Here is a 57,671-nt window from a genome sequence, read left to right on the forward strand (position 1 = left end):
CCACGGTCGCGCCGGCGAACACCACCGCCGCGCCCGCCGACCGCGCGGTGCCGGCCACGGCCGCCGGCACGGACAAGCCGGTGGCGAGCAGCCTGCGCTGCCTGCTGACCAGGAACAGCGTGTAGTCGACCCCGACGCCGAGCCCGATCATCGCGGCGAGCGTCGGCGCGACATCGGGAATGCTCACCGCACTCTTCAGCATGTCCAGCCCGGCCAGCCCACCGACGACCACGAGCAGCGCCGTGACGACCGGAAGCAACGCCGCGACGGCCGAGCCGAACGCCAGCAGCAACACCACCAGCGCGGCGACGATGCCGATGATCTCGCTGGGCCGGGAGTTCAGCGCGGACAGCTGCCGCCCGAGCGCACCGCCGAGCGCGACCTCCATCCCCGCGGCATGGGCCGGTTTCGCCGCGTCGAGCACCCGCTGCGCCAGCGCCTTGTCCGAGGTGACCCCCGCGTCGAGCGGCACGCTGAACCGCACGGCCGTCCGGTCGGGGCTCGGCTCGACCCGCCCGGGCACCTGGCCGACGCCCGGCACCGCGGACACCGCGTCGACCGTCTCCCGTACTGCGGCCTGGAGTTCCGGCGCGTCGACGTACCGGTCCCTCGGCGCGGTCAGCACCAGCTGGGAACTCTGCCGCCCGAACACGTCCGCCTCGGACAGCAACGCATTGGCGGCCTCGCTGTCGCTACCGGGCACAGCAACGTCGTCGGCCGTGCTTCCGTCGACCACGCGCGCCCCGGCCAGCAAGCCCGCGGCCAGCAACACCCACAACAACACCACCAGTTTGCGGTGGCGCCCACACCACACCGCCAAAGCTGAGAGCACGGTCCCGCCTCCCCGGAATTTCACAGTGTTGGTCCCGACCCGGCGGCCCTCTCGACCGCAGGTGGTTGGTGGCTGGGTGCCGTCACGTTCCCCTGAGATCACTGTCGGTCAGGCCCAGACCCTCGCACAAAGATCCATGGGGCAGGGCCTGATCGTTCGGTTCGGTGTTGGTTGTTACGAGGCGTGCGAGTTCCTCCCCGGCTGACGTGAGTTCGTAGTAGACCGCCCGGCCGCTTCGCCGGGTGGTGACGACCCCGGCCGCGCGCAGCGCCGCAAGGTGAGCGGACACGGTGCCGAGCGAAACGCCCAGCACGGCCGCCAGCTGTGACGGTGTCGCCGGCGTCCGCACCTCGGCGAGGACACGGGCCCGGCCCTTTCGGAAGAGGCGGGCCATGCCGCCGTCTACCGGCGAGCCGTCGGCAAGGGCTCCTCTTGCCGGGTACACGAACGCGATCCGCGATGGTGTTTCACAGGTCCATCGCCCGGACAAGCCGGTGTGGGGCACGAAGACGAGGCCGTCGCTGCCGATGTGGCGGTCGGTGTAGGTCTGGGTGGAGAACTGGATCGCGTCGTGGCCGACCCATTGGACGTCGGGCGCCATGCCGTCCAGGACGTGTCGCCAGCCACTGACCGCGATCACCCCGGCGCGGTGGCGGATGTCGCGTTCCAGGATGGCCCGCCGCCGCGGCCAGTCCGGCTCGACGAACCGCGCCCAGCACCTGGCGAAGACCTCGGCCGCGCGGCCGGTGATCCCGGCGCCGTCTGCCCAGTCGAGCCCCTCGCCGGCCCAGGCGTACCGCTGCGCCTCGGCGAGCGTGGCGCGTGCCTGCCGGTCCTCGATCGCGCACATCTCCGCCAGTTCGTCCCGCAGCCGGATGTCCAGCCCCCGCGCGGGGGGAACGGCCACGAAGTCGGGCAGGAACTTGGTGGCGGTCACCAGCCGCACCAAGCCGTTGGCGAACGCGTCCGAGTCGAGCCAGCGGCCGAACGCCTCGATGCGTTGGTCCCGGACCTGCCGGTCGAGCGCCTGCCTGAGCCGGGTGAGCTCGCTGAGCGTCTCGGCAAGGGGGGACACCGCGAACCTGCTCGCGTGCAACGCGTCCGGACTGAACCGCAGGAGGGTCACCCAGTCATTGTTACGACAGCTGTCGCAAGAGTTCACCCGCCCCTCGACGGTGCCCGATATTGCCTGCGTGACCGACACAGCGGGGGTAACCCCCACACCGGTGAAGCACCTGCTGAGGGGCCGGTTCGGCTGGTTCTTCGCGGGCCGGACCGTCGATCTGGCCGGCTCCTCCATGACCACGGTCGCGCTTGCCCTCGCCGTGCTCCAGGCGTCCGGCAGGGTGGCCGATCTCGGCGTCGTCCTGGCCGCGAACATGATCCCCACCCTGGTGCTCCTGCTCGTGGGCGGCGCGGTCGCCGACCGCGTGCGCAGGCGGACCGTGCTCATCGTGACCAACCTGTCGACCGCCGTGGTGATGGCCGTGATGGCCGTCGTGCTGATCACGGACCGGTACGACCTCGTCGTGATCGCCTGCCTCGCGCTGGTCAGCGGCGCCGTGAGCGCGTTCTCGCAACCCGCGCTCCGCGGCATCGTGCCGGAACTCGTCGAGCGTCATGATCTTCAGCGCGCCAACGCCCTGCTGGCCGGCAGCCAGAACACCGTGCGGATCCTCGGTCCGATGATGGCCAGTGTCCTGGTGGCCACGGTCGGTGGTGGGTGGGCCCTCGCGGCCGACGCCGCCTCCTACCTCCTGGCCGCGGCCGCCTTCACCCGCATTCCTGGCGCGAGCCGGCCGCCGAGCGCCGGCCGGCCGCTGTGGCGTGATCTCGTCGAAGGCTGGTCGGTGTTCCGGTCGATGCGCTGGGTGGTCGTCATGACCATCTCGTTCGCCATCGTCAACGCCTTCAACGTCGGGCCGTGGAACGTGCTGGGCCCGCAGGTGGTGTCCGGGAACGACGGCGCCGTTGGCTGGGGCACCGTGCAGACCGTGCGAGCGGTCGGGCTGCTGCTGATGAGCGTCGCCGCCGTCAGGATCGTGCTGCGCAGGCCGCTGCGCGACGGGCGGATCTGGGGAACTCTCGCCGGCCTCCCGCTGCTGGCGATCGGCATGTCCGGGGACGCGTGGGTCGTGGCCGCGGCCGCCTTCTTCGGCGGCCTCGGCTTCACCGTCGCGGCCATCACCTGGGAGAGCACACTCCAAGCGGCTGTCCAGGAAGAGTCCCTGTCGCGGGTCGCTTCCTACGACGACCTGCTGTCCTACCTGGCGATCCCCCTCTCACAACTGGCCGTGGGACCACTGGCCGCGAGCTACGGCGCGAACGAGGTCAGCATCGCCTGCGGAGTCGCCGTCATCGTGGTCAGCCTGCTGCCCCTCCTCAGCCGAGAGGTCCGCAACCTCCGCACATGACGTGGCGCTGGGGCATGATCTGCGGTCATGGTGGCTTACCGCAGTTTCGGATCACAGCGCGCGTCCGTGGCGATGCGGGAGACCTATCTGGGGCCTCGTCCCGACGACCCGCTCGCGGCGGCCGCGGCGCGGACCCGGTCCGGCTGGGCCATCGCCGAACAGCTCTTCCCCGGGCGCGTGTACGACCACACCTGTGCGATTCCGCTGATCGAGCGGACCCACCCGGAGTCGGCCGAGGTGTGGCTGGGCGAGTTCGGCGACACGGTGATGTGCATGGTGCCGTCGAACGTCGAGAACCAGCGGGTGAACCGGCACGTCGGCGCGGATCGGCCGGTGCGGGCCGAGCTGGTCGAGGACGAGCGGGCGACGCTGGCCTACCTCGATCGCGGCGCCGGGATCGAACGGTTCGTCGAGATCGGTCCCGAGGCCACCCGAGGGGCAGTGCGCGGGTCTGCCCGCGGTGAGCCCCTGCCGTTCGAGCAGCCGTTCCTGGACGGTGCCGACGACGAGGTGTTCCCGCGGTTCGCCTATCTGCGGGAGGCGCGGTCGTGGCTGTTCGGGATCAGCCTTTCTCCGCGCCCGGTGCCGCCGGCCGCCAGGGTGGTCCGCGGCTACCTGCTGGGGCCGGTCGACGGGCCGCTGCCGCTGGTGGACGGGCGGCCGGTGACGGAGCTGCCACCCCCTGACGAGCTGGCCGGCCTGCTCGCCGGCGCGGAACCGCTGGACGAACGCGACGGGCGGTACGTCGGGCCTGGCGGCGACTGGTTCCAACTGCACCGCGTCGACGCGGATCACGCACTGCTGGTCGGCAACGATGTCGAGGACACCGAGACCTTCTTCGCCGCCGCGGTCACCTGGTCCAGCGCGGAGGACGAGACCGACCTGCTCGCCGCGGTCCCCGAATGGTGGTCCGACCTCGTGCACACGCGACACCCCGGCGCGTTCTCGACCGACACCGGGTACGACCCGGTCAACATCGTGTGCGGGTGGGATGGCCGGCAGTGGACCAAGGCGGTCGGCGCGCCCGACCCGGTGCTCCTGTACCACTTCCTCGAACCCGACGAAGACGCCTGAAGCCCCTCCGTGTATGTCCTATGTGGACTGCCAGGGTGGCGGCATGCCGGGCACGCCGGTGGATCCGGGTTCGCTGCTGGGCGGGTGAGGTGCCCTGCGGTACGCGCTGCGGGCGACGCTCTGGAGGATCGACGTGATCGCGATGCCGATCACCAGGTTGATCCCCGCGGTGGCGAGCTTGGCGTCCCACCCGACCGGCAGGCTCAGCGGTATCACGACGGCGATCGCGGTCAGCAGCACCATGATCCAGGTGAAGAACGTGGGGAACTGGGGCGTGGTCACCGACAGCAGCTGCATCAGCGCGGTCGCCGCGAGCGCGATCCCGCCTGCGACGAGCGCGAAGGTGACCGTTCTCGCGTCGCCCCACACGCCCTCACCCTTCGGCGAGAGCACGGGCACGTCCAGCACGCTGCGGCAGAGCAGGATGCCAACGACCGCGATCAGTGCGGCGACGACCGCGGTCGCCGCCCCGCCCGACCACAGCCGGGCGGGGTCGAGCTTGCCGTGCGAGGGTTGTTGCGGATCGGTCATGGTTTCCCGCCAATCTTGCGTTCCAGCAGCTCGAGTAGCAGCGGGCCGGCCATGAGCACGAGCGGCACGCCGAGCACCATCAGGATCACGAACATTGACCGTCCCCCAGACCGCGGACCGGATCCGCGTCGAGTCGAGCATCACCACGATCCCGAGGACGATCAGTGTCACGCAGCGCGTGATCTCCAGGGCCACCAACGACAATCCTGATCGCGCTCACCGGTTCGCCCCCCATCGGCTGTTCGGTCACGTTCTCGACCTCCCTCGGTTCCCCGGCCCGCAGCCCAGCCTGCGCGAGCGGGACTGACCCCGCATCACCTACAACAGGTGGGCAGCACGGCGATTCGCTTGACGGCTCACCTCCTCCGGTGGTACCTCGTCGTGCGGACTCACCAGTCCTCAGTGGACCTGGTTTCGTCGCCGTGGACGATGAGCGCCCAGATGATCAGGATGTCGATGGTGATCACGATCGTGGCCCACAGTGGATAGGCGGAGAGGAACGCGAGCTGCGCGATGGCGTTGAAGCTCGCGAACGCGACCCCTGCGATCCGGGCCCACGTCGCGCCGACGAACACGCCGAAACCGACGATGACCGCCAGGGCGCCCATGATCAGGTGGATCCAGCCCCAGGTGGTGATGTCGAACACCAGCAGGCCCTGTCGCGTCGGTACGTAGTACTGGTCGTTGAACAACGCGACCAGACCTTCGATGAGGTTGAAGGTGCCGACGAGTATCAGCATGGTGCCGCCGAAGTAGAGCCAGCCGACCCACCCCGTCCGCCTGGCGGTCTGCCCGTGGGTCACGGGCACGGCTCCGCTCGCGGTTCCGTGAACTGCGTGATCGCTCATGGTCGTCTCCTGTCTTGTTGCACTGAGTCATCCTTGGTCCCGCGCGACTGGAGGTTCGTCACCCGGATGGGATGAAAGGTCACCGCCGTGCGTGTCACCACAGGCGTTTCATGTCCCGCCCGTGTACCACGATCGCGTAGATCACGATGACGTCGAACGCGATGACCACCAGCGACCAGACCGGGTTGGCGGCGATGAACACCAGGCGCGAGATCGCGCTGATCCCGGCCACGATGACCGCGCCGACGAGTGCGAACCGGTTGCCGCGAAGTGCACCGATGCCGATGGCGACGGACAGCAGGCCGAGGACGAGATTCGCCCAGCCCAGCGCGGTGAGGGGGATGGCGACCGCGAGTTCCTCCGAGGTGACCAGGGTGTTCTCGTTGACGAGGGTGGTGAAGCCCTCGAGCGCGTTCACCGCGCCGATGAAGATCAGCATCCCGGCGCCGAAGGCGATCCAGCCGGTCCAGTTGGAGGCCGGTGCGCGCTCATCGAAGTTCTCGCCCACCGTGAACCTTGCGGTCATGGCAACCTCCGTGACTCAACCGGACCGGGACGGTCGAAGGTTTCGCCACGCCGACCACTCCGTCCTCATCCGGCGGGGATGAAGTCGGTCCGCCTGAGCGCAGCCGCTCGTGCCCCCGAGGGGAGTCCGGGAGGCCGGGCCTGCCGCCGCCGGGTCCCGGCCTCGCGTGTTTTGGGTGAGGCGAGCCACGCCGCGATGGTCGAGTGTGGAGAACGGGGACCGTCGAGAGGACATGACATGTCAATAGGACCAGTTCAGCTCATCGTGCTGGGATTCCCGGAGCCGAACTTCCACGGCCGGATCATCGCCGAGCTCGAACGTCTGCATGAGAGCGACACCGTCAACGTCGTGGATGCCCTTGCGGTACACAAGGACCCGGACGGTGAGGTCGAGGTGTTGCACCTGAGCAACCTCAGCGACGAGGAGGCCGTCGAGTTCGGCAGCAAGGTCGGCGCCCTGATCGGCCTCGGCATCGATGGTGACAAGGGCATGGTGGACGGCGCGTTCGCGGGCGCGGCGGCCGCGGCCGACGGCATTGAAGTGTTCACGGACGAGGACGCATGGGATGTCCTGGCGGAAATCCCGAACGACTCGGCCGCGGCACTGATCTTGCTGGAACACGTCTGGGCGATCCCGCTGCGCGACGCGATCGCCGCCGCAGGCGGGTTCCGCATCAGCGACGGCTTCGTCAGCCCTCTCGACCTGATCGGCATCGGCATGTTGACCGCCGAGGACGCGAAGGAACTGCACACCCAGGAAATGGCGGCCACCAGCCGCCGCTGACCCGACGAACACAAGGAGACAGACCATGTTCAGATCACGCAGAATCGCCCGCCGCACCACGCGCCGCACCGTCCGCCGCATCTTCCGCCGCCGCTGACCAGTCCGCCTCCCCAGACCAGGGCCAGTCCCATGGATCGGATCTTTGTGCGAGGGTCTGGGCCTGCCCAACAGCGACCTCAGGGGAACGTGACGGCACCCAGCCACTAACCACCCATGATCCGCAGGTGTAGCTGGGTCGATACCAACACTTTGAAATGCCGGGGAGGCGGACTAGGGGCGGGCCGGTGGGCTGGTCTCGTTCGGTCCGGGTGACGCGGTTCTGCCGTCGCGAGCCTATGTTCCGCGCATGACAACACCGGCTGGTCAGATTCCTGATTCCCGGTCCAGCGGCGATCCGGCGTCCGGTCTGCCGCGGGCGCTCATCATCCTGCTGTGTGGTGCCGCGGTGGTGGTGGTGTTCGCGGGAGTGCGAGCCGCCGCGTGGATGGTGGCCCCGGTGTTCCTGGCGCTGGTGATCGTGATCGCGGTGTCGCCGGTGGCGTCGGGGCTGCGCCGGCGGGGTCTGCCGGGGTGGCTGACCACGCTGGTGCTGGTGGTCTGTGTGTTCGGTGTCCTGCTGGTGCTGGCGTTCGGCATCATCGTGTCGGTGGCCGCGTTGGCGACCCAGGTGCCGAAGTACGCGGCGAACGCCGATGATCTGGCCTCGTCGGTGACGAACTGGCTGGCCCGGTTCGGCGTCGGCACGGATCAGCTCAGGCAGACCGCGGACTCGCTGGACCTGGGCAAGGTGGGTGGGCTGCTCTCGAGCTTGCTGAGCAGCATCGCCGGGCTGGCGTCCAGCCTGATGTTCCTGCTGGCGCTGTTGCTGTTCCTCACCGTGGAGTCCTCCGGCTGGGGGGAACGCGTGTTGTCGATCACCGCGGATCGGCCGGGCGTGACAACGGCGCTCGCGCGGTTCGCGAAGGGCACCCGGAAGTACCTGCTGGTCACCACGGTGTTCGGGTTCATCGTCGCGGTCCTGGACGGGATCGCGCTTGCCATCATGGGCGTGCCGCTGGCCATCACGTGGGGCCTGCTGGCGTTCATCACCAACTACATCCCGAACGTCGGTTTCATCATCGGGTTGGTGCCACCGGCGTTGCTCGCGTTGCTGTCCGGCGGGCCGGACCTGATGCTCGTCGTGATCATCGTGTACGGCGCGCTCAACTTCGTGCTGCAGTCGCTGGTACAGCCCCGGTTCATCGGGGACGCCGTTGACCTGTCGACGACCGTGACGTTCCTGTCGCTGGCGTTCTGGGCGTGGCTGCTCGGCCCGTTGGGCGCGATCCTCGCGATCCCGTTGACGCTGCTGGCCAAGGCGTTGCTGGTGGACATCGATCCGAGAGCCCGCTGGGCCGACGCGTTCCTCCGGTCGTCCGCGAGGGAGATCGACGAGGCCGAGCGGGCGGCGCTGGCCGAGCAGCGCAAGTCGCGTCACCGGTGGCGTCCCGGTCGCCAGGAGCCCGTGGAGCGTCCCGCGAAACCCGCCGAACCCGCCGCCACCTGACGCCGCTGGTCCATCTCACCCGAAATGGGTGAGATGAACCGAACGTGACCGGGGGCGCGACCGTCAATTCTGGCATCCCCGCATCTGGACGGCACGTTTCGGTCATGGCCGGGCTGGCTTCGTGACCGGATGTCACCCCCGGCGAGTGAGGTCGGCGGAGTCCGTCCGGCGCAGGCTGCCACCGGGTAAGCCGCCTCGCGTCACCCCGGCGCTGGGTGCTGCCCGGTAGGGAGCTGGCGATGTCGCTGTGGGACGTGATGGTGTCGATCTTCTGGTTCTTCATGTTGTTCGCATGGATCTGGCTGTTGATCTCGATTCTGGGTGACATCTTCCGCGACCACGAGCTGTCCGGGTGGGGCAAGGCGGGCTGGATGCTTTTCCTGATCGTGGTGCCGTGGCTGGGTGCGTTGGTTTACCTGATCGCGCGGGGCCGTTCGATGAACGAGCGGGCACGGGCGCAGGCCCAGCGGAACGAGGAGCGGTCGCGCCAGTACATCCAGGAGGTCGCGTCGTCCAGCTCAGTGAGCACCGCGGACGAGCTGACCAAGCTGGCCGACCTGCGCGAGCGGGGCGTGCTGTCCGATGAGGACTATCAGAAGGCCAAGACCAAGGTGCTCAGCTAGTGCCCAGTCAAGGTGAGAAGTGGGTCGTTTGTCCGTGGATCCAGGTGGTCGCTGGCAAGGCGCGGGAAAGCCGCTTGTACCGGGGGTTGTACTTGGGCTTTCCCGCAACGCCGCCAGCGGCCGCCTGGGCCGTGGAGAAACGTGCCCTCTTCGCCTTGGCGGGGCACTAGTTCAGTGGATGCTGTGCCGCCTTGTTCGCCGTGGCTCCTGCCGGCACTGGCACGGACGCTGGTTCGGTGGCCGACCGGAGTCCGCCGCGTGCGCTCCGGGTCGGGTCCTGGCTGGTGGTGGACGCACGTCTGACGACCACACCACGAACCGCCACAGCCGTGATGGCACCGGCCGTCACGCCGAAGAGCACGACCTTGCGGTTGCGCCGGGCCCGTGCGCGGGGCGGTGCCCCGACACGGAGCACGTGCCAGGCACCGCCGACCCGGTGGGCACCCTCCACGCTCACGATCGCCGCTCGGCGACCCAGGCGCCGGCCGAGCGTGCGTGCGCCGGAGCCGGAGTACTTCGCCGCCTCGAGCAACGCGTCGAACGCCCGGATCGCGGCGACCGCCGGTTCCAGCTCCTGGTTTCCTCGCGCCATTGCTGCACCACCCTTTGTCGGCATGAGGCCACAGTGTGTCCGGCTCAGGTCGGCCATCGGCTCATCCCGACCGGGTGATTGCCCGACGTCGTCGCCCGGTTCCGCGATGCGGTGCTGATCGTCAGCTGGTGACGGCCGGGTCGCTGGTGCGGAAGCCGGCGAAGCCTCCGTTGAGGACCTGCCCGCTCTTCTTGATGAGTTCGGCCTCGGTAAAGGGCTTTGCCAGCAGCACGGTGCCCGGTTCGAGGCGGCCCTGGTTGGCGAGGACGGGTTGGGCGTAACCGGACATGTAGAGCACGTGGACGTGCGGGAGGATCGCGCGGATCTTCTCCGCGACTTCCTTGCCCAGCATGCCGGGCATGACGACATCGGTAAGCAGGAGGTGGATGTCGCCGGAGCAGTTCCTGGCGATGTCGACGGCCTCCGTACCGTTGGCCGCGGTGAGTACCTGGTAGCCGTTGCGCAGGTAGATCCGCTCGGTGATCTCACGCAGCCCTTCGTCGTCCTCGACCACCAGCACGATCTCGCCCTTGGGGCTGCGTTCATACGGTGCGGACACGAACGCTGCCGGGGAAGCCTCGCTGGTGGCGGGGAACAGCATGGTGAAGGCCGTTCCCACACCGGGCCGGGAGTTGACCTGGATGATCCCCCCGCCCTGGGTCACGATGCCATAGACGCACGCCAACCCCAGCCCACTCCCACCGCCGCCCTGGCCCTTGGTGGTGAAGAACGGCTCGAAGATCTGGTCGAGGACCGCGGGCGGGATCCCGCCGCCGTTGTCGCTCACCCGGATCCGGACCGCGGGACCCTCCGTGGCACCGGACTGGGCCCGAGCACTGTTGGCGTCGACGACGACGTTGGCGGTCTCGATGCGCAGGGTTCCGCCGGCGGACATCGCGTCGCGGGCGTTGAGGGAGAGGTTGAGCAGGGCTCGTTCCAGTTGATCCGGGTCCGCCATGATCATGCACGGCTCATCGGTGAGTTCCAGGGCGATGATGATGTGCTCACCGAGGGTCCGCTGCAGCAACTGCGAGAACCGGGTGATCAGCGTGTTGACGTCCAGCACCTCCGCGTGAACCACTTGGCGATGGCCGAAGGTCAGCAGCTGCTGGGTCAGGCTGACACCGCGTCGCGAGGCTCGCAGAACCCTGTCGATGTCCTGTGCGGCGCGATCGAGGTGATCGCAGCCTATCTTCCTGGCCGCCTCGATCTCCTCGGCGACGAACGTGCCGAAGCTCGTGATCACCGCCAGCAGGTTGTTGAAGTCGTGTGCCACCCCGCCCGCGAGCATGCCCAGGCTTTCCAGCCGGTGCGCCTGGCGCAGCTGAGCCTCGGAACCACCCTGGATCTCGTGGTCGTCATCCACCAACGACCTGGTGGTCTCGTCCGAAGGGTGCGTCATCGACGAACTCGATCCCGTCATGGCTGGAGATCGAGTTGATCACCAAGAACCAGGACATCGGCCCCAGTGTACGAGCGATTCAGCCTTGTTGATGTACACAAATGAGTGAACAACCCAAACCCGAACGTTCGCACAAGGAATGTTCTTCCTCGGTCACCGTCGCGTTCCTTGCCTTGCTGGTCAACGAGTTGAGAGACTCTCCAAGGGGGCCTGCGGGCTGTTATCCGGGGAGGCGGGGTGGCGGGCAAGGCTGACTGGCAGCAGGAAGTCGCCGAGAACGCGAAGCGCTATCAGCAGCTCAACGAGCGCGTCTCTCACCTGTCGATTACCGAGAAGTCACGTGACGGCATGGTTGTGGTCACGGTGTCGGCGACCGGTGTGCTCACCGGTCTGGTGCTCAAGGAGCGCTGGCATCCGGTGCCGGAGCCCGAACTGGCCGGGCAGATCATGGAATGTCTCGAGCGCGCCCAGGCGAAGATTCCCGACCTCGTGGCGAAGGTCATCGAGGAAACACTGGGGGACCAGGATGCCAGCACGCACCTCATCATCGCCGACGCGCGCCGGTCGTTCCCCGAACCGCCACCGGATCCCATGAGCCGCGCCGCCTGGCGGATGGTCGAGCCACCGCCCCCGCCGAAGCCCGAGCCTGCCGCGGTCAGCAAGGTGACCGTGCCACCAACCAAGCAGCAGCAGAACGAGACCACGGCGCCGACCGCCGCCGGCATCGACGACTGGGATGGTCGCTCGGTCCTGGAAGACGTGTGGAACAAGGAGGAGCGGTGACCCAGTCCTACGAGGTGGACACGGCGGCCCTGTCCGGCCATGCCCGCAAGCTGAACACGCTCAGCGGGGAGTTGCGGTCCGCTTTGGACGGTGCCTCGGTAAGCCTGAGCGGCGACGCGTTCGGCGAGACCGGCAGGCAGGTCGCCGCCGCACTGCAGGCCGCGGGACAGGCCGGGCAGGAGACCATCGCCGCCGGCGTCCAGGGCCTTGACGCGGCGACCACCAACATCCAGGTCACCGCCATCGCCTACGAACAGCAGGAGACCGGCGCGATCGACCGCTTCGAGGCCGAGCGGTCCGGCCTCTCCGATGGGAGCGCCACGGCATGACCCCCACCACCGAGAAGCCGAGGACGGGCGCGGAGGCCGAGGCCCTGCTTGCAAGGGCCAAGCGCCTGCTGCGGTCCCTCGACGAGGGCACCTGGATCAGCAACGGCCTCAACGCAGGCGGTGGGCTGACCGAGGACGATCAGGCGACCAAGCCCATCCAGCAGCTCGAAGCCGCCGGGCTGGGCTGGCTCGTCGAGAAGGTTCGCCCGCTGCAGGAGGTCCACGACCGGATGCGGCTCGACGTGGCCGCCATCCGCAACTACGCCGACGCCTGGCAGCGCACCGGCGAGAAGATCAGCTCGGTCGCAGAGCAGCTCGCCGGGTGTGTGCGGACCGACACCGAGAGCTGGTGCGGAGTCGCGGGCGACGAGTACCGGGCCCGCGCCGCCGAGATGGTGCCCGCGTTGCAGGCGGCCGCCACCCTGGCCGCGGCCAAGAGCGCGGCGTCGATCCGGATGGGCGAGGTCACCTCGGACGCCCGCAGGCAGGTCGGCGAGTTGCTGACGAGGCTCGTCGGCGAGTTGATCTCCTATGTCAACCAGGCGGTGGCGGCGCAGGGCGGGATCACCACCGAGATCGTCTCCCAGGCCACGCAGATGATCGACTCCTACGCCAAGCCCATCGCGGACATCGAGAAGAAGCTGAACGACAGCGCGGAGAACCTCCTGGGGCCGGGCGCCAGTGGACGGGCCGACCAGGTCATGACCGACGACCAGGCCCTCGGCATGATGGGCCTCTTCGGCGCGATCTACAAGGACATCGCGCGATGGCTGAACGGCCAGCCGAACACCGATCTGCCCGAGGTCTCGCCGCCGGGCGGCCGGATCCCCGGCGCCCGCACGCCATCGGTGAAAAGGTCGAAGGATCAAGAGGTGTCGGGGACACCGCAGGAGCGAGAGCTGACCAGGCCGTGGCCCCGCCGCGAGGACTACGACAATCCGACCAGCTACGGCCGCGACAAACACAACGCGCTGGCCGAGATCCAGCGCCCGTTCGAGGGCACCCAGCTCAGAAACGGTTGGGAGGTCTCGAAAGTCGAACGCACCGCAGGCGGCACGAAGCGGGTCGACGTGATGTATGTCAACCACGAACAGAGGCGAGTGGTCGTGGAGGACTACGTGACCGGCAGGCTCGAGTCCGTCGAGCACGCCAACAAGGGCTGGCGCTACATGTACGAACCGGAGATCCAGGTCCTCCGCGACCAGGGCTACCAGTTCGACTACGTCCCGAGCTTCACCGACCGGCTCCAGTAAAGGTCAGGTACAGGCCGAGACTGGGATCGCGAAGTCGAAGGCCGCGGCGGTGTGACCGTAGGTGTAGTCGTAGGGCATAGGCCGTATGCACCCTGCAGAACAGTGCGGTGCACTTGAAGCAGAACGCCACTGGTGCTGTGTCCAGGCCGGCTCGCCGATGTCGTGTGGAGCAGCCTGATGCGGCCTTGGGCGCGCGGATAAAGACTCTGATCGACCGAATAGTCGTAAAGACACAGCTCGAAGCAGTTCACGCAGAATCGCCAGCCATCCAGCGGGTATCGGCCGGTGTGGTGGGCATGCCTGCCAACCTTGCTCAGCTCAACCGGCAGATTGCCTCAGCCTGCGTGTCGTGCAGGCGCGAGCAGGAGTTACTGGGCGGTGAGGTCATCAAGCCGTGATCCGTCGCATCGGGGGCTCCCCTTGACGGACGTGGCGCCCTCCGTCACGATGTTGAGCAAAAACCCGCAAGTTGCTCGCACAGGAGACACGATGCATGCTTACTTCCTCGGCAAAGACCCCGACTCCCAGGTCGACAACTCGCCGACACTGTTTGCCACCGATCGTGAAGATCGGGTCACCTACATCGCCCAGGGTTGGAAGGTGACCGATCCGCAGGTGCTGGCCGACATCGGGCCAGTCCCCGACTATGAGACCCTGATCGAGATTCCAGAGGAAGTCTTGAAGTTCTATGCCCGCCGCTACATGCAGGGGGAGGAGCGCTGACCGAACTGATCAAGCCAGGACCCGAGTTCAGGCAGCTTTTCCACACCTTCGAGCACACAGCTTTCCGCCTGGAGACGTTCGACCAGTACGACGCCACCTACGAGAACGAGTCGCTGCGCAAGTTCCTCGCTGGCGAGCCGGACGACTTGCCGTGGATGGAGAGCTGGCTGGACATGCTCAGCGAGGCGACAGCGCAGGGGCGACGCTTCAGGCGGGTCCGTGTGGTGACGATGCCGCTCACGGATTACAGCCGTTTCGGCGTCTGGTGCTCTCAGTTAACCGGTGGAGCCGGCGAAGACATCCGCTACCTTCCTCGCGACCTTGCGGGGGAACTGCCACAACACGACTACTGGCTGTTCGACTCGCGCAAGTTGGTTCGGATGCACTTCGATGACCGCATGGGCTTCTTGGGCGGCGAGGTCCTCGAAGACCCGGCCGAAATAGTCCGACACAACTACTGGCGTGATGTTGCGTGGCATCACGCGATGCGGCGGGACGATTTTGCCAAGGAACAAAGCCTCTGATGTCTCGAATGTTCATGAGGCACGCACGGCGCTCGGCGGGCGGCTCCGTGAGTTGCGCGAACAAGCCGGGCTGACCGGCAAGCAGCTCGCGGAGCCTCTGTCGTGGCAGACCTCGAAGGTCTCCAAGATCGAGAACGGCAAGCAGACGCCGAGCGCCGGCGACATCGAGGCCTGGACGAAGGCAACCAACAGCGAGGATCAGAAGGTTGCGCTGATCGCTTCGCTCCGCACTCTTGAGGTACAACATGCCGAGTGGCAGCGCATTCTCCGGGGTGGCATCCGGCCGCGGCAGAACTCACTCGCCGAGCTGGACCAGAAGACGCGGCTCTTCCGTGTGTTCGAGTCAACTGTGATCCCAGGTCTTCTCCAGACGGCCGAGTACGCCCGCGCCCGCTTCGTCGAGAGCATCCGCATCTTCAAGGTGCCAAACGACATCAACGAGGCGGTAGAGGGTCGTATCAAGCGCCAGGACATCTTCTACCGGCCGGACAAGCGCTTCCACTTCATCCTGACCGAGGCCGCCCTGCGCTTCCGCATGTGCGCGCTGCCGGTCATGCTCGGGCAGCTTGACCGGCTTGTCTCCGTCTCCGTGCTTCCCAACGTCAAGCTCGGGATCATCGGCTTTGAGACCCAGTATGCAGCGTCTCCCTGGCACGGCTTTTGGATCTACGACGAAGAGAAGGTGCTGGTCGAGACTTACTCAGCTGCGCTCAATCTTGCCCAACCGCAAGAGGTCGAGCTGTACTCGAACGTCTTCAGCGAACTGGCGGCCGCCGCCAGTTATGGCCGGTCCGCCCGCGCCATCATCACGCGTGTGATGGACGACCTCGCCGATCACCTGCCGGAGGAATAGCGCCAAGTTGCTCCCGCATCTCATTACTTCCAGAGTTGTGAGCAACTATGAGCAACTTGCTGTTCATGGACCTGTCGACTTGTTTACTCTCCATGAGTCCCACCCGGCTGACTTTGGAGAAGCGCAACGTGATCACGCACGTGTCCATCGCCGAGCGACTGAACGAACGAGGACCGCGCAACCGCTTTCGGCGCAATCCAGGCAGCGGCCATGCAGGCCAGCAGGCGACAGACACGCTGGTCGCCGCTGGCTTTCGGGTAGTGCGGGTGGAATGCAACTGTCGGCCTCCCGAGCAGTTTGCGGCGAGCATCGCGGGCGAACTCGTCAAGCTGCCCGTCCGGGGTGAGGTGCTGAGCTGATGAACCCGCAAGTCACGAGCGCCGACTCGTTACGCCTGTACCCAGAGCTTCAACAGCTTCTCGACGTACGGGAAGCTGGGTGGGTCTTCCGGCTCATCCAGGACGAAGACGGTCCGCTTGAGGGGATCGCGGGCAGCTTCAGCCGCCAGCAGTACACGGACGCGATCTTCGTGTTCGATCGTACGAACGTCAGCGCTGCCCGCGTGCTCGCGGACGAGAACGGCGGTGGGTGTGTCTGGTCCAAGCAAGGTTCAGGCATCCAGGAAGTCGTCTTCGAGCTGATTGGTCTCCCTGAGCCAGGGCAGCCGGCAGCGCCTTCGCTCGTGAAACGTTCAAGCCTGCTGTGGACGCCGCGATGAGATACACCCGGCTACCAGCGGCGCATCGTCTTGGGTGACGGACTCGGCAGGCGGAGGCTGTCGTGACGGGGAGAAACGAGGAACCGTGACTCGCTGGTTGACCGAGCAGCCTAGGACGATCGTCGTGCAGCCGACGACGTTGTGCCCGATGGACTGCACGTACTGCTATCTCCTGGAACGGCATTTGAAGCAAGAGATGACGCCGCTGGTGGCCACCGCCATCGCCGATGGCATCGGGTCTTCGTGGGAGCCAGTCGAGGTGGTGTGGCACGGCGGGGAGCCGCTGGCGGTCGGGGTCGAGCGCTTCGTGGAGTTGCTGGCACCGTTCGAACCGCTGCGTCGGGCCGGTCGGGTGCGGCACAAGGTGCAGACGGGCGGCGGCAGGCCGATCACTGACGCCTGGTGTGACGTGTTCGAGCAGTACGACATCGGTGTGGGAGTGAGCATCGACGGCCCCCGCACGCTCAACCGCCATCGCGTCGACCGAGGTGGCCACCCGATGTTCGACCGCACGGTCACCGGTGTGGAGACCTTGAAGCGGCGCGGAATCCACTTCACGGTCTTGGCCGTGGTCAGCCAGGGCGGCACCAGACAAGCTGTGCAGGTCCTGGACTTCATACGAGACTTGGGTACGTCGTGGGTCGGGTTCAACGTCGAGGCGAAAGAGGGTGCGAACGTCGACGGGCAGACTCCGTCGATCGAGCACGCTCGCGGGTTCTGGCGGGACACGTTCGAGTGGTGCCGGGACAATCCCGACTTGACGGTGCGTGAGGTCGACAACGTGTTGGGTTTCCTAGGCCTGGCCAGCGAGCGCCGAGACGCGGACTCCAAGCACGACCCCATTCCGACGATCGGCTGGAACGGCGACGTGGTGCTGCTTTCGCCAGAATTGCTAGGGGTCCGCAGCACCATCTACAGCGATTTCATCGCGGGTAACGTGCTGGCCGACGACCTGCCCACGATCCTCAACCGCTCTGACGGGCTGTTGTACGTCCAGGAGTTCACGGCCGGGTTGGAGACGTGCAAGCAGACGTGTGAGTTCTTCGCGTTCTGTCAGGGCACACAAGCGGGTGACCGGTTCTTCGAGCACGGCACCTTCACAGCAACGGAGACCGATCATTGTCGCAACTCCGTTCAAGCGCTCGTTCTGGCGCTTGCCGAACTACTACGCATAGAGGGAACGGATGACGATCCTGGAGCAGATCGTGCGTACGGTGTCGCAAGGTAACGGTGCATGGGCACAGTTCGTGGCCGCTCACGCACCGACATCTGCGGCCATCTGCGGTGTGGATTGGGGCCGCAAAGGCGGCAGCTGGGCCAAAGAAGGCGAGTTCGCGAAGAAGTGAGTATGGACGCCGAGGAAATCGAAAAGGCCGTCGAGCAACGCCGGGTCTGGCTCGACAAGCAGCTCGACGTGGCGGCGGCAAGGCTCGCTGTGAGGTTGGTCGGCGATCCGGTGAATACCTTCGACATGCGTTCAGCTGGGGCGGTCGCTCAGGACGGGGATAACGGCGATGTCTGGCTGCGGGTCGTCGTGGAGGACGCGGACTACGAGCCGGTGTGTCGGTGGGACGGCAACGTCGTGGCCAACTCGATTCTCGGTGTCGACAAGCCGATCGTGCTCCGGTGGTACGACTGGCGACACGCTGAGGAGTATCTGTGGGGCCGTCGACTCCGGGGCGAGGTGATGACCCTCGCGCCCGGGGAGACGGTCGCCCCAGGTGGCGTCCTGCGTGACGATCCGATGCTGTCCGACTCCTGGTGGCACGAGCTGGGGTGGTCGTTGTCTGCGCTGTCTGATACTCCGATGCAGTGGCACAACGAGCTGGGCGTGGTGGATACCACGATCCGTGATGTGAGGTTCCACTTCGGCTTCACGTTGTCCGAGAAGGCTTTCGCGGATGTCAACTGGACAACTGCGCACGCTGACCTGCATTGGGGCAATCTGCGTCGGCCGCAGCTGTGCATCCTCGACTGGGAGAGCTGGCGTCCGGCGTTCGCCGGATATGACCTGGCGACGTTGTACTGCAACAGTGTGCTCCACGAGCCCACGGCGCGGCGTATCGGTGAGACGCCTGAATTGCAGACGCGCAGCGGTCAGCTCGCGCTGTTGTCAGCGATTTGCCGCTATCTGTCTGTTATTGGCGAAGGAAGCGATATCGACCTGATTGAAGGTCGGCTGCGAGCCCACGGTGCGAACATTCTTTCTCGTGTCCGTGGATGATCAGTGATCCATTCGGAACGAGATGTATAACGCCGAGCCCGAGCGCGGCGAACAGCCAAGTCCGCCGCGCTCGGAGCGGGAGTTTCGTGACAGTCCCTCGGGAGAGACCGCCTGACGGCGTTAGCTCAGGGGACCACGTTGGATTGGTACCTCTACGAAGCCCGGACTGGTGCTACGCGCGACCGATGCCGGGGCTCGGCGGAGCTTCGGTTCATTCGTGTCGGTGAGATACGCGACCACCCAGGTCCCCGCGCTCGGCACGGTCAGTGCCGATGGGTCGGTGGAGGTCTCATCACCGAGTGTGATCGGCTGCCAAGCCGTCCACGTGGTCGAACTCGGTGCCGTCTGGCCGCGGTAGTAAATGTAGTTGCCCGGACCTCTGGTCACGACCTGCAACATGCCGCCGATGGACATGACCGCCGACGGGCTACCCGACGCGGCGATGCCGGGCAGAGCGGTCCACGTTCCCGGGAAACCGGTCGCGGTCTGGCGCTGGGTCTGGACGGTTCCGGTGCTGTCGGTCGCGAACACCTGCACCGTGTTGCCCGGCATTTCCACCACCGAGGCGGTGCCGGTGAACCCGCTCCCACCCAGGCTCGTCCAATCGCTGAGCACACCGTTCTCGTAGGTCGCGGTCCGGAACTGGCCGTCGCGACCCAGACCGACGAGGCGCACGCCCGCGCTGGTCGACACCGCGGTGAGCCGCTGGTGGTCGAGTGGCGTCGAACCGGCGAACTGCCACCCGCCGAACGGGGCGTTGGTTGCGACCTGGCGCCGAACCCACAGCCCGTAGTCGGCGGCGAGGCCGAACTCGGCAAGGATGCCGCCGGATAGCCGGGCCGTCGTGGGTGCGGTGACCAGAAAGCCACCTTCCTTGGTAGGGGCACTCCAGACGTCGTCCGCGCCGCGCACGCTCTCAAGCACGTCCGCGTCGGTGCCGTTGGCGGAGAGCACCACTCGGCCATCCTGGTACTCGCCCATGGCGGTGGTCGCGCTGACTCCAGTGAGGCCGGGCACGACCTGGGCACCGAACGGCGTGTCGCCGGTCAGATCGACTGCCTCAGCATGAGTCGCACGTCCCTCGGGGTCGACGTAGCCGTAGTGCAGGTGTCCGTCGCTTGTGTTGAGCAGGGTGACGGGGCCGTTCGGCTGTGCTGGTACAGCGGGCCGTGTTGGTGTGCTGGTGCCGATTCGCTGGCACGAGTTGGGCATCCCTGATGTCGCCCAGTCGATCCAGCCCGCACCGACTATCTTCCCGACGTTGGAGATCCATGCCTCGGTGTTCTCGTCCCACCGGTACCAGTACATCTTGCCGTCCGGCTGTACGGCGTAGAGCACGTCGCCGCCGGCGGAGAGGACTCGGTCGAAGATGTTCCACGTGTGCCCGACCTGCTTGCCGAACATCAGCCAGCGTTGTGACGCCGCGTCGTAGCGGTACCGGTAGAGCGCACCCGCCGTCGTCCGTGCGTAGAGCACCCCGCGGCCGGCCGCGACGATGAGGTCGAACTGGCCCCACTGCCCGGCGAGCACGCGGTGTTCCCATGTGCTGGTGGTCGGGTTGACACCCCGCCAGTGGAGGTGGCCGTCAGGTTCGACGGTGTAGATGTGCCCTTCGGAGTCGACGGTGATCCGGTTGCGGTACGACGCGGTGTTGTACTGCGCCCAGCCGCCAGGCTCGATGATCTCGAAGAAGTTGCCGTTCTGGAAGGTGTCCCAGCCGGTGCCGTTCCACCGGTACCGGCGCAGCGCGCCGTCGTTCCACGCCATGTAGATGACGCCGTTCGGGGCGGCGACAGGTCGGCCGAGATTCCAACCGGTGCCCATGATCGGTGGATTCGGAACGAATGCGAGGTCGGCGCCGGTCTCCGGCTCCGTGTGCTGGTAGTGGTACATGATGCCGTTGCTGGTCACCCGGTAGATGGGCGCGGTGGGCGTGCACTCAAGGGTGGAGTTCTCTGTCGCGGCGGCGGTGGGTGGCACGGTCGCGACGGACGCGGCCACCGTGCACACGGCGACAAGGGTGGAAATGCGAGCCAGTCGCACGGCTGTTTCCTTCCGTTTCCATGCGGAAACGCGGTATTCGGAAACAGGCCGGAAATTACCGCACGTCAAATTCGGCGCGTGTGCGCCGAATTGATCTGGTAACCCCCAGTGTCAGCTTGCCCGAGCCGCGTCGTCGGTGGTCGCCCGTCCCCGTGCGGGCCGTCGGACAGTGTCGTTTGCGCAGGTGACAGCAGTCAAGCCGTCCTGTTTGTGAGGTAGCGCACAAATTTGTCGTGTAACATTTTCCGACTAGGCCGAACGGCGGCTTCTTCTTGCCATGCAGTTTGCTGGCCGGTATTCATGTGCGTCGGCGAGCCCTTCGGGGAGGGCACCCGTTGTCGCGGTTTATCCGTTCTGGAGGGTCAGGGTGCTGGCGTTGTCTGCTGCAGGAAAAGTCTCGCTGGGGAGGCGTGTCCTCGTCGCGTTGACGGTGTTCGCGGTCGTCGCGACCACGCTCGGGCCGGACACGCCCGGTGCGAACCAGCAGGTGGCGGCACCCGGGTCCGGACCTGCGCAGGAGTGGGGTGACGCCGCAGGGCGGTCACATGAGGCCGGTGGCCGGGCCAATCCGGCCGATGCGCGGACACTCCAGTCGAAGTACCCGCCCATTGAGGCGCAGGAGGCTGATGCGGCACGCAACGTCGCGCGGGTCGGCGAGTCGCAGGACCCGGCGGTGCGGGGATTCGATACCGCCACCAGCCGTGAGCTGCCTGAGCTGCGAAAAGAGGCGCAGCGCACCTTCGAGAACGCGGACGGCACGCAGACGACGGAGTTCAGCCGGGACCCCCTCAACTTCAAGCAGGCCGATGGCACCTGGCGGCCGATCGACACCCGGCTCGTGCCGGACGGGGAGGGCTGGCGCAACGCCGAGGACTCCGTCCGGGTCTGGACCGCAGAGGCGACCGGCTCCGGCCCGGTGGCACGGCTCGACCTCGACGGCACGCACCGGATCGAGTTCGGTTTGGACCGTGCCGCGACATCGACGGGGACGGTCGACGGCAGTGCCGTGACCTACCCGGACGTGCGGCAGGACGCGGACCTACGGCTCGAGGTCACCACCCGCGGTCTCAAGGAGACCATCGCGCTGAAGTCCCCGGACGCGCCCCACGAATGGCTGTTCCCGCTCAAGACCAGCGGTCTCACGGCGTCCATCGTGGACGGCGCGATCGTCTTCCGCGACGAGAAGGGAACGGAGCGGGCGCGAATCCCGCGCGGGTTCATGTTCGACTCCGCGTACAACGAGCGGATGGGGGAGTACGCGACCTCCTACGGCGTCACCTACGAACTGGTCGGTGACGCCATCCGGATGACCCTGGACGAGAAGTGGCTGCGCGATCCACAGCGCGTGTACCCGGTAACCGTGGACCCGCCGGTCGACGTGCGTGCCGCCGCGTCGAGCATGTACGTCCAGCGCAACAGCGACGGCACCAACTTCAGCAACACCGACGACCTCAAGGTCGGCCGTGCCACCGACTCCGGTGGCAGCTACACCGCGGCGAGTTACCTCTCCTTCCCCCATGTCGAAGACGGCCTCGCGGGTCACAAGATCTTCGGTGCGCAGCTGTCGCTCACCAACTACCACTCCTGGTCCTGTAACCCGCGTCCGGTGAGCATCCACGCGGTGACCCAGCAGTGGGCGGCGGGGACCGGCCATTCCTACCCCGGCCCGGCGTTCACCACATCCCCGTTGGGCAGCAAGAGCTTCGCCCACGGGTTCATCGCGAGTGGAACGACGACCTCGCGGTGCCCGACCGCGACCGAGGCCATCCCGCTCGGCATCGCAGGCCGTGACCTGGTGCAGCGGTGGGTGAACGGCCAGCAGAACAACTACGGCCTCACCGTCCGCGCCTCCGAGACCGACGTGTACGGCTGGAAGAAGTTCGCCCAGGCCGGCACCGCGAACCCGCCCCGGCTCGCGATCACCCACACGCCGTTCAACGCCGACTACGAGTTCGTGAACCCCGTCCCGGACCCGCCGGTCACGCGGCTCCAGGGCGGCAAGGTCAAGCTCAAGGCCACCAACCGCGGCGTGGATCCGTGGACGTCCGGCTACGCCCTCGCGTACCGGATCTTCAACCGGAACGGCGAGTACCTCGGCTGGTCCGAGTCGGCCTCGTTGTCGGGCTCGACCCCGCGAGGCTCCTCGGTCACGCTCGACGCCTACATCAAGCCGTTGCAGCCGGGCACCTACCGGCTCGAGTTCACCATGATGCGCCGCGGCGGCCCGGTGTTCACCGACGAACAGATCGCCCCTGCCGTGCTCGTTCTGACCGTGGTGGACATCCCGCCGGTCGTACAGGAGCTGTACCCGCCCAACGGCTACTCCGCGCCGTCGCTGACGCCGAGCCTGTGGGCGCGTGCCGTCGACATCGACGCACCGTCCGGCAGCGCACCCCAGTACCGGTTCGAGGTGTGCGACGAGAACAAGACCAACTGCTTCGACTCGGGCCGCCAGGCGAGTCCAACATGGACGGTGCCGACAGGACGGTTGCAGTGGAGCAAGACCTACCACTGGCGTGTGTACGCCTCGGACGGCACGTCGGAGAACGAGCCGACGCCCTTCAGTGCGCTGCTGACCGCCGTACCGCAGCCGGAGATCACCACGCACCTCGGCAACGCGCCCTACGGTGGCCGGTCCGGCGAGTTCGACCCGCAGGTCGGCAACTACACGGCGAGCGCGGTCGACGCGACCGTGTCCACGATCGGGCCGAAGCTGTCGGTCGTCCGCACCTACAACAGCCTCGACCCGCGCACCGACTCCGCGTTCGGCGCGGGCTGGTCCAGCCAGTACGACATGCGGATCACCCCGGACAACGACGGCTCCGGCAACGTCGTCGTCACCTACCCGGACGGTCAGCAGGCCCGGTTCGGCGCCAACCTCGACGCGAGCGGCCAGCCCACCGGCGGCCGTCTCGCGCCGCCACCTGGCCGGTACGCGACCCTGGTCCCGCGCACCGCGGCCGAGGGCGGCGGGTGGACGCTGACCGACAAGTCCGCGTCCCTGTACGTGTTCCGCCCCGACGGTCGTCCGTCGGAGATCTACGACAACGCCGGCCGCTCGGTCGCGTTCACCTACGGCACCGACGGCAAGCTCAGCACCGTCACCAACCGCACCAGCGGCCGCAAGCTCACGGTCACCTGGTCCGGCGCGCACATCCGCACGGTCAGCACCGACCCGGTGAACGGCGCCCCGCTGACCTGGACCTACACCTACGACGGCGACCGCCTCACCAAAGCGTGCGATCCGACCGACGGCTGCACCACGTACGAGTACACCGAGGGCTCGCACTACCGCAGCACGGTCGTCGACGCCAAACCCGACTCGTACTGGCGACTCGGCGACCCGTCCGGAACCGAGGCACAGAGCCAGATCGGCCTCAACCTCGGCACCGACAAGGCCGCCTACAAGGACGTCACCCTCGGCTCGGCTGGCATCGCCGATGGTGACACGGCCGCCACGTTCAACGGCACCACGTCGGCGATGACCCTCCCGCAGGGCACGGTTCGCAAGAGCCGCGAACTGTCGGTGGAGATGTGGTTCCGCACGTCCAACGGCGGCCCGCTCCTGGGCATCCAGAACCAGCCCGATGGTGTGACCCCGACCGCGGCGGTGCCGCTGGTCTATGTGGACACCGACGGAAAGCTGCGCGGCCAGTTCTGGACCGGGACGGTCAACCAGTTCGTCACCACGGGAACGGTGAACGACAACCAGTGGCACCACATGGTGCTCTCCAGCACCATCAACAGCCAGACGCTGTACCTCGACGGCCAGGTCGTCGGCACCCGCGCGGGAGCGATCAACCACAGCGCGTACAACCACAGCCAGGTCGGTGCCGCGTTCGCGATCACGCCGTCGCACCTGCCAGGGTGGGGGACCGCGCAGCGCCGCTCGTTCACCGGTGTGATCGACGAGGTCGCGGTCTACCAGCACCCGCTGGGCCTGCCCGCCGTGCAGTCGCACCATCGCGCGCGGGCCGCGGCCTCGCAGATGAGCAAGACCGTGCTGCCCAGCGGCAAGACAGCCGCGGAGATGCGGTACGACACCGGCCGCGACCGGCTGCTTGAATACACCGACCGCAACGGCGGCAGCTGGACCCTCGGCGCACCGATGGTCACGGGCACCAAGGACAACGTCATCCGCACGGTCCGGGTCGCCGACCCGGGCAACCGGGCCCACTTCTACGACTACGACCCGTTGCGCGGCCGCATCCTGCGCTACCTCGCGCCGATCGGTCAGTCCCGCCCGGAGGACGAGCCGCCGCCGGACGAGTCGATCCCGACCCCGCCGCCGTACGAGTGCCCGCCGCCGGAGGAGGAGCCGTTCTGCGAGATCCCGATCGGCGGTGGTGAAGGCTCGTTCCCGCCCATCGACATGCAGGGCGCCCGCACGTTCACCTACGACGCCAACGGGTTCCAGAGCACCATCACCGACGAGCTCGGCAAGTCGGTGACACTGACCAACGACGCACGCGGCAACATCACGACCCGCAAGACCTGCCGCACCGGTACGTCCTGCCAGACCGCGTACTTCGAGTACACCCCGGTCGGGTCGAACCTCACCGACCCACGCCTGGACAAGGTGATCGCGACCCGCGACGCCCGGTCCAGCTCCGCCACCGACAACCGGTACCGCACCGCGTACACCTACACCACGCGCGGTGATCTGGAGACGCAGACGACGCCGGACGGCGCGGTCGTCCGCCACACGTACACGACCGACAGCACTCCGGCGGTTGGCGGCGGCAACACCCCGGCGGGCCTGGTGCACACGACCACGAACCCACGTGGCGCGGTCACCACCTACGGGTACTTCCGCACCGGTGACCTGGCCGAGATCCGCTCCGCGACCGGCCTCGTCACCCGCTTCACCTACGACGAACTCGGCCGCCGCACCACCAGCACGGAGATCTCGGACAGCTTCCCGAGTGGTGTCAGCACGACGGTCACCTACGACAAGCTGTCCCGTCCGACCGTCACCACCGCGCCCGGAGTGGAGAACGAGGTCACCGGCGACAACCACCGCCTGCGCACCACGACCACCTACGACGCCGACGGCAACCCGACGAAGGCAGAAGCCGACGACATCGAGGGCGACGATCCGACCCGCGTCGCGTCCCTGCTGTACGACGAGCACAACCGCGTCGTACGGATGACCGACGCCGAGGGCAACGAGACCGGCTTCGGTTACGACGCGTTCGGCAACACCACGAGGATGGTCGACGCGAGCGGCGTCCAGTACGACTACACCTACACCCGCCGCAACAAGCTCGCCGAGGTGCGGCTGCGCGGCTGGACCGGTGACCCGGGCGGTGCGCAGCCGGGGCCGGAGGACTACCTGGTCCTCGCCTCCTACGCCTACGCGCTGAACGGTGAGCTGACCAGCAGCACCGACGCCATGGGCCGGACCACCGCGTACCGGTACCACGACGACGGTCTCCTCAAGGACACCATCGCCACGTCCCGCAACCTCGTACTGGCAACGAACGAGTACGACGCGGCAGGCAACCTCGCCCGCCAGACCACCGCGGGCGGCCGCGTCACCACGTACGAGACCGACGCGGTGGGCCGCCGCAGCGCCATGACCGCCGACCCGCTTGGCCTCGCCCGCCGCACCGGGTGGACCTACGACCTGAACGGCAACGTCACCCAGGTCCGCATGACCGGCCGCGAGTCCAACACCGGCGAGTTCGACGACGCCACCGCGGAAGTCGTCGACTTCGGCTACGACCCGGTAGGCAGGCAGACGAGCGAGACCGTCCACACAGGAACCGAGGATCTCGCCACCACGTACGGCCACGACCAGCGCGGCCTCGTGACGTCCACAACGGACCCGGCGGGCGCGAGGACCGACTACCGGTACGACGCCCTTGGCCGCCTGGTGACGGCGACGGCACCGGAGGTCGAGACCGAACCCGGCGGCCTGACCCGCCCGACAACGAAGACCGGTTACGACACGTTCGGCGCCACCACCCACGCGACGGACGCGAACGGCGAGACGTGGCGGTACGGCTACGACAAGCTGAGCAGGCTCGTCTCGACGACGTCACCCCAGTACACCCCGCCGGGCGCCACCCCGATCACGGCGACGTCCTCGCAGGCGTACGACGCCATGGGCCGCGTCACGACCTCGACCAACCCACGTGGGGCGGTGACCAGGTACGAGTACGACCAGCTGGGGCGCCTGACCACCCAGACCGACCCGCACGCCGACCAGGCGGGCGAGTCCGGGGGTGTGTGGCGGTACGGCTACACCCGCACAGGTGAGGTGCTCTCGGCGACCAACCCGATGGGTGCCCGCAACGAGTACACCTACGACGACCTCGGCCGTCTGCAGACCACCAGCGAGCTGGAGCGTTACCCGGCGCCGGGCACGTACACGAGCGAGTTCACCTACGACGACGCGTCGAACCTGCTCACGGCCAAGGCCCCGTCGGGCGCCACGGCGAGCTACGCCTACGACAAGCTGAACCAGCTGATCCGCGCGACGGACCCGTCCGGTGTGGCGGTGTCGCTCGGTTATGACAGGTCCGGCCGCCAGGCGACGAGCGCCGACGCGGCTGGCCGCAAGCAGCGCACGCTCTACGACCTCGCGGGCCGTCCGACCCAGGTGCTGGACCTGACCCCGGCGGGCGTTCCCCTGAGGAAGTCGAAGTTCGCGTACGACCGGGTTGGCAACCTCAAGACCGTCACCAACCCGCTGGGCCACGTCAGCCGCTACACCTCCGACGCGCTGGGCCGCCTGCAGGAACAGGTCGAACCGGTCTCGGCAACGGAGTCGATCACCACGACGTTCGGCTATGACGCGGCGGGCAACCAAACCCGCTACACCGACGGCCGCGGCAACACGACCGAGTACACCGTCAACGAGTGGGGCCTTCCGGAGTCGGTGGTCGAGCCGTCCACGACGGCTCACCCGAACGCGGCGGACCGCACGTGGACGGTTGCCTATGACGCCACGGCCAACCCGGTCCGCACGGACCTCCCCGGCAACGTCGAACGCACGAACACCTACGACCTCCTGGACCGGCTGACCGCCGCGGCAGCGACGGACACCCCGGCGAAGTCGTACGACCACGACGCACTCGGCCGCACGATCAGCGCCTCCACCTCGGCAGGCGAGAACCGGTTCACCTACAACGACCGAGACGCGTTGCTGTCCACCGGCGGCCCGTCCGGTGACACGAACTACACGTACAACGCCGACGGCAACCCGGTAAGCAGAACGGACGCGTCCGGCACCGCCAACTTCGGCTACACGACCGGCCGCCTGACCACGATGCAGGACGGCATCACCGGCGTCACCCAGGTCCTGGACTACGACGACACCGGCCTGCTGTCCACTGTGAACTATGGCAGTGGTCGCGTTCGCGAGTTCACCTACGACGACCTGGCGCGTCCGGTCAGCGACACCGTCGCCGGCGCGTCGATCGAGTACGGCTATGACCTGAACGACCGCCTGACCACGAAGGAGACGGCAGGTCTCGCCGACGCGGGCGTGAACACTTACGGTTACGACCGCGCGGACCGCCTGACGAGCTGGACCCACCAGCCCACCGGCGGCTCCCCGACCACGACGACGTACGGCTGGGACGCGGCGAGCAACCGAGTGGCGGCGGGCGCCAAGGTCGCGACGTACGACGAACGCAACCGTCTCCAGTCCGACGGCACCGACAGCTACACCTACACGCCCCGCGGGACGCTGTCGTCGAAGTCGGGTTCCCCGGTCGCTTTCGACGGCTTCGACAGGCTCAAGCAGCAAGGCGCCGCGACGTACACCTACGACGCGCTGGACCGAGTGGCCACCCGCAACGGCGCACGGTTCACCTACAGCGGCGCGACCAACGAACTGGCCACGGACGGCACGACGAGCTTCGGAAGAGGCCCGGGGGGCGAGCTGCTCTCCACCCGGACCGGCGCCGACCAGAGCCTGGCTCTGGCCGACCAGCACGGCGACGTCATGGCGAGCCTCCCGACCGCAGGCAGCGCCATCTCAGACAGCACGGCCTACGACCCGTGGGGCAAGGTCACCGACGGCACCGAACGCAAGATCGGTTACCAGGGCGACTACACCGACCCGGACACCGACCAGGTCAACATGACCGCCCGTTGGTATGACCCGTCCTCGGGTGGTTTCTCGAGCAGGGACAGCGCGGCCCTCCCGACGAGCCCGTCCCCGATGGCGAACCGCTACTCCTACGGCGCGTCGTCTCCGATGAACTACAGCGATCCGAGCGGCCACAACCCGCTGAAGTGCAAGGATCTCCCGGGCAACCCCGAGTCGGCGGTCTGCGTCCACCCGGACTCAGGTGGTCAGATCGGTAGCGGTCTGGGCGCCCTACCGGGCGGCTCCAGCTGCGGAGGATCACCACTGCCACCGTACGTCCGAACACTCGACTGCTGTGCGGGCCTCAAGACCTTCGGTCCATGCAACTGGCGCGGAGCGGACCTGGACTTCAATCCTGGTGGAGCAAGCGGCTCCCTGACGGGTTCGATCAATGGCCCTCGAGGTGGTGGCGCAGGGGCACCCCGTCCCGACCCGGCAATCGCAGCACGCCAGGCCAACCGAGCCGCTGCGCTGAACAACCCGATGCCGATCCCAGGCGCGATGCTGGCGCCGCTCTACGGCGGCTCGATCACCGCCCCGGTGTCCCCAGCCCCGGACGTCCCGTCCAGAACCGCAAGCGACTTCCAGGACCCGATCGACGACATCAACGACAGCTACCAAAAGCTGGAGAACTCGCTCACCGGCGACGGCCCGCTGCTGCAGAACGCCGAGTACTCCCCGTCCGAGATCGAACGGTATTGCGACGGGTGCGACTGGTCAGCCGAAGAGGCGGCTCCGTCGCTCGACATGCCCAGCCTTCTCGTGCCGCCGGTGTCACAACCTCCGGTTCTCACAGCACCATCGCCCAAATCCCCTCCCGCCGCGCCGATACGAGGTAGTGGAGGGGGTGCACTCGCCGCGATTCTCGTCGGGCTTTCACAGTTGCTGGCGGCGGACGCACCCGGAAACGGGCCTTCGGTAGATGTGCGAGAACAGGAAAAGAAGTGCCAAGGTGCCCCGAGCAGCCACGTCGGGGAGATCATCTATCACAACCTGGATCACATGGAGCGGGCGACAGGTGTCGAGGGATGTTTCAAGGGGCGTGTGCTGGACCTCGATGATTCCCCGCGATCCACTCCTCCTGGTTTCCAGCCTGGAATGGATCGGGGGCACTTGATGGCCCGCCGCTTCGGTGGATCGAATACCAAGCCAGAGAATCTCGTGCCGCTCTATCGAGGTGCTAATCAAATCGGAATGGCGAGAATCGAGGACATCATCGCGCGGCGTCTCAACAATGGTGAGCGTCTCTATGTGTACGTGCGTCCGATCTATCGACCAGGTGCGACGGCGAACTCGTACATTCCTGCGGAGATCGAGATATACATTAGTGGTGCGACAGGTCGCCTTTTGTATGTGGTCTCTAATAGGTAACCGTGGCGAGTCTGCCGGATGGTACAGTGTGATTCGCGATAGCCTCAGTTTGAGATGTGGTGATGTGGGTTGTTCGGCGACAGAAGAGATCGTGGGCGTCAGGTGTCCGAACTCCTGATGCTGACGGGCGTGGAGGATGTCGGGCGAAACCGCTACAACTGGGATGACATAGAGGACTCTCTGGGGCTGACTCTGCCGCACGACTACAAGAAAATCGCCGAAACATTTCCGCAAGGCTTATTCGGTGGTGTTGTGAAGGTGATACGTCCTGGTGATGCAGGTGGTGTCGAGAACGATTTCCCGGGATACTACGGGTATCGTCTGGATGACATGAGGAATTGGCGGGAGGATGAGTCGGGACGGTTCCCGTTGCCCATATTCCCGGAACCGGGCGGGCTGTTGCCGTGGGGTGTCTCGCCCCGTGCCGGACTGTTCTTCTGGGTTACCGATGGTCCTGACCCCACATTGTGGCCGGTCGTCGCGGCCGAACCGGAGTTCGAGCGCTGGGTGCCATTCGACGGTGGCGTGTGCGACTTCCTGGTCGCTGTGGTCAGCGGCAGCTTTGAGAGCCGCCTGATCGGTGTTCCGACAGTATCGAACGCGCCTGGATTTCAGTCGATCGAGTCGGCCGTGTCAACCGCTCCTGAACCGGTGAACGCAGGGTATTGGGAAGGGTTGAACCGTTTCGGCGCACGCCCGACGGTCGCCGTTGGGGCCTTGAACGACCTGATCGGCTCGCCGGGTGAGGTGGTCAAGCCCGTCGACTGGCAGGAAACTGAGCAGGCGCTGGGCGCCACGTTGCCTTCGGATTACAAGGCTTTCATCGAGACTTACGGCCCCGGCGAGTTCGGTGACATCACGATCGTGGGTCCAACTGGTGACAGAGACCTCGTTTCGCTACGCGCGAAGCTTGGTGCGGAGGTATCGGCCCATCGTCGACCCGGTGATCGTGAGTTCCCTGTCAACCCCGACGTGGCCGGGGTGATCGCCTGGGGCGAGACCCAGGATGGTTGGGCATGTTGCTGGGCGCCAACAGTTGGCGACCCCGACGAGTGGGGAACCGTGCTGGTGGACATGTCAAGACTGGACTTCGAGTATCAACCCAGCCTGTCCTTCAGCGCATTCCTGGTGAGGTACGCGAATCCAGCCGAAGAGGACTTCTTCATCGGCCGTGGCCGCCAGCCCACGGTCCCGATTAAGTTCAGGCGCAAGGTCTGAACCAATACGCCGAAGCGGCAGCTCCTCGGGACATTCGGCATTGGTTGCCTGTGGGCACCCTCACGGGGGGTGCAGCGAGACCATCTGCTCGGGTTCACCGGACCCAAGGCCGAAGCCGAGGAGATCAAGGAACGGCTGGCGGAGTTCCTGCGTGACGAACTCACGTTGGAACTCTCCCACGACAAGACGCTGATCACCCACGCCCGCACAGGCGCGGCCCGATTCCCCGGCTACGAGATCACCGTCCAACACAACGACACGAAGAAGACCGGCCGCTATCGACGCGTCAACGGCCAGGTCGCTCTTCGTGTTCCCTTGGACGTGATCAAGGCCAAGCCCGCCCCTTATCTGCATCGCGGCAAACCCGCCAAGCAGGCGGCCCTGAGCAACGGCAGCGACCACACCATCGTCGCCACCTACGGGGCCATCTACCGGGGCATCGTCCAGTACTACCTGCCAGCCGGGGACGTCTATCGGCTTCACCGGCTGCGCTGGGTCATGGAGACCTCCATGCTCAAGACCCTGGCGGGCAAGCATCGCTCGTCGGTGTCGAAGATGGCGGCCAAGCACAAAGCCAAGATCCAGACACCGCACGGGATACGCACCTGCTTCGAGGCACGCATCGAACGCGATGGCAGGCAGCCACTGGTCGCACGGTTCGACGAAACACCACTCCGCCGGCAGAAGACGGCGGCGATCATCGACCGCCAGCCGATCCGGGTTGACTATCCGCACAAGGAGCTCATCACGCGGCTCCTCGCGGACACCTGCGAGATCTGCCGGCAATCGGGCGGTGTCCAGGTTCACCACGTCCGCAAGCTTGCAGATCTCGGCAAACCCGGATCACTCCTGTCCCGCCCCGGGTTTGACAGTAGTGCCAGTCCGGTCATGCCTGCGGTCTCTCGTGCGGTGAGGTCGAGGCGGTCCTGTAGCAGGAACCCCAGGCTGAGTTGCAGGAGGTTGATCGACAGGTAGATGCCCAAGTCCGGTCAGCAGGAACGGCCACAGTCGGGGGTCCAGTGGGCTCAGCCGGGGTGGGGTGGCCCGGTTCTGGTGGCGTGGTTCGCGGGGCAGGACGGTGAGCACCACGACGGTGGTGACGGCGAGGACCGCGGGTGCCACGTACAGCGCCGCCAGTAGGTTCAGTCCGCCGAGCAGGCCGCCCAGTGCCGGGCCGAGTACCAGCGCGAGACCTACCGCCGCGCCCACCCTGGCCACGCCCCGTACCCGGGACCGTTCGTCGGCGGTGACGTCGGCGACGTAGGACTGCGCGCCGACCGGCAGGCCCGCGAGTGATCCGCCGATGACCGCGCCCCGCGTCGCCAGCGGCAGCACGAACAACAGGGGTGCGGCGAGCACCGCGTGGAACCCGAGGTGTGCGATCACCGCGAACAGCAGCAGCCCCGCGGTGGTCCCGGCCAGTGCCGCGACGAACACGGGTTTACGGCCCCACGTATCGCTTCGCCTGCCCCAGATCGGGCTGACCAGTGCGACCGTCACCGCGGAGGCGCTGGTGATCACGCCGAGCTGGAACTCGGTCAGGCGCAACTCGCGTGCGAGCGGCGGCAGGATGGGGGTCAGCACCTGCATTCCCATGTAGCCGCCGAAGACCGCCACGTAGATCAGCAGGAGTACCCGCTCCCGCACTACCGGCGCCGGTCGTGTCAGATCACTCACCACCAGGGCAGCGCGAGGATAGTCATCTGGCGATGATGTACCGGATCGGTGAGCGGATCTCGATCGTGCCGTCGGCGATCCGGAACTCCTCGGCCTCTTCCGTGATCTCCCGTGCCACGGCGTCGCGCTGGTCCTCGGGCATCGTGTCCCACATGATCCGCATGCCGTGTGTCCACGTCCAGCGGACGAACTGCTCGGGCGAGGCTGCCCGGAGCACGACGTCCTCCACGTGCAGGCGGACATCCTCGAACCCGGCGCGCCGCAGGTCCGCCTCCGCCTTCGCCGGGCCGCCGAACGCCTCCGTCTGCGGGTACACCCGCGTGGACACGGAGAATCGCGCCGAGGCTTCCGCTATCGAACGGAGGCCGAAGACCCTGGGCTCGGGTTCGAGCACCGACGCGGGCGCGCAGACCGCGAGCTTGCCGCCCGGTGCCAGCAGTTTCCGGTACCTGGCGAAGGCCCTTTCCAGGTCGGGCACCATGTGGACGCTGTTGCTGCCGATCACGGCGTCGAAGTAGCCAGGCGCGAAGTCCGGCGACGTGCCGTCCATCGTGACGACGACGATGCGGTGGGCACGTTGCCGTCGCAGTTCGGCCGCGGTGTTCTCGATCATCGCCTCGGACAGGTCGATCCCGACGACCTGGCCCGTCGGCGCGACGGCGTCCGCCGCGGCGAACAGTGCGGCGCCCCGGCCGCAGCCGATGTCCAGCACGTACTCGCCGGTCCCCAGTTCCGCCAGCTCGACGAGCCTGCGTGCCACCGGCCGGAAGTACTCGACGCCGTTCTGGTCGTAGGACTCCGCGACCGTGTCGAAGTTCGAGCGGACGGCCGGATCCCCGGATGTTCGAGTCATCGTTCTCCCTCTGAGTGGATGGGCGGTCAGGCGAAGGTCAGCATGGCCACCCCGCCCATCACCACGAGCGAACCGGTGATCCGGCGGCCGAGCTGCTTCTCGCCGAGGAAGTACCAGCCACCCAGCACCGCGGTCACGATGCTGAGCTCCTTGAGTGGCGAGATCACGCTGACCGGCGCCATGCGGATGGCGAAGAGCACGAGGATGTACGCGGTCGGGACCAGCAAGCCGACGAGGAGGATCTCGCGCCGGTGGGCCGTGAACAGCGTGCGGACCTCACGCCTGCGGTTGAACGCGAGGGGGGACAGGACCAGCACCTCGCCGATCGAGACTCCCCAGAAGACCAGCAGCGGTGAGATCCCGAACCCGCTCACGACCTGTTTGTCCCACAGCGTCGCCGCGGCGTTCGCGGCGCCGATGAGTAGTCCGAAGCCGAGCGCGGACAGCTTGGCCGCGCGGCTGAGCGGGGTGGGCGCCCGCTCGACGGTGATCACCATGACTCCGGCGATCACGGTCGCTGCGCCGAGCAGGGCCAGCACGCCGGGTCGCTCGCTGAACACCAGCACTGCCGCGACGATCGCGAACACCGGTGCCATGCCGCTGGACAGCGGATACACCACGGACAGCTCGACCGTGCGGTACGCGCGTTGCAGCAGAAGGTAGTAGCTGAGCTGGAGGCAGGTCCCGACAGCGGTGGCGAGCGCCCAGTGTCCGGGATGGACCTCGCCGCCCAGTACCAGCGCACCGATGCCGAGCGGCAGCAGCAACACCGCGCTGACCAGCATGTAGGAGTAGACGAACAACCAGCCGGACGCGCCCATTCGCTTGGCGCAGACGTTCCAGCCCGCGTGGGCGAAAGCGGCGACGAGGACGAGCAGTGCTGCTAACGGGATCACAGGACACCCTTCACCTGAATCGGCGGACGCGGCCGACGCGGTCATCGTCGCAAGACGATGGACCGCGCCGGCCTTTCGTGACTTACACGGCCACCAGCTCGTAGACCCCGGTGGACGCGCTCGGCGAGCGCTCCGCGAACCACTCAGTGCGGTCTGCCAACCAGTTGGCGCGGTCCGAGAACCACATGCTGCGATCCGAGAACCACATGCTGCGGTCGGAGAACCACGTGTTGCGGTCCGAGAGCCAGTTGGCTCGGTCCGACATCCAGTTCATCTCCATCTTCCCTCCTTCCACCAATCGAAAGAAAGCTCGGGCGCCGCGATGCGCGACAACAACTGTCCCGACAGGACGCGAACACCCGGCAGCGTGCGCCGACATTCTGTTGGAGGCGGGTGAGAGAGCGAAGGACTGCGGTTCGGCCGCTCCCGCCCGCCCGGCGATCACGCCATTTCTTTTCTAACACCGTCACCATGCGTACTCAATGGGCCATCGGGGTGCGTCCTTTCGTCACGCTCTGTTTTCCCTGAATAATATTTTTGGGCGCTCGAAGTACGGGATACGACGGCACTTCTGTTCGCCTGCAGGGCAATTGCTGCCGTATCCACCTGGTTTAGGACGTGGCAATTGAGCGTCCATCTTAGAATTAAGTTGATCACCCGATCGGTGGATTTACCACCGCCCCCAAGCTTTGATTCCATGGACGAGTTAATTCTTCGCCGGTATCCCTGGGTGGACTCGATGCCGGCCCGAACCAACTCTTCCTAGGAGCGACATGCCTTCCCGTGCCAATGTGCTCGTCACCGGTGGCGCAGGCTTCATCGGCCGCAACTTGATCGCGCAGATGGTCCACGACGGCTACACGATCACAGCACTGGACAACTACAAGATCGGCGGGAAGGAGTACCTCGCCGACGAGATCCGGGACCAGGTCAACTGGGTGGAGGGCGACTCCCGTGACTACGGGCTCGTCGCGGAGCTCACCAAGGGCAAGGACGGGATCATCCACCTGGCCGCGCCATCGTCGTTCCTCATGTACGAAGAGGACCCCACCGATGGTGCGTCGGTCACCACGCAGGGCTTCCTGAACATTCTCGAAGCCGTACGCCGCAACGACGTCGGCAAGCTGGTGTACGCCAGCACCAGCGCCGTGTACGAGGGCAACCCGGTGCCCTACACGGAGGACATGACCCTCGCCCCGCCGGATCTCAAGGCACTGTCGAAGAAGTGGAACGAGGAGGCCGCGCGGCAGTACTCCGAGCGGTACGGGATCACCGCGATCGGCATGCGGCCCTTCAGCGTGTACGGCCACGGGGAGTTCAGCAAGGGTGGCTACGCGAACGTCATCTCGCTGTTCGTCTGGGCGGCTCTGAGCGGGAAGACGCCGGTGGTGTGGGGCAACGGCCAGCAGACCCGCGACTTCATCTACGTGACCGACACCGCGCGGGCCTTCCAGCTGGCGCTCGAGAAGGACCTCCCGACGCAGGAGTTCAACGTGGGGATCGGTCTGGAGACCACCTTCAACCGGACGCTGCAACTCATCGGCGAGGAGCTCGACGTCGAGCTGGCGGCGGAGTACGTGCCGACACCTATCGGGATCTACGCGGAGCGGCTCTGGGCGGACACCCGCAAGGCGGAGAACGTGCTCGGGTTCCACCCCTCGGTCACCGTCGAGGAGGGGGTTCGCCGCGTGATCGAGTCGGCCCGCGAGGCAAAGGAACGCTGGCCGGAGCTGAGCACCCAGCAGATGTACTTCGAGACGCTCCCACGCGCCTGAGCCAACACCGGAGCCGGATGGACGGGGGCAACGAAGGATGAAACGCGTACTGGCGCTGACCGATGCGCCTGATGACGTCAGGATCTTCTGCCAGGACAGCGAGCTGCTGCTGTTCCGCATCGAGCAGATGCCGGCGAACGGGCACAGCTTCGCCTTCTTCGAACAGGTGTACCGCAAGCTACGTGGTTCGTGCGATCTGTCCTCTGTGGACCTGGTGATAGCCGAGTACACCGAGGCGTTGCCACTGCTGTACCTGATGCGCCGTGACGGGTTCTCGTGTCCGGCACTGATCATCCCCCACACCAACCCGTATCCGCTCAACATTTTGAGCCAGCTGCTTCTGGTGGCTGAGACCGCGCATCCCGGCGACCTGGTCATCTGCGGCTCGACGAACGCCGCGACCGCCTATGAACAGGTCGTCGGGATTCCGGCACGCCACATCTGCACGTTCGGCATCAAGAACATCTACCGGCCAGAGGACCAGGCCGCCTGCCGCGAACGGCTCGGCCTGCCCCAGGACCGGCCGATCCTGCTCTACACCGGCAGGTTCATGACCGACAAGGGCATCGGCCCGTTGCTGAGCGCCTACCACCGGCTGCGCGGCAGCACACCGGAAGCACTGCTGGTCATGTCGATGACCCATGTGGACACCGTGCTGTACAACGAGGTCGCCGCCCAGCTCGAACACGTGGTGCAGTTCCAGCGCCTCGAGCGGCGGGACACGGTCACCCTCTACAACGCCGCCGACCTCTATGTCTCCGGAGCCACGAGCATCTTCGAGACCTACGGCAAGGCACCGTTGGAGGCGATGGCCTGCGGCCTGCCCGCCGTGGTGCCCAGGTGGGACGGTTTCCCCTACTTCGTCGGTGAGCACAACGGCGCGCTCGCCGACGTGGAGTACTGCGAGGCGGGTCAGAGCAGCCCGTTCGACTTCGCCAGGGTCCGTGCCGACGACCTCGCCGACCAGTGTCACCGCGTGCTCGAACGTGGACCGCTCCAGGACTACCGCGTGCCCGCGTGGGCAACCTACGACGAGACGATGCGGGTGCTGCGCGACGTGGTCGACGAGCTGACCGAGCACCCCCGCCGGGTGGTCGACGTCACCGAAACCACGGCACTGCACAAGGAGCGCTACTCCCCGGCCGTACGGGCCTTCCTCGACCACTACGGGCTGAACACCGTGGCGGACCTGGTCACCAGGACCACCGAGCTGGGGCTGGTCGACCGTCGCGAACCCGGGGACCCGGCCATCCTGCGCGGTCTTCACGACGAGATCTTCCACATCATGGACGCCGATCCCGGCCGCGCCGAGCAAGATGGGCCGAGCAGGGTGGCGACGGGATGAGCGCCGAGGACGTCCTTGCCGCGCAAGGAGGCGAGTACGCCGCGCTGGTGCGCTGGTGGGCGCGGATGCGTGCGACGAACCCGGTCTCCTACGACCCGGAGCTGGGCAACTGGCACGTGTTCCGGTACGCCGACGCCACCAGGATCATCGGTGACCACGAGACGTTCTCCTCCGACCTGCGTTCCTCGGTCCGCCAGCCCGAGCAGTTCGCGATCGTGGCCAGGGGTGCGTTCAACGGGTTCGACCCGCCAGAACACACGAAGCTCCGCGGGCTGGTACGCGGCGCGCTCACGCCGAGGCTGATCGCCGGCCTCGCGCCCCGGATCGCCGAGATCGCCGACGAGCTGCTCGACGCGCTCGCGGGCCGGGACCGCATCGAGCTGGTGGCGGACCTGGCGTATCCGCTGCCGCTGATCGTGATCGCCGAGCTGCTCGACATCCCACTGGCCGACCGGCACCGGTTCCGCGCATGGGCCGACGCGCTGTTCTTCCAGGGCCGGGGCGACGAACCGGTCATCGTGGCCACCGAGGAGATGCTCCTGTCGGTGGAGCCGCTCATCGGCGAGATGAACGCGTACTTCCTCGAACACATCCGGTACCGGCGCGGGCATCCGGGTCACGACCTGATCAGCAAGCTGGTCGCGGTCGAGGAGAACGGGTTCCGGCTGTCCGACGAGGAGGTGCTGGGTGTCTGTGGTTTCCTGCTGGTCGCCGGGCACATCACCACCACCCTGGTGCTTGGCAACGCGGTACACCTGCTGGCCACCCGGCCGGAGATCGCGGCGCGGCTGCGGGCCGACCCGGGGCTCGTCCCCGACGCGGTCGAGGAGGTGCTGCGCTTCCGCGGTCAGCTTCCCGCGACGCCACGGCGGACCACCAGGGAGGTCACGGTCGGTGGCGCGCGCATCCCGGCCGGTGAGGTGGTGCTCGTCTGGCTCGCCTCGGCCAACCGGGACGAACGGCAGTTCGCGGCCGCGGACCGGTTCGATCTCCGGCGCACTCCCAACCGGCACCTGGGTTTCGGCAGAGGGATCCACTTCTGCATCGGCTCCTCACTGGCTCGGCTGGAACAGCACATTGCCCTGCGCGCGGTCCTGCGGCGGTGGCCGGAGTTCGCCGTCGCCGACGGGGCGGTCGCGGAGGACGCGCGCAAGGCGATCGGGTTCAGGACGTTGCCGCTCACGGTCAGCTGGGCTGACCGCCCGCTTACCGCACCTCGAAAGTGACCGTGAAAAGACCCTGTCCGGGCACCAGCGGGACGATCTCGGTCAACTTCAGTCCCGCCGCCGCGCCGAGGGCACGGAACTCCGCCGCGGTCCGTTCACCGGCGTCCAACAGCAGCAGCATCGCCAGATCACGTTGGCTCGCCACGAACTGTCCCGGTTCGGCCGGTGCGACGGGAACGTCGTCAAGGACCCGCTCGACAACCACGACCCGGCCGGTACCGGTGAGGGCCGACGCGCACCGGCGGAGGATGGCCACCGCGTCGTCGTCCGGCCAGTCGTGCAGGATGTTGGCCAGTACGCAGACGTCGGCCCCGTCCGGCAGCGGGTCGAAGAAGCTGCCGCCGACCACGTCGACGCGGTCGGCCACGCCTGCCGCGACCAGCACCGGCCCGGCCTGGGACACCGTGTCCGGCAGGTCCACCAGCGTCCCGGTGAGATGGCGATGCGCGGCGAGGACGGCGGCCAGCACGTGGCCGGTGCCGCCGCCGACATCGACCACGCGCCGCGCCGAGGACCAGTCGTGCCGCGTGGCGAGGACGGGACCCAGCTCGGCGGCGTGTGCCGCCATCGCGGCGGCGAACGATTGGTCCAGCGCCGGATCGGCCGCGAGGTCGTCCCAGAACGGACGCCCGGAGAAGCCTGCCCAGACGCTCTTGCCGGTACGCACCGCTTCCGGCAGACCGGAGATCGCCTCGTCACCGCGGCGCGCGAACGGCTCGGCCTGGTCGAGGGCGCTCGCCAGCCCCGCTGCATGCCCTCGGCGCAGCACCGCCCCCAGCTCGCCAAGTTCGACGCGGTCCGCAGCGGGGGTCCGTAACACTTCCAGCAGCACCAGGTACCGGATCAGCCTGCGCAACGCGTTCGGCTCGGCACCCGCCCTTCGCGCGAGTTCCCCGACGTCGGTGACTCCCTCGGCGATGAGGTCGGGAATCCGCAGGGTGACCGCGGCACGGAGGGCCCACGGTGTGAACAGTGTGGCCGCACGTGCCACCTTCGCCGTCGCCTCGTCGTCCGTGAGGTTCCTGTCCGCCAAGACTGTGCTCGCCCCCAATCGAGAGAAGACCGGTCAGGTACTGGTTTTGACGACCCGGGCCAGTGCGTCCACCCCCCGGTCGATGTCGGCGAACGTGTTGAGCACGCCCGGCGCGAAGCGGACCGCGCTGCTGCGGTACGGCGTCTGTCCCGCGACGACGTTCTCCGCCTCGAGGAGTTCGACCACCGAGGCCGGGTCGACGCCGGGAACGTCGAAACACACCATCCCCGACGTCAGCTCCGCGTTGTCGGGGGTGCGGACCCGCACGCCACGGACGTCCGCCACCGCGGCGCGGCAGTGTTCGTTCAACGCGTGGATCCGTTCGGCGATCCGCGATTTGCCGAGGTCCTCGTGGAAGTCGAACGCCTCGGCGAGTGCCCACCGGTGTTCGTAGGCCGGGAACCCGCCAGGCGTGCACAGCCGCGCCTTCGGCGCCTTGTCGTCGGGCGAGAACCCCTGGTACCACGGCCAGAACGCCTCGACGTCGAACGAGGTGACGATGGGCCGTACCGCGTCCCAGCCCCGCTCGCTTCCCCAGACCAGCCCGGTGCCGCGCGGCCCGAACAGCCACTTGTGGCACCCGGAGACGAAGAAGTCGCACCCCAGGTCACGGACCTCGAAGTCCTCGACTCCCATGCCGTGCACGCCGTCCACGCAGACCAGGACCTCGTCGCCGGGAGCGCGGCCGAGGTTGATCTCGGCCACCACCGAGGCGATGCGTGCGAGCGGCAGTTTGACCCCGGTCCCGGAGTGCACCCAGGTGAGCGCCAGCAGCCGGGTCCGGTCGCCGATCCCGCGGGCCACGGCGGAGGAGATCTCCTCCGCCGTGGCGGTACGCGGATCCTGGTACAGCTCGATCGTCCGATGTCCGGCACCGCTCGATTCGGCCTTGAACCGCAACAACTCCTTGGCCGCGTAGTGCTCGTGCCCGGTGCTCAGGATCTCCTGGCCGGGGCGCAGCACGATGCCCGTGTACACCACCGCGAGGCCCATGGTGGTGCTCTCGGTCAACGCGATCGAGTCGGGATCGGCCGCGAGGTACCGGCCCGCCTTCGCCAGCACCCGGCGGTGCAGGTCGTCCCGGCGGTGGAAGTACAGGGCCGGGTTGCGGTCGAAGCCGGCCCGGTGCCGTTCGATGGCGGCGCGGACCGAACGGGGGTGCGGCGCGATCACGCTCAGGCTCAGGTGCACGTAGGCGGGATCGAGTTCGAACTCCGCCAGCACCTCGGCCCAGTTCACCTCATCGGTCACCGTTCGATACCCCAGCGCTGTGACTCGACGGGGGTGAGGTCGATGAGCTTGGCGCCGCGCCGGATCGCCTCCTCGTCCAGGATCGCGATGTTCGCCGGAGTCGGGTTGGGGGAGAGCCTGCGTTCGTGGGCCTCGGCGATCTGGTAGATGTCGAACCCGTACTGGTTGCGCATGATCCGGTAGCCCAGCTCATTGATCATGCAGTTGGTGCTGCAGGTTCCGGTGTTGCGCGGCACCTCCCAGCCGATCTCCTCGAGGTCGGCGATGATCTGCTCGGTCGACGGTTTCGGCACGAACTCGTAGAACGGGACGAGTGCCGTCCCGCTGTACCCGGTACGCAGGAGTTCTGCCGCCTCGGGTGCCTTGCGCTCCGCGTGCTTGCGCAAGAGCGAGACCTGCTCCTCGACCACGCCGTCCAGCGGCGTCAGCCCGTCGACCTTGACGATCGGGCTGTCCCCGGCGGTAGTGCGGTTCTGGCCCTTGTGGGTGCCGACGAAACACAGCGGGATCGCGTTGTCGCGGCAGTACACTGACGCCTGCGCGAGGATCGTCGAGAAGCACGGCCAGCACGCGGAACCCCACGACATCGCCGCCCGCAGCAGCGCGGTGTCGTCCTCCTCGTTCATCGCGAAACCGAGCCTGAACAACGTGTTCATCGGATCGCGCTCCGGCCGGGCGATGACCAGCTCCACGTCGAGCCGGTCGCAGAGCGCCTGTGCGTTGCGGATGGCCAATGGCGACTGGTATCCCTGGTCCAGCATCCAGGCCACGACCCGCACGTCGCGTGCGGCCAGGTCGTGCAGCATCCAGCTGGAGTCCTTGCCGCCGCTGTAGAGCACGACGGCGTCGGCCTTCGCCCCATCGCGGCGAACGGGCACGCTGCCAACGAGCTCGTCCAGCTCGGCTGGCAGTTCGCCGACGTGTTCGCCCCGGCTGACCCGGAAGACCAGGTCGAGCAGCGCGCCGCGGTCCTGTTGCGCTGGCACATCCGCCGGATCCGGTGGATTCTCGCAGTGCGTGCACAGCTCCGGGTCGCGGGGGATTTCCCGGCCGTCGAGGTCCGCCATGAATTTGTCATAGGCCAACGGCATTCCACAACGGTTGCAGACCGAGTCGTCCGGTACGACGGACATCGAATTCCCTTCCACAGCAGGAGTAATCGATGGCACAGGTCAACCCCACGCTGACGAGGCGCATCCCCAGTTGGCCGCATCCGACTGCATTGTCGAACCGGTCGCGACTTCCCAGGTTAGGAACCCGTTGCCGCGCCGGGCAATGGGCCAGACGTGTTAATCGTGATCACGCTCCGAGACCACGGTGTCGGCCGACATCTCCGGTGCGAGGCCAAATCCGGCGTGGCGCAGGGAGAACGTCGGTCGGGTCCGTGTGTCTCCCGGTATTTGTCTACTCGTGAGAATGTTTTTCGCACGACGGTTCTCGGGCTGTGCGTCAGCTCGCCATGATCACTACTGGTGAATTTTGTTGCGGCAGCAAGAAACGGTCTCCCGCGACAGGAGGGTGCGCTGTATCTACTTCGGACGGTCGGAACTCAGGCGCGGGCGGTGCGCCGCGCGGCCCGTCTCGGCGACGCGCTCGAGTTCGGCGACGATCGCCGCGAGTGCCTGCGGGAACAGTTCGATCAGCTCGTGCCGCTCAGCCCCGCAAGGTCGTCGCTGGACAACCCGCCGCCCGCCGCGGCGACCAGGCCCAGCAGATCCTGTTCGGTGGGGGAGCCGTTCAGCAGCCGCGCGAGGTCGCGCTCCATGGTGTCCCGGATGGCCTGCGCTTCCGGGGAGGGGGCGAGCGGCTTGATCATCGCCCCGGCACGCAGTGGGTGGTCGTCCGGGATGTCTCCGGGAACCGGCGGGTTCGGCCGCCCCGCGACGATCACGCGCATCCCGGCCGGCGGCCGGACGGGCAGCAGCGCCGCGATGCTGTGCCAGCCCGGTCCGGCGTTGGCGCCGCGATCCTCGTCCAGTCCGTCGACGACGAGGACGAACTGCTCTCCGCGTGCCTGGCAGGCAGTCGCGGCGTCGGTGAGCAACCCCAGCATGTGCGCTTCGCGCGTCGACTCGGTCAGGAACGGCGGCCAGCTCTCGCCCAGCAACGCCAGCAGTTGCTCCATCACGTTGTCGACGAACGCGGCCCGGTCGTCCTGGCTGGACAGGCGCGAGGTGATGAAGAACGACACCACCCGCACACCGGCAGGCGGGTGCAGTACGAACCACGACATCAACGCGGACTTGCCGGACCAGGCCGCCGCTCGCCACCAGCAGTAACTCTCCCCGGTGCCCGGTGCGGAGCAGAACTCGGCCAGCTCGGCCAGTTCGGCGTGCCTGCCGACCAGATCCTTCGGTGCGATCCGCTCGACCTGGTACCGGTAGCGGGTACGCACCGGCAACCCGGTCACCAGGTTCACGTCGCCGATGTGCACCCCGGTGTTGGCGTAGCCACCCGGTGCCGTTGCCGAGCCGCTGTCGCCGACCTTGACTTGGCGCACGCGCACGGGACCTTCAGGAAAGCGTCTTTTCTGCCAGTTCCCATTGTGCACGGAGGCGGTCGACATAGGCCCGGGCCCGGGGACCGGGCTGCCGCCCGTTGGCGAACCGGAGCATGTTGCGTGCGCCCGCGTTGTAACCCATGGCGAGCAGCTCATCGATGGTGAAGGAGCCGCCGACATGCTGGGGCAGGCGCGCACGGAGGTCGTGGAGGTGCCACGCCGCGGCCTGGATGGCCAGCTCCTTGTCGTGGGGCAGTTCCTTCCAGGCCCGCTCGGCGAACGGCCGCCCGAACCGGGTGTGCTCGTAGGTGCGGCGGTGCATGTTGGCCACGCCGAAGGCCGAGTCACGGTGGACCGTCTGCCATGCCCGCTCCAACAGCGGAACGTGCGGCTTGTAGGACTCGAGGTAGAGGATCGCCATCAGCAGGACCGGGTTCACCCCGGCCGCGTCGGCGTGGGTGCTCACCTCGGGCACGAGCCGGGCCGGGTCGCTGCGCGCGGACCGCGGGGTCAGCCCGGCAACGCCCGAGGTGTGCGCGTGTGCCGCCCCCCGGCGCACGAGCCACGCGCCCAGCGCCGTCGCGGACAGGACGCCGACCAGCCAGCCCGTACGTCGGTGCCGTCCCATAGCGTCCTCCAGCCTTGCCCTCACGATGTCGACACACTACGGGTGTGCGCCGGTCATGTCCCCGAGAGCTGCTCGATCAGCTCGATGACCCGCACTGAGTCCATCGGGTCGACCGGCACCGGCGTGCCGTCGCGCAGGGCGGTCGCCAGCAGTGCGTAGAACTCCGCGTATCGGCCGGGTTCCGTCGGTACCGCCCGGGTTGCGCCATCGAGCCCCAACACGCCCCAGGCCGTCGACGGCTCGTGCCCGAAGCCAGGATCCGTTGGCCGGGCGCCGCCGCGGAGCGCGGCTTCCTGCGGATCCATGCCGTGTTTGGTGAACCCGGCCTGCGAGCCGAGCACGCGGAACCGGGGTCCGGCCTGCGTGGCGAGGCCGTTCATCCACAGGTGCGAGACGACACCGGTTTCGTGGTGCAGGACAACGAAAGCGTCGTCGGGTGCGGCACCGCCGGGCCGTCGGGTGAACAGTTCGTGGTACGCCGGGACCGCGTCGCCGAACAGGTGGACGGCCTGGTCGATGACGTGAGCACCGAGGTCGTACAGGATGCCGCCGCCGTCGGCCGCGGCCGTCCCGGTCTTCCACGACGAGCCGCGGTCCGGTTTCCACCACTCGAACCGGGACTCGAAGCGCCACACCGTACCGAGCGCGCGGTCGGCCAGCAGTCGCCGCACCGTGCGGAAGTCCCCGTCCCAACGGCGGTTCTGGAACACCGTCAACGGCACACCGAGCCGGTCGGCCTTCTCGACGAGCTCGCGACCCTGCGCCGAGGCGACGGTGAACGGCTTGTCGACCACGACCGCGACACCGGCGTCGAGGAACGTGTGCGCCAGCGCCGCGTGGGACGCCGGCGGCGACCCGATGACCACGAGGTCCAGCTCCCGGTCGAGCAGCGCGGCCGCACCGTCCACGACCCGCGTGCCGGGATACCGCGCGAGCACCTCGTCCCGGCGTTGCTCGTCGCCCGTCACGACCGCGGCCAGTTCGTAGTCCGGGTTCGCGTCTACGAAGGGGGTGTGGAACACCCGCCCGGCCGTGCCGAACCCGATGACGGCCGTTCGCAGTGATCGCATGTGAGGAACCTACTGCCCACAGCCGAAGCCCGCCGCGAAGTCCGGACGACCGGACCATCGTCCACCTTGGACGCGATGTTTCCCGCTGCCACTGTCGCGCGCGTGCGATGCCGGTCCGGTTCCCTGGGATTGTCCGACGCGGTGCTGATGTCGAGCGCGCGCTGGTGCTTCCCGTGGGGCCTGCCTGGTCGCCCACGGCGAGGAGGGTTTCGTCCCGGCGGCGACCGGGACACTCCCCCGTTCATGGTCGTGGACGGCGCGGGTATCGAAGAAATCTTTAACGGGCCATCAAATTTATCTCAACAAGCTGAAACGCGATTTTTCCGCAGTCCTGGCGTCGGTCCGGGTGCGCTGTGCTCGGCCTCGATCGCCCGGGAGCGCTGAGTGACGACCTTCGATACCCAATGAACGAAGGGCCAGTTCAGTGGCCTCCTCGTACACGTTTGGAGGTTGACAATGAGGTTGGCTTCTCAATTCCTGCTCATGGTTTACCGATGCGACTACATGTCGGCTCGGTGTGATTATCACAATCACAAACTTCCCGCAGGGAGGATTTCATCATTTCTGTTTTTTTCCTACCTGTGGCCACGGAAAGTGATTTGTTCGGTAGGAGTGTTGTGTCCGTGATGGTCCTGGTATGTACTGCTCCTACCCCTGCGCAGAGTTTTCTAGGAGAGATTCTCAATGAGACGGATTTTGCTTCGACGGTTACTGGGTGGGGCATCGGCGTTGGTGGCGGCGGCGGGTTTGGCGGTGGTGGTCGCGACACCGGCGTGGGCTGTTCCGCCGTCCAATGACGACTTTGCCAACGCGCAGGCCCAGACCGGTGCGTTCACGGACAGTCTCAGCAATGTCGACGCGACCACGGAGTCCGGTGAGCCGACCGATGCCAGCTGCATTGGCGGGACGCCTCCCGATATCGGCAATACGGTGTGGTATGGGTTGACGGTCAGTGCGGGAACCGAGGTCTCCGTGGACACGTTCGGTTCGGACGTCGACACGGTCTTGTTGGTCTACACCGGCGCCAGCCTCGGATCACTGACTGAGATCGCCTGCGACGACGACACCGCTGGATCCCAATCCAGCGTGGAGTTCACAGCGGGTTCGACGACGACGTACTGGATCCAGGCAGGCGGCTTTGCCGACGGCAGCGGTGGCGTCGCCACTGGCGATTTGGACTTGAATGTCGATGTGCCGTCGCCTCCGGGTGCGGATGTGTCGGTGTCGGTGGCCGAGTCGGCTGATCCGGTGTCCCTGGGTGGTGACCCGTACACCTACACCGTCGGGGTGGCGAACGCCGGTCCGACCGGGGCGACCGGGGTGTCGGTGTCGACCACACTGTCCGGTGCCGCGCGGACGATCAACTCCGCCACCCCGTCACAGGGGTCGTGCAGTATCAGCGCACCCACGGTGTCCTGCACGCTCGGGGCGATAGCCGCGTCAGGAGCGGCGACGGTGACCATCTCGGTCACGCCGTCGGCGACCGGCACCATCACCGCGACGTCGACCGTGTCGGCGACCGAGACCGACCCGACCCCGGGCAACAACACCGACGCCGAGTCCACCACCGTGAACAACGCGTTGGGATGCACGATCACCGGCACCAGCGCGGGTGAGACATTGAACGGCACCAACGGCAACGACGTGATCTGCGGACTGGGCGGCAACGACACCATCAACGGCGGCAACGGCAACGACACCCTCTACGGTGGCGGCGGCAGCGACACCATCAATGGCGGCAACAACAACGACACGCTCTACGCCGGGACCGGCAACGACGTGGTCGACGGTGGCAACTCCGACGACATCCTCTACGGCGGTGACGGTGACGACATCATGGGTGGCGGCAACGGCGCCGACTACCTCTACGGCCAAGCCGGTAACGACACCAACTACGGCGAAACGCTGCTGGGCTCGCTGCTGTACCTGTTCGACAACGGCGCCGACCACATCGACGGTGGCCCCGGCAACGACGACCTCGACGGCCAGAACGGCGCCGACACCATGATCGACCACGACGGCACCGACACTATGTCCGGCAACCTCGGCAACGACAACATCAACGTCCAGGACAGCGCCGGCGGCGACACCGCCAACGGCGGCCTCGGCGCCGACACCTGCACCGTCGACGGCGGCGACACCACCACCAGCTGCTGACCCGGCCCGACCCAGCGACGAGACCAGGAGCCCTGGTCGACCGCTAACGGAGCCCTTGGTCGATCGTCTCCTCTCGGCAGAGGGGAACGAACGACCAAGGGCTCGGTTCATCGGGTGCGCTGTCGGGTGGCCGGTGCGCGGTGAACAGTTGCCGGGCGGTGAGTAGCTGTCGCCGTCGTGGTCATCGAGCCGTGTCAGACCGAGGTGGGCGCGGCCGGAGATGGTGGGCTCTCCGGCGTCGGTGAATCGGTCCAGTGGCCATTCGGCGGGCCATATCAGCACCGTCATCAGCGTGCCGGACACGGCCGCGATGCGGGGGCCGATGCCCAGGATCAGGGTGGCGCCGATGCCAGGCAGCGGCGGCTCGACGCCACAGGGCTTCCTCGGCAAACCTCGACGACGGCCCTTGTCGAGGGACGGCCAGAGGAAGACCAGGCGGTGGTGTCGCCGAAGCGTCCGATGTGGAGGAGACTTCGGGGGAGCATCTGGTGGTGATGCGGTCCTTGGTCCCTCTGGTGAGGGCGCTTGTGCTCTGTGCGTCCTCGTCGAGACGCGGTGTGCTGGTGGCAGACCCGACCGAGGGAGGCAGTGGTGCGGGAAGCGTTCAAAGCCGTGAGCCGCCTGCTGCGGCCTGGCAGGAACCCGCTGGCTCGCGGCGTCGACCGGCTCGAAAGCGCCGTCGTGACCCTCGCGGTGCTGATCGGGCTCGTGCTGCTGCCGATCATGCTGACACTCGGCTCCGTCATCCACGCTGGCCTCTCCGAGCGGCGTGAGCAACAGCTCCGCGACCGGTACGAGACCGTCGCGGTCCTCACCGAGGACGCGCCGAAAGTGACCGCCGACGCGGACGGGACCGCCGGGGGCAGGTCGGCCGTGCCCGCGCGCTGGGAACTGCCGGACGGCACCGCCAGGACCGGCGTGGTGCCTGCCGACCACGGGCTCGATGCCGGTGCCGGGGTCACGATCTGGCTCGACCGGACGGGGAGCCCGGTGAGTGCGCCGATGTCCACCTCGGACGCGCGGGTCACCAGCACGGTCGTCGCCGTGTGTGGCTGGCTCGCCTCGGGCGGGTTGCTGGCTCTCGCGTGTCGCGGACTGCACGTCGCGCTCGACCGCCGCCGGTTCCGCGCGTGGCAGGTGGAATGGGCCCGGGTCGAACCGGGCTGGCATGACCGAACCCGGTGACCCAGGCCGCAATGCCCTGCCGGTCGCCGCTATCGCGACGGAGGTGGTGTCGTGACCGGATGGACCGCCGGTGAGAAGAACCTGATCGCCGACGCCGTGGCGCATGCGCCATCGGTGCACAACACGCAACCCTGGGTGCTCGAGTTTCACGACCCACGCCAGGTGACGCTGTACGAGCGGCTTGACAGAACGCTGCCAACGCACGATCCACTGGGCCGTGACCGTCTCATCTCGTGTGGCGCGGCGCTCGAACACGCGCTGCTCACGGTGCGGGTACTCGGCTGGACCGCCGACCTCGCACTGTACGCGAACCCGGCACGACCGGACGAGATCGGCCGCCTCACCGTGACCGGCCGAGATGAACCGTCCGAAGTGGACCTGCGGCGCTTCGGCGCGATCGCTGGCAGGCGCAGCCATCGCAAGCCGTTCGCGGCACCGCCCACCGACGACGAGCGCCGCACGTTGCTCGCCGCGAAGGGCGTCGACGGTGTCGGGTTGCGGCCGGTGCGTGGCCGGGACGAACTCGCGGTGCTGGCGAAGTTGTTGCACCACACCGCTCTCGTGCTGCGCGCCGACCGCGCCTACCAGCGAGAGCTGTCCGCGTGGACGGCCCCCGTTCGCGACCCGCTGCCGGGGACGGGCGTGTCCGCCGCGACCCGGCGGGTCACCACCCTGCCGTGGGCGGGGCTGGTCCGGCGCACCTCCGCCATACCCGACACGGAGACGCTCGCGGACCGCCTGCGGGGTGAACTTCTGCTGGTGGTCGTGACGCCCGACGACGGTCCGCACGACCACATTCGCGGCGGCATGGCCGCGGCGGCGGTCTGGCTCGCCGCGACCGGCGCCGGGCTGGCCGGTTCGATCCTCACCCAGCCCTTCCACCTGTCCGAGGTGAGGTCAGGGCTGGTGGAGTCCCTGTCGTTGCACGGGTTCCCGCAACTCCTGCTCCGCTTCGGTCAGCGAACCGACCAACGCGAGGAGAGCCAGAGATGACGAACAACCTCGACGACTCCCACCCGATCGTCGTGGGGGTGGACGGATCCGAGTCCTCGGCGCACGCCGTCCGCTGGGCGGCGCGGGAGGCGGTGCGCCGCAACACACCGCTACGGCTCGTGCACGTCTGCTACCTGGCGCCGGTGCGGCACCCGAAGCAGGTCCCCCCGCCGCCGGAGTACCTCGCCGCGCTCCTCGAACAGGGCAGGCACTGGATAACCGAAGCCACCGAGGCCGCGCGCCGGGCGGCGCCGGACGCCGTGGTCACCGCCGATGTCCACGACGGCGAGACGAGCCACGTGCTCGTGTCCGAGTCGAAGACCGCGCAGCTGCTGGTGGTCGGCTCCCGAGGGCTCGGCGGGTTCCGCTCGCTGCTCGTCGGCTCGGTCGCCGTGGCGGTGGCCGCGCACGCGCGATGCCCGGTCGTCGTGATGCGCTCCGGCGCCGAGGACGGCGTGCCGCCGGAAGACGGCCACGTGGTCGTGGGTCTCGACGGCTCGGAGTTGAGTGACGCCGCCATGACCTTCGGGTGCGAAGCCGCGGCGGCTCGTGGCGTGCCGCTGGTCGCCCTGCACACCTGGTTCGACGTCGACGTGAGCGCGACCTGGGCGAGGCTGCCATCCACCATCGACTGGGACTACCTGCAGTCCGAAGAGGAGCGGGACCTCACCGTGCGTGTCGGCGCCTGGCAGGCGAAGTTCCCGGGTGTCGAGATCCGGCCACTGGTCGTTCGTGACCGGCCGGGCCGTGCGCTGCTCAAGCACGCCCAGGATGCGCAGCTGATCGTCGTCGGATCGCGTGGCCGTGGCGCGCTCGCCGGGCTGGGCCTCGGCTCGGTCAGCCAGACTCTGCTGCACCACGCGGAATGCCCGGTCGCGGTGGTGCGGTAGGAACGACATGAACCCCGCGCGGCCAGGGCTACCATCGGCAAGATGGGCGATGCGGCGGGTGTGGTGCTCGCGGGTGGGCGTTCCTCGCGGATGGGTGCGCCGAAGGCTGGGCTGGAGTGGCACGGCTCGACCCTGCTGTACCGGGCGGCCGCCGTGGTCACCAGGGCTGTCGACGGTCCGGTCGTGGTGGTCGCCGCGCCAGGGCAGGAGCTGCCAGAGTTGCCTTTAGGTGTCCAGGTCGTCGAGGACCCGGTCGAAGGGCTCGGGCCCATGCAGGGGCTGGCGGCCGGGCTGGCGGCGGTCCAGGACCGGGCCGACGCGGCGTTCGTGTGTTCCACCGACCTGCCCTTCCTGCACCCCGCCTACGTCGCGCGGGTGCTGCGGGCGCTCACCGACGACACCGAGGTCGTCCTGCCGGTGGCGCGTGGCTTCCGCCAGCCCCTCGCCGCCGCCTACCGGACCCGGATCGCCGGGCTCGTTTCGGATCTCCTCGCCAAGGGCAACCAACGGCCCGGGATGATCTTCAAGCACTGCGCGGTGACCCAGCTCGACGACGACGCCCTCCTGGCGGACGCGACGCTCGCGAAGCACGACCCGGACCTGGCGTCCGTGGTCAACGTCAACACTCCAGAGGACTACCGGGCCGCGCGGGACCGGGAGCCGCCGGAGGTCGTGGTCGAGCGGTTCGGGGTGCTGGCCAAGGGCGGCGGGCAACGACCCCGCACCGTGCGGGCCGCGACGATCGGCGCGGCGGCGGAGGCGGTCGGACTGACCCTGGACCGCCATGTCGTGGCCGCTCTGAACGGGGACCAGGTGACCAGGGACGGCCGGTTACCGCTGGTCTCGGGGGACACCGTCGCGTTCCTGTCGGCGGACGCCGGGGGATAGGGCATACAGTCGACACATGGCGCCAGGTGGTTTCTACGGACAGGCGCTCGTCGTGGACGTGCGCGGTGACGGGGCGGCAGGCACGACGCTTGCGCTCGACGACCAGGTCCTGCGGGCCTATCTCGGCGGGGTCGGGCTCGGTACATGGCTGATGCACCGTCTCGCCCCACCCCGCGTCGACCCGATGAGCCCGGAAGCGCCGCTCGCCTTCGTGTTCTCCTCGCTCGTCGGCACGCCGTTGACCACGAGCGCCAAGTTCGCGGTGGTCGCGAAGTCGCCGCTGACCGGGCTGCTCACCGACGCGCTCGCGTCCAGTCAGTTCGCCATCGCCGGCAAGCTCACCGGCCACGACGCGCTCGTCATCCGTGGGCGTGCCGACGCGCTGTCGGTTCTGCTGATCGACGGGGACGGACCACGGCTGGAGCCCGCGCCGGAACTCGAAGGGCTGTCCGCGGCCGACGCGGAGACCGCGGCCAGGGAGCGGTTCGGCCGCGGCTGGCGCACCGCCGCGATCGGGCCCGCCGGCGAGCGCGGCGTGCGGTACGCGACCATCAGCCACGACGGCAGGCACGCCGGTCGTGGCGGTCTCGGTGCGGTGCTCGGCGCCAAGAACATCAAGGCCGTGCTGGTGAAGGCGGCCACCAAGGTCGGCGTCGCCGACCAGGCCGGGGTGCTCGCCGCCGCCAAGGACCTGCGCGCCCGCAGTTTCGGTCCCGCCACCGCCAAGTACCGCGAACTCGGCACGCTCGCGAACCTGCTGGCCTTCAACGCGGTCAGCACGCTCCCGACCCGCAACTTCACCGCCGCCACCTTCGAGGAGGCGCCGAGGCTCGCCGCGGAGGAGCTGCACGAACTGCGGGGCGTCACCCGCAACAGCTGCGCCTCCTGCTCCATCGGCTGCGAGCACATCTACACCCGCAAGGGCAGTGACAAGGGCGCGGGCAGCCAGCGCATGGAGTACGAGAACGTCTTCGCGCTCGGCCCGCTGTGCGGTGTCTCCGACCCGGACGACGTGTTCGCCGCCAGCGCCCGCTGCGACGAGCTCGGCATCGACACGATCTCCGCGGGTGGCACGATCGCGTGGGCCATGGAGTGTGTCGAGCGCGGCCTGATCGACGAGCCGTGGCTGCGGTTCGGCGACGGCGCCGCCCTGCTCAAGGCGCTGGACGCCATCGGCACCCGCGAGCGGGGGCTTGGGGAGCTGCTCGCCGAGGGCTCCCGGCGCGCGGCTTGGCGGGTCGGGCACGGCTCGCTCGACTTCGCCGCGCAGGTCAAGGGCCTGGAGATGCCCGGCTACGAGCCACGCAGCCTGCAGTCGATGGCGCTCGGACTGGCCGTCAACGCACGCGGCGCCGACCACAACCGGTCCGGCGCCTACGAGGCCGACCTGTCCGGTGACCTCGACCGGTTCACTGGCGGCGAGGCACACGTCGCCGCCGCGATCCAGACCGAGGACAAGGCCGCGGTCATGGACTCCATGATCCTCTGCAAGTTCCTCCGCGGCATCTTCGACGACCCGTTCACCGAGTGGGCCCGGCTCCTCGCGCTGGTCACCGGCTGGGACATCGACGCGGAGGAACTCCACGGCGCCGCCCGCCGGATCGTCCGCGCGAAAAGGGCCTTCAACCTGCGTGAAGGCGCCACCTCGGCCGACGACACGCTGCCCGTCCGGATGCTCGAGACCCCGCTCGAACTGGGCTCGGGCCGCACCGCAACGCTCACCGCGCAACGGCTTCGCGCGATGGTCGCCGGGTACTACGTGGCACGGGGTTTGGACCAGGACGGCAGGGTGCCGCCCTCGGATCTGGCGGATCTTCATCTCCAGGCATAACGTCGGCCACACGAGCCGGGAGCCGTAACGGTATGCTGTATGCAATGCCAGGAGAGACGGAGCGACGATGACGACTCTCGAGGAGCCGGGGACGTCCACCAGGACGGTGACGGCCGAGATCGACGGCCGGCCGGTGACCGTGCCAGATGGCACGACGATCTACGACGCGGCCCAGCAGGCGGGCGTCGACATCCCCGTGCTGTGCCACAACGAGCGCTACGACCCGGTCGGCGTGTGCCGCATGTGCGTCGTCGACACGGGTGGCCGGGTGCTGGCCGCCGCGTGTGTACGGCCGTGCGAGGACGGCATGACCGTCAGGACCGACACCGAGGAGGTCCAGAAGCAACGCGCCACGCTCACCGAGCTGCTGATCGCGGACCAGCCCGCGCGTGCCGAGGACCCCAAGCAGACCAAGACCGGCGACAACCTGCTGCTGGAGCTGGCCGACCGGTTCGACGTCGCCAAGGAGACCACCGAGCTGCCGTGCGGCTCCGGGCGCGGGACCGACCTGTCCAACCCGGTCATCGAGGTCAACCACGACGCCTGCATCCTGTGTGACCGCTGCGTCCGCGCGTGCGACGACGTGCAGGGCAACGACGTCATCGGCCGCTCGGGCAAGGGCTACGAGACCCTCATCGCGTTCGACTTCAACGACCCCATGGGCCAGAGCTCGTGCGTGACCTGCGGTGAGTGCGTGCAGGCCTGCCCGACCGGCGCGTTGACCAACAAGGCCATCAACAACATCCCGATCCAGCCGCGTGAGCAACTCGACGCGGTCGACAGCGTCTGCCCGTACTGCGGCGTTGGCTGCGCGTTGACCTACTACGTGGACCGCGAGCGCGACGCGATCTCCTTCGCCGAGGGCCGTGACCAGCCGGGTTCGAAGAGCCGCCTGTGCGTGAAGGGCCGGTACGGCTGGGACTACGCCGCCTCCCCGCAGCGGCTCACGAAACCGCTGATCCGTGTCGACTCCGCCTACCCGAAGGGTCCGCTGTCCTCGGATGTCCGCGGCGAGAACGACCGCGGCCGGGTCGAAGGCGGCAATCGCGGCGGCGGTGGACGCAGTGACAAGAAGGACAAGAAGCTGGGCCGCGACGGCCGCCGCAAGCCGGGCGGGCTCGTCGACTACGACGAGGTCATGCCGTACTTCCGGGAAGCCACCTGGGACGAGGCACTCGACCTGATCGCCCGGCGCCTCAAGGAGATCCACGCCAAGGGCGGTCCCGGCGCGATCGCCGGGTTCGGGTCGGCGAAGTGCTCCAACGAGGAGGCCTACCTCTTCCAGAAGCTGATCCGCACCGGGTTCGGCACCAACAACGTCGACCACTGCACCCGCCTCTGCCACGCGTCGTCGGTCGCCGCGCTGTTCGAGGGCGTCGGCTCCGGCGCGGTCTCCACCACCTACGGCGATGTCGCCAACGCCGAGGTCGTGATCATCACCGGCTCCAACCCGACCGCGAACCACCCGGTGGCCAGCTCGTTCTTCAAGCAGGCCCGCCGCAACGGCACGAAGATCGTCTACGTGGACCCGCGCGCCAGCACGGTCGCCGAGCACGCCGACTACCACTGCCAGGTCAAACCGGGCACCGATGTCGCGTTCTACAACGGGATCATGCACGAGGTGATCCGGCTCGGGCTGATCGACCGCGACTTCATCCGCGAACGCGTCTCCAACTACGACGAGCTGGCCCGCACGGTCGCCGACTACCCGCCGGAGCGTGCCGCGCAGATCACCGGCATCGACGCCGACCTGATCCGTGAGGTCGCGAAGGTGTGGGGCGAGGCGAGCGCCGGTGTCATCTACTGGGGGATGGGCATCTCCCAGCACACCACCGGCACCGACAACGCCCGCTGCCTGATCGCGTTGTGCTCCATCACCGGCAACGTCGGCAAGCCGGGCGCCGGCCTGCATCCGTTGCGTGGCCAGAACAACGTGCAGGGCGCGTCGGACGCCGGGCTGATCCCGATGTTCTACCCGGACTACCAGGGCGTGGATCAGGACAAGACCCGGCAGCGGTTCGAGGAGGCGTGGGGGACCAAGCTCGACCCGAAGCGGGGTCTCACGGTCACCGAGATCATCGGGTCGGTGCTCAAGCCGGACGGCGTGCGCGGCATGTACATGCTCGGCGAGAACCCGTTCCTGTCCGACCCGAACATCAACAAGGTCCGCAAGGCCCTTGGCGCGCTGGACTTCCTCGTGGTGCAGGACATCTTCCTCACCGAGACCGCCGAGTTCGCCGACGTGATCCTGCCCGCCTCCTCCTACCTGGAGAAGGAAGGCAGCTACACCAACACCGACCGCCGCGTGCAGCTCGGCCGCAAGGTGATGGACCCGCCCGGTGAGGCGCGGGTGGACTGGGAGATCGTGCAGGACATCGCCAGGCGCGTCGGGCTTTCCTGGGACTACCGCTCGCCGAGCGAGATCTTCGACGAGATGGTCGCGCTCATGCCGTCCTACGCCAACCTCAGGCACGACAACCTCGGCCTGTCAGGGAAGCTCTACCCGAACGCCGACCCGGACCACTCCGACGGCACGGTCGTGTTGTTCGACGAGCGGTTCAACACCGACGACGGGCTCGCGCACCTGGTGCCCGCGCAGTGGCTGCCCGCCAAGGAACTGCCGGACGCGGAGTACCCGCTGGTGCTCAACACCGGGCGGCTGCTGGAGCACTGGCATACCGGGTCGATGACCCGCCGGTCCTTCGCGCTCGACACGATCGCGCCGGTCGCCGAGGTGTACATGCACCCGAAGGACGCGGCCGACCGGGGCGTCGCGCACGGCGAGCGGGTGCAGGTGCGCTCGCGACGCGGCGTCATCGAGCTGCAGGTGCGGATCTCGCACCGGGAGCAGCTTGGCAACGTCTTCATCCCGTTCCACTTCCGGGAGGCGGCGGCGAACCTGCTGACCATCGACGAGATCGACCCGTACGGCAAGATCCCCGAGTTCAAGTTCTGCGCGGTGCAGGTGGACGCGCTCGGCGCCGCACACGTCACCGAGTCGGCCATCCTGGGAGCGGCGGAATGACCGATGGCAGCCAGGAGCGGAGCGAAGGAGCGGGCCCCGTCTGGACCGAGGAGCGCGCGCAGCGCCGAGCACGCGACGAGGGAAGGCGAGGTCTGAGCGGATGAGCGAAGCGACCAATGTCACCGCGCGTGCCGAGGCCGTGCGAGCCCGGTGGGTACCAGGAGTCGAGGGGCGCGCGGGCAAGTTCCCCGGCCCGTCGCTGATCCCCGCGCTCAACGCGATCCAGGCGCGACTGGGCTGGCTGCCGCGCGAGGAGCTGGAGGAGCTGGCCCGCGAGGTGCGCAGGCCGCGCTACGAGATCGAGGGCATCGTCTCGTTCTACCCGCACTTCCGCACCACCCCGCCGCCCAAGGTCGCGCTGCACGTCTGCCACGACCTGTCGTGCTGGCTGCGGGGCGGCGAGGACCGGATCGCCGCGGTCAGGGCCCGGTACGGCGAGGACACCGACGTCGAGCTGGTCGAGGTCTCCTGCCTCGGCCGCTGTGACGTCGCCCCCGCCGCGGACGTCAACGAACACCCCGCGCCGGTGTCCGATGTGGACGAACTGGTCGCGGCGGCCCGTGGCGACGGGGTCGGGGAGGCGGCGGCCGCGCGGCGGACGGACCCGTGGCCCAACGATCCCTACCCGTCCGGTACCGGGATCGGCGAGCGATACCGGTCGCTGCGGGCGTTGCTGTCCGGCGAGCTGAGCGCGCAGGAGGTCGTCGCCACGCTGTCCGACTCCGGGTTGCGCGGGATGGGCGGCGCCGGGTTCCCCACCGGCAAGAAGTGGGAACTGGTCGCGGGTACCGGCGACCGGGTGAAGTACGCGATCTGCAACGCCGACGAGTCCGAGCCCGGCACGTTCAAGGACCGCCAGATCCTCGCCGACCAGCCGCACCTCGTCCTCGAAGGGCTGCTGCTCGGCATGGCCGTGGTCGGCGCCGAGCAGGGGTACGTGTTCATCCGGCACGAGTACGGGCCGGAGGAACGCGTGCTGCGCAAGGAGATCGAGGCGCTGCGGGACGCCGGTGTCATCGGGCCGGACGCGGGTGGTTCCGGACTGCGGCTCGACCTGGAGATCTTCGTCTCGCCAGGCGGGTACATCCTCGGCGAGGAGACCGCGCTGCTCGAATGCATGGAGGGCCACCGAGG

At 67.9% G+C, this 57,671-nt stretch carries 48 protein-coding genes and 1 pseudogene (2 of these 49 cut by a window edge); 31 read left to right on the forward strand and 18 right to left on the reverse strand.

The annotated features are described in order from the left end of the window. Both WBA97_RS07850 and WBA97_RS07855 read right to left on the reverse strand, forming a co-directional pair. On the reverse strand, positions 1–832 hold the 5' portion of the coding sequence (locus tag WBA97_RS07850; protein WP_424230047.1) for an MMPL family transporter. It extends 1,304 nt beyond the left edge of the window; 832 of the gene's 2,136 nt are visible here — the first part of the coding sequence; its start codon is at positions 830–832; its stop codon lies off the left edge, out of view. A gap of 82 nt (positions 833–914) precedes the next feature. Beyond that, the gene (locus WBA97_RS07855; protein ID WP_424230048.1) at positions 915–1,958 is read right to left on the reverse strand and encodes an ArsR/SmtB family transcription factor; all 1,044 of its coding nucleotides are present in this window, start codon (positions 1,956–1,958) and stop codon (positions 915–917) included. 67 nt (positions 1,959–2,025) lie between these two features. Here WBA97_RS07855 and WBA97_RS07860 point away from each other — a divergent pair, with 67 nt between their 5' ends. Together WBA97_RS07860 and WBA97_RS07865 are read left to right on the forward strand one after the other, a co-directional pair. Next, positions 2,026–3,246: an MFS transporter gene (locus WBA97_RS07860; RefSeq protein WP_424230049.1), complete on the forward strand. Its 1,221-nt coding sequence runs from the start codon at positions 2,026–2,028 to the stop codon at positions 3,244–3,246. Between the two features lie 27 nt (positions 3,247–3,273). Then, entirely contained in the window at positions 3,274–4,320 is a 1,047-nt protein-coding gene (locus tag WBA97_RS07865; RefSeq protein ID WP_424230050.1) for a hypothetical protein, read from the forward strand. A gap of 18 nt (positions 4,321–4,338) precedes the next feature. On the opposite strand, the gene WBA97_RS07870 is transcribed toward WBA97_RS07865, so the two are convergent. Continuing rightward, positions 4,339–4,851, reverse strand: coding sequence for a DUF6069 family protein (locus WBA97_RS07870; protein WP_424230051.1), 513 nt, complete (start codon positions 4,849–4,851; stop codon positions 4,339–4,341). Positions 4,852–4,945: 94 nt separating this feature from the next. Between WBA97_RS07870 and WBA97_RS07875 the strand changes: the two genes are divergently transcribed. Continuing rightward, on the forward strand, positions 4,946–5,158 hold the full coding sequence (locus tag WBA97_RS07875) for a hypothetical protein (RefSeq protein ID WP_424230052.1): 213 nt from the start codon (positions 4,946–4,948) through the stop codon (positions 5,156–5,158). An 82-nt stretch (positions 5,159–5,240) separates the two neighbouring features. Here WBA97_RS07875 and WBA97_RS07880 read toward each other — a convergent pair whose 3' ends face one another. Then, positions 5,241–5,699: a DUF7144 family membrane protein gene (locus tag WBA97_RS07880; RefSeq protein WP_424230053.1), complete on the reverse strand. Its 459-nt coding sequence runs from the start codon at positions 5,697–5,699 to the stop codon at positions 5,241–5,243. 94 nt (positions 5,700–5,793) lie between these two features. Next, positions 5,794–6,225: a DUF7144 family membrane protein gene (locus WBA97_RS07885; protein WP_424230054.1), complete on the reverse strand. Its 432-nt coding sequence runs from the start codon at positions 6,223–6,225 to the stop codon at positions 5,794–5,796. Between the two features lie 237 nt (positions 6,226–6,462). On the opposite strand from WBA97_RS07885, the gene WBA97_RS07890 reads away from it, so the two are divergent. The 3 genes from WBA97_RS07890 to WBA97_RS07900 all read left to right on the forward strand — a co-directional run bounded on the left by WBA97_RS07890 (position 6,463) and on the right by WBA97_RS07900 (position 9,177). Then, positions 6,463–7,008 (forward strand): hypothetical protein, encoded by a 546-nt coding sequence (locus WBA97_RS07890; RefSeq protein ID WP_424230055.1) that lies wholly within the window; start codon positions 6,463–6,465, stop codon positions 7,006–7,008. 346 nt (positions 7,009–7,354) lie between these two features. After that, positions 7,355–8,554 carry an AI-2E family transporter gene (locus WBA97_RS07895; RefSeq protein WP_424230056.1) on the forward strand — a complete coding sequence of 400 codons (1,200 nt, stop codon included), beginning with the start codon at positions 7,355–7,357 and terminating at the stop codon, positions 8,552–8,554. A gap of 239 nt (positions 8,555–8,793) precedes the next feature. Then, entirely contained in the window at positions 8,794–9,177 is a 384-nt protein-coding gene (locus WBA97_RS07900; protein ID WP_424230057.1) for an SHOCT domain-containing protein, read from the forward strand. Positions 9,178–9,343: 166 nt separating this feature from the next. Here WBA97_RS07900 and WBA97_RS07905 read toward each other — a convergent pair whose 3' ends face one another. Both WBA97_RS07905 and WBA97_RS07910 read right to left on the reverse strand, forming a co-directional pair. Beyond that, the gene (locus WBA97_RS07905; RefSeq protein WP_424230058.1) at positions 9,344–9,769 is read right to left on the reverse strand and encodes a hypothetical protein; all 426 of its coding nucleotides are present in this window, start codon (positions 9,767–9,769) and stop codon (positions 9,344–9,346) included. A gap of 121 nt (positions 9,770–9,890) precedes the next feature. Further along, entirely contained in the window at positions 9,891–11,171 is a 1,281-nt protein-coding gene (locus tag WBA97_RS07910; RefSeq protein WP_424230059.1) for an ATP-binding protein, read from the reverse strand. 237 nt (positions 11,172–11,408) lie between these two features. On the opposite strand from WBA97_RS07910, the gene WBA97_RS07915 reads away from it, so the two are divergent. The 11 genes from WBA97_RS07915 (at position 11,409) to WBA97_RS07965 (ending at position 18,578) form a co-directional block, all read left to right on the forward strand. Further along, complete coding sequence (locus tag WBA97_RS07915) at positions 11,409–11,954, forward strand: YbaB/EbfC family nucleoid-associated protein (protein WP_424230060.1); 546 nt, start codon at positions 11,409–11,411, stop codon at positions 11,952–11,954. After that, positions 11,951–12,283, forward strand: coding sequence for a type VII secretion target (locus tag WBA97_RS07920; RefSeq protein ID WP_424230061.1), 333 nt, complete (start codon positions 11,951–11,953; stop codon positions 12,281–12,283). The genes WBA97_RS07915 and WBA97_RS07920 overlap by 4 nt, the downstream gene beginning before the upstream one ends. Further along, positions 12,280–13,536: a hypothetical protein gene (locus tag WBA97_RS07925; protein ID WP_424230062.1), complete on the forward strand. Its 1,257-nt coding sequence runs from the start codon at positions 12,280–12,282 to the stop codon at positions 13,534–13,536. The genes WBA97_RS07920 and WBA97_RS07925 overlap by 4 nt, the downstream gene beginning before the upstream one ends. A 489-nt stretch (positions 13,537–14,025) precedes the next feature. After that, complete coding sequence (locus WBA97_RS07930; RefSeq protein WP_424230063.1) at positions 14,026–14,259, forward strand: hypothetical protein; 234 nt, start codon at positions 14,026–14,028, stop codon at positions 14,257–14,259. Between the two features lie 68 nt (positions 14,260–14,327). Then, positions 14,328–14,783 carry a DUF6879 family protein gene (locus WBA97_RS07935; protein WP_424230104.1) on the forward strand — a complete coding sequence of 152 codons (456 nt, stop codon included), beginning with the start codon at positions 14,328–14,330 and terminating at the stop codon, positions 14,781–14,783. Further along, positions 14,725–15,636, forward strand: a complete 912-nt coding sequence (locus WBA97_RS07940; protein ID WP_424230105.1) for a helix-turn-helix domain-containing protein — start codon at positions 14,725–14,727, stop codon at positions 15,634–15,636. The genes WBA97_RS07935 and WBA97_RS07940 overlap by 59 nt, the downstream gene beginning before the upstream one ends. A 47-nt stretch (positions 15,637–15,683) precedes the next feature. Continuing rightward, positions 15,684–15,995 (forward strand): hypothetical protein, encoded by a 312-nt coding sequence (locus WBA97_RS07945; protein WP_424230064.1) that lies wholly within the window; start codon positions 15,684–15,686, stop codon positions 15,993–15,995. Beyond that, entirely contained in the window at positions 15,995–16,354 is a 360-nt protein-coding gene (locus WBA97_RS07950; protein WP_424230065.1) for a hypothetical protein, read from the forward strand. The genes WBA97_RS07945 and WBA97_RS07950 overlap by 1 nt, the downstream gene beginning before the upstream one ends. A gap of 97 nt (positions 16,355–16,451) precedes the next feature. Next, positions 16,452–17,582 (forward strand): cyclophane-forming radical SAM peptide maturase AmcB, encoded by a 1,131-nt coding sequence (amcB, locus tag WBA97_RS07955; RefSeq protein WP_424230066.1) that lies wholly within the window; start codon positions 16,452–16,454, stop codon positions 17,580–17,582. Beyond that, on the forward strand, positions 17,539–17,700 hold the full coding sequence (gene amcA / locus WBA97_RS07960; RefSeq protein WP_424230067.1) for a multiple cyclophane-containing RiPP AmcA: 162 nt from the start codon (positions 17,539–17,541) through the stop codon (positions 17,698–17,700). The genes amcB and amcA overlap by 44 nt, the downstream gene beginning before the upstream one ends. 2 nt (positions 17,701–17,702) lie before the next feature. Then, the gene (locus WBA97_RS07965) at positions 17,703–18,578 is read left to right on the forward strand and encodes a hypothetical protein (protein WP_424230068.1); all 876 of its coding nucleotides are present in this window, start codon (positions 17,703–17,705) and stop codon (positions 18,576–18,578) included. 120 nt (positions 18,579–18,698) lie between these two features. Here WBA97_RS07965 and WBA97_RS07970 read toward each other — a convergent pair whose 3' ends face one another. After that, positions 18,699–20,621, reverse strand: a complete 1,923-nt coding sequence (locus WBA97_RS07970) for a tachylectin-related carbohydrate-binding protein (RefSeq protein ID WP_424230069.1) — start codon at positions 20,619–20,621, stop codon at positions 18,699–18,701. 430 nt (positions 20,622–21,051) lie between these two features. Between WBA97_RS07970 and WBA97_RS07975 the strand changes: the two genes are divergently transcribed. From WBA97_RS07975 to WBA97_RS07985, 3 genes are all read left to right on the forward strand, one after another. Then, the gene (locus WBA97_RS07975; protein WP_424230106.1) at positions 21,052–30,096 is read left to right on the forward strand and encodes a DNRLRE domain-containing protein; all 9,045 of its coding nucleotides are present in this window, start codon (positions 21,052–21,054) and stop codon (positions 30,094–30,096) included. A gap of 102 nt (positions 30,097–30,198) precedes the next feature. Next, positions 30,199–31,314, forward strand: coding sequence for an SMI1/KNR4 family protein (locus tag WBA97_RS07980; RefSeq protein ID WP_424230070.1), 1,116 nt, complete (start codon positions 30,199–30,201; stop codon positions 31,312–31,314). A gap of 69 nt (positions 31,315–31,383) precedes the next feature. Then, the gene (locus tag WBA97_RS07985) at positions 31,384–32,289 is read left to right on the forward strand and encodes a group II intron reverse transcriptase/maturase (RefSeq protein WP_424230071.1); all 906 of its coding nucleotides are present in this window, start codon (positions 31,384–31,386) and stop codon (positions 32,287–32,289) included. A 30-nt stretch (positions 32,290–32,319) separates the two neighbouring features. Here the strand turns inward: WBA97_RS07985 and WBA97_RS07990 are convergent. The 4 genes and pseudogenes from WBA97_RS07990 to WBA97_RS08005 form a co-directional block, all read right to left on the reverse strand. Then, a pseudogene (locus tag WBA97_RS07990) lies at positions 32,320–32,994 on the reverse strand (MFS transporter); the annotation flags it as partial. Between the two features lie 19 nt (positions 32,995–33,013). Further along, entirely contained in the window at positions 33,014–33,844 is an 831-nt protein-coding gene (locus tag WBA97_RS07995; protein WP_424230072.1) for a class I SAM-dependent methyltransferase, read from the reverse strand. Positions 33,845–33,870: 26 nt separating this feature from the next. Next, positions 33,871–34,740 carry a GRP family sugar transporter gene (locus WBA97_RS08000; RefSeq protein WP_424230073.1) on the reverse strand — a complete coding sequence of 290 codons (870 nt, stop codon included), beginning with the start codon at positions 34,738–34,740 and terminating at the stop codon, positions 33,871–33,873. A gap of 82 nt (positions 34,741–34,822) precedes the next feature. Continuing rightward, the gene (locus WBA97_RS08005; protein ID WP_424230074.1) at positions 34,823–35,020 is read right to left on the reverse strand and encodes a hypothetical protein; all 198 of its coding nucleotides are present in this window, start codon (positions 35,018–35,020) and stop codon (positions 34,823–34,825) included. A 493-nt stretch (positions 35,021–35,513) separates the two neighbouring features. Between WBA97_RS08005 and WBA97_RS08010 the strand changes: the two genes are divergently transcribed. The 3 genes from WBA97_RS08010 to WBA97_RS08020 are packed head-to-tail and all read left to right on the forward strand — an operon-like array spanning position 35,514 to position 39,086. Further along, positions 35,514–36,515, forward strand: a complete 1,002-nt coding sequence (locus WBA97_RS08010) for an NAD-dependent epimerase/dehydratase family protein (RefSeq protein WP_424230075.1) — start codon at positions 35,514–35,516, stop codon at positions 36,513–36,515. Between the two features lie 37 nt (positions 36,516–36,552). After that, positions 36,553–37,860, forward strand: a complete 1,308-nt coding sequence (locus WBA97_RS08015; protein ID WP_424230076.1) for a glycosyltransferase family 4 protein — start codon at positions 36,553–36,555, stop codon at positions 37,858–37,860. Continuing rightward, the gene (locus tag WBA97_RS08020; RefSeq protein WP_424230077.1) at positions 37,857–39,086 is read left to right on the forward strand and encodes a cytochrome P450; all 1,230 of its coding nucleotides are present in this window, start codon (positions 37,857–37,859) and stop codon (positions 39,084–39,086) included. The genes WBA97_RS08015 and WBA97_RS08020 overlap by 4 nt, the downstream gene beginning before the upstream one ends. Here the strand turns inward: WBA97_RS08020 and WBA97_RS08025 are convergent. The 6 genes from WBA97_RS08025 to WBA97_RS08050 all read right to left on the reverse strand — a co-directional run bounded on the left by WBA97_RS08025 (position 39,067) and on the right by WBA97_RS08050 (position 45,568). Beyond that, complete coding sequence (locus WBA97_RS08025; protein WP_424230078.1) at positions 39,067–40,119, reverse strand: methyltransferase; 1,053 nt, start codon at positions 40,117–40,119, stop codon at positions 39,067–39,069. The genes WBA97_RS08020 and WBA97_RS08025 overlap by 20 nt on opposite strands. A 33-nt stretch (positions 40,120–40,152) precedes the next feature. Continuing rightward, complete coding sequence (locus WBA97_RS08030) at positions 40,153–41,370, reverse strand: aminotransferase class V-fold PLP-dependent enzyme (RefSeq protein WP_424230079.1); 1,218 nt, start codon at positions 41,368–41,370, stop codon at positions 40,153–40,155. Further along, positions 41,367–42,437 (reverse strand): hypothetical protein, encoded by a 1,071-nt coding sequence (locus WBA97_RS08035; RefSeq protein WP_424230080.1) that lies wholly within the window; start codon positions 42,435–42,437, stop codon positions 41,367–41,369. The genes WBA97_RS08030 and WBA97_RS08035 overlap by 4 nt, the downstream gene beginning before the upstream one ends. Before the next feature lie 572 nt (positions 42,438–43,009). Next, positions 43,010–43,870 (reverse strand): hypothetical protein, encoded by an 861-nt coding sequence (locus WBA97_RS08040; RefSeq protein ID WP_424230081.1) that lies wholly within the window; start codon positions 43,868–43,870, stop codon positions 43,010–43,012. A gap of 13 nt (positions 43,871–43,883) precedes the next feature. Next, positions 43,884–44,498 carry a lytic transglycosylase domain-containing protein gene (locus WBA97_RS08045; protein WP_424230082.1) on the reverse strand — a complete coding sequence of 205 codons (615 nt, stop codon included), beginning with the start codon at positions 44,496–44,498 and terminating at the stop codon, positions 43,884–43,886. Between the two features lie 53 nt (positions 44,499–44,551). Continuing rightward, positions 44,552–45,568 (reverse strand): Gfo/Idh/MocA family protein, encoded by a 1,017-nt coding sequence (locus WBA97_RS08050; protein ID WP_424230083.1) that lies wholly within the window; start codon positions 45,566–45,568, stop codon positions 44,552–44,554. A 1,086-nt stretch (positions 45,569–46,654) separates the two neighbouring features. On the opposite strand from WBA97_RS08050, the gene WBA97_RS08055 reads away from it, so the two are divergent. From WBA97_RS08055 to WBA97_RS08090, 8 genes are all read left to right on the forward strand, one after another. Then, on the forward strand, positions 46,655–47,725 hold the full coding sequence (locus tag WBA97_RS08055; RefSeq protein WP_424230084.1) for a calcium-binding protein: 1,071 nt from the start codon (positions 46,655–46,657) through the stop codon (positions 47,723–47,725). A gap of 591 nt (positions 47,726–48,316) precedes the next feature. Next, positions 48,317–48,910, forward strand: a complete 594-nt coding sequence (locus tag WBA97_RS08060; RefSeq protein WP_424230085.1) for an Rv1733c family protein — start codon at positions 48,317–48,319, stop codon at positions 48,908–48,910. A 51-nt stretch (positions 48,911–48,961) separates the two neighbouring features. Further along, complete coding sequence (locus WBA97_RS08065; RefSeq protein ID WP_424230086.1) at positions 48,962–49,903, forward strand: Acg family FMN-binding oxidoreductase; 942 nt, start codon at positions 48,962–48,964, stop codon at positions 49,901–49,903. Continuing rightward, on the forward strand, positions 49,900–50,793 hold the full coding sequence (locus WBA97_RS08070) for a universal stress protein (protein WP_424230087.1): 894 nt from the start codon (positions 49,900–49,902) through the stop codon (positions 50,791–50,793). The genes WBA97_RS08065 and WBA97_RS08070 overlap by 4 nt, the downstream gene beginning before the upstream one ends. 42 nt (positions 50,794–50,835) lie before the next feature. Then, on the forward strand, positions 50,836–51,681 hold the full coding sequence (locus tag WBA97_RS08075; protein ID WP_424230088.1) for an NTP transferase domain-containing protein: 846 nt from the start codon (positions 50,836–50,838) through the stop codon (positions 51,679–51,681). Positions 51,682–51,697: 16 nt separating this feature from the next. Continuing rightward, positions 51,698–53,512 (forward strand): aldehyde ferredoxin oxidoreductase family protein, encoded by a 1,815-nt coding sequence (locus WBA97_RS08080; protein ID WP_424230089.1) that lies wholly within the window; start codon positions 51,698–51,700, stop codon positions 53,510–53,512. A gap of 67 nt (positions 53,513–53,579) precedes the next feature. Next, a complete protein-coding gene (fdhF, locus tag WBA97_RS08085) occupies positions 53,580–56,537 on the forward strand; it encodes a formate dehydrogenase subunit alpha (protein ID WP_424230090.1) in 2,958 nt (985 codons plus the stop codon). Positions 56,538–56,637: 100 nt separating this feature from the next. Continuing rightward, positions 56,638–57,671: the 5' portion of an NAD(P)H-dependent oxidoreductase subunit E gene (locus WBA97_RS08090; RefSeq protein WP_424230091.1), read on the forward strand. Its footprint extends 730 nt past the window's final position; only the first 1,034 of its 1,764 coding nucleotides appear in the window; the start codon lies at positions 56,638–56,640; the stop codon falls past the right edge of the window.

Source organism: Actinophytocola sp., assembly GCF_049647105.1.
Classification (GTDB): domain Bacteria; phylum Actinomycetota; class Actinomycetes; order Mycobacteriales; family Pseudonocardiaceae; genus Actinophytocola.

Excerpts from the sequence above, each read along its gene's own strand:
- WBA97_RS07900 (WP_424230057.1), top strand. The coding sequence starts at position 8,794 with ATGTCGCTGTGGGACGTGATGGTGTCGATCTTCTGGTTCTTCATGTTG.
- WBA97_RS07950 (WP_424230065.1), top strand. The coding sequence starts at position 15,995 with ATGAACCCGCAAGTCACGAGCGCCGACTCGTTACGCCTGTACCCAGAG.
- WBA97_RS07910 (WP_424230059.1), bottom strand. The coding sequence starts at position 11,171 with ATGACGCACCCTTCGGACGAGACCACCAGGTCGTTGGTGGATGACGAC.
- WBA97_RS07895 (WP_424230056.1), top strand. The coding sequence starts at position 7,355 with ATGACAACACCGGCTGGTCAGATTCCTGATTCCCGGTCCAGCGGCGAT.
- WBA97_RS08015 (WP_424230076.1), top strand. The coding sequence starts at position 36,553 with ATGAAACGCGTACTGGCGCTGACCGATGCGCCTGATGACGTCAGGATC.
- WBA97_RS07890 (WP_424230055.1), top strand. The coding sequence starts at position 6,463 with ATGTCAATAGGACCAGTTCAGCTCATCGTGCTGGGATTCCCGGAGCCG.
- WBA97_RS07865 (WP_424230050.1), top strand. The coding sequence starts at position 3,274 with ATGGTGGCTTACCGCAGTTTCGGATCACAGCGCGCGTCCGTGGCGATG.
- WBA97_RS07880 (WP_424230053.1), bottom strand. The coding sequence starts at position 5,699 with ATGAGCGATCACGCAGTTCACGGAACCGCGAGCGGAGCCGTGCCCGTG.
- WBA97_RS08050 (WP_424230083.1), bottom strand. The coding sequence starts at position 45,568 with ATGCGATCACTGCGAACGGCCGTCATCGGGTTCGGCACGGCCGGGCGG.
- WBA97_RS07945 (WP_424230064.1), top strand. The coding sequence starts at position 15,684 with ATGAGCAACTTGCTGTTCATGGACCTGTCGACTTGTTTACTCTCCATG.
- WBA97_RS07930 (WP_424230063.1), top strand. The coding sequence starts at position 14,026 with ATGCATGCTTACTTCCTCGGCAAAGACCCCGACTCCCAGGTCGACAAC.
- WBA97_RS08035 (WP_424230080.1), bottom strand. The coding sequence starts at position 42,437 with ATGGCGGACCTCGACGGCCGGGAAATCCCCCGCGACCCGGAGCTGTGC.
- WBA97_RS08080 (WP_424230089.1), top strand. The coding sequence starts at position 51,698 with ATGGCGCCAGGTGGTTTCTACGGACAGGCGCTCGTCGTGGACGTGCGC.
- WBA97_RS07940 (WP_424230105.1), top strand. The coding sequence starts at position 14,725 with ATGTTGCGTGGCATCACGCGATGCGGCGGGACGATTTTGCCAAGGAAC.
- WBA97_RS08045 (WP_424230082.1), bottom strand. The coding sequence starts at position 44,498 with ATGGGACGGCACCGACGTACGGGCTGGCTGGTCGGCGTCCTGTCCGCG.
- WBA97_RS08070 (WP_424230087.1), top strand. The coding sequence starts at position 49,900 with ATGACGAACAACCTCGACGACTCCCACCCGATCGTCGTGGGGGTGGAC.
- WBA97_RS07995 (WP_424230072.1), bottom strand. The coding sequence starts at position 33,844 with ATGACTCGAACATCCGGGGATCCGGCCGTCCGCTCGAACTTCGACACG.
- WBA97_RS08020 (WP_424230077.1), top strand. The coding sequence starts at position 37,857 with ATGAGCGCCGAGGACGTCCTTGCCGCGCAAGGAGGCGAGTACGCCGCG.
- WBA97_RS07965 (WP_424230068.1), top strand. The coding sequence starts at position 17,703 with ATGGACGCCGAGGAAATCGAAAAGGCCGTCGAGCAACGCCGGGTCTGG.
- amcA (WP_424230067.1), top strand. The coding sequence starts at position 17,539 with ATGACGATCCTGGAGCAGATCGTGCGTACGGTGTCGCAAGGTAACGGT.
- WBA97_RS08010 (WP_424230075.1), top strand. The coding sequence starts at position 35,514 with ATGCCTTCCCGTGCCAATGTGCTCGTCACCGGTGGCGCAGGCTTCATC.
- WBA97_RS07885 (WP_424230054.1), bottom strand. The coding sequence starts at position 6,225 with ATGACCGCAAGGTTCACGGTGGGCGAGAACTTCGATGAGCGCGCACCG.
- WBA97_RS08005 (WP_424230074.1), bottom strand. The coding sequence starts at position 35,020 with ATGGAGATGAACTGGATGTCGGACCGAGCCAACTGGCTCTCGGACCGC.
- fdhF (WP_424230090.1), top strand. The coding sequence starts at position 53,580 with ATGACGACTCTCGAGGAGCCGGGGACGTCCACCAGGACGGTGACGGCC.
- WBA97_RS07905 (WP_424230058.1), bottom strand. The coding sequence starts at position 9,769 with ATGGCGCGAGGAAACCAGGAGCTGGAACCGGCGGTCGCCGCGATCCGG.
- WBA97_RS07925 (WP_424230062.1), top strand. The coding sequence starts at position 12,280 with ATGACCCCCACCACCGAGAAGCCGAGGACGGGCGCGGAGGCCGAGGCC.
- WBA97_RS07870 (WP_424230051.1), bottom strand. The coding sequence starts at position 4,851 with ATGACCGATCCGCAACAACCCTCGCACGGCAAGCTCGACCCCGCCCGG.
- WBA97_RS08075 (WP_424230088.1), top strand. The coding sequence starts at position 50,836 with ATGGGCGATGCGGCGGGTGTGGTGCTCGCGGGTGGGCGTTCCTCGCGG.